The organism is Lacticaseibacillus sp. 866-1, assembly GCF_016861825.1.
Classification (GTDB): domain Bacteria; phylum Bacillota; class Bacilli; order Lactobacillales; family Lactobacillaceae; genus Lacticaseibacillus.
Genome location: NZ_BOLU01000008.1, coordinates 1 through 57,671, shown reverse-complemented (window position 1 = coordinate 57,671; position 57,671 = coordinate 1). Strand labels below are relative to the sequence as shown.

Annotated in this window: 48 protein-coding genes, 1 pseudogene and 1 riboswitch (1 of these 50 running past the window's edge); of the genes and pseudogenes, 18 read left to right on the top strand and 31 right to left on the bottom strand. The window is 53.6% G+C overall.

What is annotated here, in order from left to right:
* A protein-coding gene (locus JUE30_RS03935; protein WP_203623723.1) for a PTS mannose/fructose/sorbose transporter subunit IIC crosses the window boundary here: on the bottom strand, positions 1-232 show its beginning. Its footprint begins 593 nt before the window's first position; the window shows 232 of its 825 coding nt (coding positions 1-232); its start codon is at positions 230-232; the stop codon falls past the left edge of the window.
* Between the two features lie 42 nt (positions 233-274).
* Complete coding sequence (locus JUE30_RS03930; protein WP_203623722.1) at positions 275-1,249, bottom strand: mannose/fructose/sorbose PTS transporter subunit IIA; 975 nt, start codon at positions 1,247-1,249, stop codon at positions 275-277.
* A 539-nt stretch (positions 1,250-1,788) separates the two neighbouring features.
* Positions 1,789-1,959, top strand: a riboswitch (Lysine riboswitch).
* A gap of 118 nt (positions 1,960-2,077) precedes the next feature.
* Here JUE30_RS03930 and JUE30_RS03925 point away from each other — a divergent pair.
* Positions 2,078-3,664, top strand: coding sequence for an ABC transporter permease subunit (locus JUE30_RS03925; RefSeq protein WP_203623734.1), 1,587 nt, complete (start codon positions 2,078-2,080; stop codon positions 3,662-3,664).
* 13 nt (positions 3,665-3,677) lie between these two features.
* Positions 3,678-4,421 carry an amino acid ABC transporter ATP-binding protein gene (locus JUE30_RS03920; RefSeq protein ID WP_203623721.1) on the top strand — a complete coding sequence of 248 codons (744 nt, stop codon included), beginning with the start codon at positions 3,678-3,680 and terminating at the stop codon, positions 4,419-4,421.
* A 61-nt stretch (positions 4,422-4,482) separates the two neighbouring features.
* Here JUE30_RS03920 and JUE30_RS03915 read toward each other — a convergent pair whose 3' ends face one another.
* From JUE30_RS03915 to JUE30_RS03900, 4 genes are all read right to left on the bottom strand, one after another.
* On the bottom strand, positions 4,483-6,348 hold the full coding sequence (locus JUE30_RS03915) for a hypothetical protein (RefSeq protein ID WP_203623720.1): 1,866 nt from the start codon (positions 6,346-6,348) through the stop codon (positions 4,483-4,485).
* A complete protein-coding gene (locus JUE30_RS03910) occupies positions 6,338-6,661 on the bottom strand; it encodes an LPXTG cell wall anchor domain-containing protein (RefSeq protein ID WP_203623719.1) in 324 nt (107 codons plus the stop codon). Before JUE30_RS03910 ends, JUE30_RS03915 begins: the two co-directional genes overlap by 11 nt.
* The gene (locus JUE30_RS03905) at positions 6,658-7,695 is read right to left on the bottom strand and encodes a DUF916 and DUF3324 domain-containing protein (protein ID WP_203623718.1); all 1,038 of its coding nucleotides are present in this window, start codon (positions 7,693-7,695) and stop codon (positions 6,658-6,660) included. The genes JUE30_RS03910 and JUE30_RS03905 overlap by 4 nt, the downstream gene beginning before the upstream one ends.
* 72 nt (positions 7,696-7,767) lie before the next feature.
* Positions 7,768-8,478 (bottom strand): WxL domain-containing protein, encoded by a 711-nt coding sequence (locus JUE30_RS03900; RefSeq protein WP_203623717.1) that lies wholly within the window; start codon positions 8,476-8,478, stop codon positions 7,768-7,770.
* Between the two features lie 278 nt (positions 8,479-8,756).
* On the opposite strand from JUE30_RS03900, the gene JUE30_RS03895 reads away from it, so the two are divergent.
* Positions 8,757-9,359 carry a TetR/AcrR family transcriptional regulator gene (locus tag JUE30_RS03895; RefSeq protein ID WP_203623716.1) on the top strand — a complete coding sequence of 201 codons (603 nt, stop codon included), beginning with the start codon at positions 8,757-8,759 and terminating at the stop codon, positions 9,357-9,359.
* A 66-nt stretch (positions 9,360-9,425) separates the two neighbouring features.
* Here the strand turns inward: JUE30_RS03895 and JUE30_RS03890 are convergent, their stop codons facing one another.
* Positions 9,426-10,739 (bottom strand): NCS2 family permease, encoded by a 1,314-nt coding sequence (locus JUE30_RS03890; protein WP_203623715.1) that lies wholly within the window; start codon positions 10,737-10,739, stop codon positions 9,426-9,428.
* A 170-nt stretch (positions 10,740-10,909) separates the two neighbouring features.
* Positions 10,910-12,355: a pyruvate kinase gene (pyk, locus tag JUE30_RS03885; RefSeq protein WP_203623714.1), complete on the bottom strand. Its 1,446-nt coding sequence runs from the start codon at positions 12,353-12,355 to the stop codon at positions 10,910-10,912.
* A gap of 562 nt (positions 12,356-12,917) precedes the next feature.
* Between pyk and JUE30_RS03880 the strand changes: the two genes are divergently transcribed.
* The 6 genes from JUE30_RS03880 to JUE30_RS03855 all read left to right on the top strand — a co-directional run bounded on the left by JUE30_RS03880 (position 12,918) and on the right by JUE30_RS03855 (position 20,715).
* Positions 12,918-13,601: a WxL domain-containing protein gene (locus JUE30_RS03880; protein ID WP_203623713.1), complete on the top strand. Its 684-nt coding sequence runs from the start codon at positions 12,918-12,920 to the stop codon at positions 13,599-13,601.
* Positions 13,602-13,715: 114 nt separating this feature from the next.
* Positions 13,716-14,765, top strand: coding sequence for a DUF916 and DUF3324 domain-containing protein (locus JUE30_RS03875; protein ID WP_203623712.1), 1,050 nt, complete (start codon positions 13,716-13,718; stop codon positions 14,763-14,765).
* A 3-nt stretch (positions 14,766-14,768) separates the two neighbouring features.
* A complete protein-coding gene (locus JUE30_RS03870) occupies positions 14,769-15,161 on the top strand; it encodes an LPXTG cell wall anchor domain-containing protein (RefSeq protein ID WP_203623711.1) in 393 nt (130 codons plus the stop codon).
* Complete coding sequence (locus JUE30_RS03865; protein WP_203623710.1) at positions 15,142-17,100, top strand: hypothetical protein; 1,959 nt, start codon at positions 15,142-15,144, stop codon at positions 17,098-17,100. The genes JUE30_RS03870 and JUE30_RS03865 overlap by 20 nt, the downstream gene beginning before the upstream one ends.
* Positions 17,101-17,297: 197 nt before the next feature.
* Positions 17,298-20,132, top strand: coding sequence for a cation-transporting P-type ATPase (locus JUE30_RS03860; RefSeq protein WP_203623709.1), 2,835 nt, complete (start codon positions 17,298-17,300; stop codon positions 20,130-20,132).
* A gap of 283 nt (positions 20,133-20,415) precedes the next feature.
* Positions 20,416-20,715 carry a hypothetical protein gene (locus tag JUE30_RS03855; RefSeq protein ID WP_374706432.1) on the top strand — a complete coding sequence of 100 codons (300 nt, stop codon included), beginning with the start codon at positions 20,416-20,418 and terminating at the stop codon, positions 20,713-20,715.
* Positions 20,716-20,815: 100 nt separating this feature from the next.
* On the opposite strand, the gene JUE30_RS03850 is transcribed toward JUE30_RS03855, so the two are convergent.
* Positions 20,816-22,306 (bottom strand): glycoside hydrolase family 1 protein, encoded by a 1,491-nt coding sequence (locus JUE30_RS03850; RefSeq protein WP_203623707.1) that lies wholly within the window; start codon positions 22,304-22,306, stop codon positions 20,816-20,818.
* A gap of 159 nt (positions 22,307-22,465) precedes the next feature.
* On the opposite strand from JUE30_RS03850, the gene JUE30_RS03845 reads away from it, so the two are divergent.
* The gene (locus JUE30_RS03845; RefSeq protein ID WP_203623706.1) at positions 22,466-22,720 is read left to right on the top strand and encodes a hypothetical protein; all 255 of its coding nucleotides are present in this window, start codon (positions 22,466-22,468) and stop codon (positions 22,718-22,720) included.
* Positions 22,721-22,741: 21 nt separating this feature from the next.
* Complete coding sequence (locus tag JUE30_RS03840) at positions 22,742-23,263, top strand: GNAT family N-acetyltransferase (protein ID WP_203623705.1); 522 nt, start codon at positions 22,742-22,744, stop codon at positions 23,261-23,263.
* A gap of 104 nt (positions 23,264-23,367) precedes the next feature.
* Here the strand turns inward: JUE30_RS03840 and JUE30_RS03835 are convergent, their stop codons facing one another.
* A complete protein-coding gene (locus tag JUE30_RS03835) occupies positions 23,368-24,249 on the bottom strand; it encodes a DMT family transporter (RefSeq protein WP_203623704.1) in 882 nt (293 codons plus the stop codon).
* Positions 24,250-24,445: 196 nt separating this feature from the next.
* Between JUE30_RS03835 and galU the strand changes: the two genes are divergently transcribed.
* A complete protein-coding gene (gene galU / locus JUE30_RS03830) occupies positions 24,446-25,357 on the top strand; it encodes a UTP--glucose-1-phosphate uridylyltransferase GalU (protein WP_203623703.1) in 912 nt (303 codons plus the stop codon).
* A gap of 80 nt (positions 25,358-25,437) precedes the next feature.
* On the opposite strand, the gene JUE30_RS03825 is transcribed toward galU, so the two are convergent.
* From JUE30_RS03825 to JUE30_RS03810, 4 genes are all read right to left on the bottom strand, one after another.
* Positions 25,438-26,178 (bottom strand): CpsD/CapB family tyrosine-protein kinase, encoded by a 741-nt coding sequence (locus JUE30_RS03825; RefSeq protein ID WP_203623702.1) that lies wholly within the window; start codon positions 26,176-26,178, stop codon positions 25,438-25,440.
* A 12-nt stretch (positions 26,179-26,190) separates the two neighbouring features.
* Positions 26,191-26,931: a YveK family protein gene (locus JUE30_RS03820; RefSeq protein WP_203623701.1), complete on the bottom strand. Its 741-nt coding sequence runs from the start codon at positions 26,929-26,931 to the stop codon at positions 26,191-26,193.
* Between the two features lie 79 nt (positions 26,932-27,010).
* On the bottom strand, positions 27,011-28,114 hold the full coding sequence (locus JUE30_RS03815; protein WP_203623700.1) for an LCP family protein: 1,104 nt from the start codon (positions 28,112-28,114) through the stop codon (positions 27,011-27,013).
* Positions 28,115-28,130: 16 nt separating this feature from the next.
* A complete protein-coding gene (locus JUE30_RS03810) occupies positions 28,131-28,901 on the bottom strand; it encodes an SGNH/GDSL hydrolase family protein (RefSeq protein ID WP_203623699.1) in 771 nt (256 codons plus the stop codon).
* A gap of 359 nt (positions 28,902-29,260) precedes the next feature.
* Between JUE30_RS03810 and JUE30_RS03805 the strand changes: the two are divergent.
* Together JUE30_RS03805 and JUE30_RS03800 are read left to right on the top strand one after the other, a co-directional pair.
* Positions 29,261-29,858 (top strand): annotated as a pseudogene (locus JUE30_RS03805) (sugar transferase).
* Positions 29,859-29,973: 115 nt separating this feature from the next.
* Complete coding sequence (locus JUE30_RS03800; RefSeq protein ID WP_203623698.1) at positions 29,974-30,738, top strand: tyrosine-protein phosphatase; 765 nt, start codon at positions 29,974-29,976, stop codon at positions 30,736-30,738.
* 80 nt (positions 30,739-30,818) lie between these two features.
* Here the strand turns inward: JUE30_RS03800 and rfbD are convergent, their stop codons facing one another.
* The 13 genes from rfbD to JUE30_RS03735 form a co-directional block, all read right to left on the bottom strand.
* Positions 30,819-31,664 carry a dTDP-4-dehydrorhamnose reductase gene (gene rfbD / locus JUE30_RS03795; RefSeq protein ID WP_203623697.1) on the bottom strand — a complete coding sequence of 282 codons (846 nt, stop codon included), beginning with the start codon at positions 31,662-31,664 and terminating at the stop codon, positions 30,819-30,821.
* 64 nt (positions 31,665-31,728) lie between these two features.
* On the bottom strand, positions 31,729-32,754 hold the full coding sequence (gene rfbB, locus JUE30_RS03790; protein ID WP_203623696.1) for a dTDP-glucose 4,6-dehydratase: 1,026 nt from the start codon (positions 32,752-32,754) through the stop codon (positions 31,729-31,731).
* Between the two features lie 2 nt (positions 32,755-32,756).
* Positions 32,757-33,329, bottom strand: a complete 573-nt coding sequence (rfbC, locus tag JUE30_RS03785; protein WP_203623695.1) for a dTDP-4-dehydrorhamnose 3,5-epimerase — start codon at positions 33,327-33,329, stop codon at positions 32,757-32,759.
* On the bottom strand, positions 33,326-34,207 hold the full coding sequence (rfbA, locus tag JUE30_RS03780; RefSeq protein WP_203623694.1) for a glucose-1-phosphate thymidylyltransferase RfbA: 882 nt from the start codon (positions 34,205-34,207) through the stop codon (positions 33,326-33,328). Before rfbA ends, rfbC begins: the two co-directional genes overlap by 4 nt.
* 332 nt (positions 34,208-34,539) lie before the next feature.
* Entirely contained in the window at positions 34,540-35,001 is a 462-nt protein-coding gene (locus JUE30_RS11335) for a DapH/DapD/GlmU-related protein (protein WP_203623693.1), read from the bottom strand.
* A gap of 41 nt (positions 35,002-35,042) precedes the next feature.
* On the bottom strand, positions 35,043-36,326 hold the full coding sequence (locus tag JUE30_RS03770; protein WP_203623692.1) for a hypothetical protein: 1,284 nt from the start codon (positions 36,324-36,326) through the stop codon (positions 35,043-35,045).
* Between the two features lie 62 nt (positions 36,327-36,388).
* Entirely contained in the window at positions 36,389-37,336 is a 948-nt protein-coding gene (locus tag JUE30_RS03765) for a glycosyltransferase (RefSeq protein WP_203623691.1), read from the bottom strand.
* Positions 37,337-37,363: 27 nt separating this feature from the next.
* Entirely contained in the window at positions 37,364-38,347 is a 984-nt protein-coding gene (locus tag JUE30_RS03760; protein WP_203623690.1) for a Stealth CR1 domain-containing protein, read from the bottom strand.
* A gap of 61 nt (positions 38,348-38,408) precedes the next feature.
* The gene (locus JUE30_RS03755) at positions 38,409-39,071 is read right to left on the bottom strand and encodes a DapH/DapD/GlmU-related protein (protein WP_239061353.1); all 663 of its coding nucleotides are present in this window, start codon (positions 39,069-39,071) and stop codon (positions 38,409-38,411) included.
* Between the two features lie 10 nt (positions 39,072-39,081).
* On the bottom strand, positions 39,082-40,266 hold the full coding sequence (locus JUE30_RS03750; protein WP_203623689.1) for a glycosyltransferase family 4 protein: 1,185 nt from the start codon (positions 40,264-40,266) through the stop codon (positions 39,082-39,084).
* 7 nt (positions 40,267-40,273) lie between these two features.
* Positions 40,274-41,464, bottom strand: coding sequence for a beta 1-4 rhamnosyltransferase Cps2T (cps2T, locus tag JUE30_RS03745; RefSeq protein WP_203623688.1), 1,191 nt, complete (start codon positions 41,462-41,464; stop codon positions 40,274-40,276).
* A gap of 66 nt (positions 41,465-41,530) precedes the next feature.
* Complete coding sequence (locus tag JUE30_RS03740) at positions 41,531-42,430, bottom strand: glycosyltransferase (RefSeq protein ID WP_203623687.1); 900 nt, start codon at positions 42,428-42,430, stop codon at positions 41,531-41,533.
* A 34-nt stretch (positions 42,431-42,464) separates the two neighbouring features.
* Positions 42,465-43,895, bottom strand: a complete 1,431-nt coding sequence (locus JUE30_RS03735; protein WP_203623732.1) for an oligosaccharide flippase family protein — start codon at positions 43,893-43,895, stop codon at positions 42,465-42,467.
* Positions 43,896-44,183: 288 nt separating this feature from the next.
* Here JUE30_RS03735 and JUE30_RS03730 point away from each other — a divergent pair, with 288 nt between their 5' ends.
* The 3 genes from JUE30_RS03730 (at position 44,184) to JUE30_RS03720 (ending at position 48,004) form a co-directional block, all read left to right on the top strand.
* Positions 44,184-45,530, top strand: coding sequence for a threonine/serine exporter ThrE family protein (locus JUE30_RS03730; RefSeq protein WP_203623686.1), 1,347 nt, complete (start codon positions 44,184-44,186; stop codon positions 45,528-45,530).
* A gap of 81 nt (positions 45,531-45,611) precedes the next feature.
* The gene (locus JUE30_RS03725) at positions 45,612-46,466 is read left to right on the top strand and encodes a fructosamine kinase family protein (protein WP_203623685.1); all 855 of its coding nucleotides are present in this window, start codon (positions 45,612-45,614) and stop codon (positions 46,464-46,466) included.
* A 122-nt stretch (positions 46,467-46,588) separates the two neighbouring features.
* Positions 46,589-48,004: a glycoside hydrolase family 1 protein gene (locus JUE30_RS03720; protein WP_203623684.1), complete on the top strand. Its 1,416-nt coding sequence runs from the start codon at positions 46,589-46,591 to the stop codon at positions 48,002-48,004.
* Between the two features lie 932 nt (positions 48,005-48,936).
* On the opposite strand, the gene JUE30_RS03715 is transcribed toward JUE30_RS03720, so the two are convergent.
* From JUE30_RS03715 to JUE30_RS03705, 3 genes are all read right to left on the bottom strand, one after another.
* The gene (locus JUE30_RS03715; protein WP_203623683.1) at positions 48,937-49,794 is read right to left on the bottom strand and encodes a collagen binding domain-containing protein; all 858 of its coding nucleotides are present in this window, start codon (positions 49,792-49,794) and stop codon (positions 48,937-48,939) included.
* On the bottom strand, positions 49,787-52,111 hold the full coding sequence (locus tag JUE30_RS03710) for a Cna B-type domain-containing protein (RefSeq protein ID WP_203623682.1): 2,325 nt from the start codon (positions 52,109-52,111) through the stop codon (positions 49,787-49,789). Before JUE30_RS03710 ends, JUE30_RS03715 begins: the two co-directional genes overlap by 8 nt.
* Before the next feature lie 1,237 nt (positions 52,112-53,348).
* Positions 53,349-54,956, bottom strand: coding sequence for a hypothetical protein (locus JUE30_RS03705; protein ID WP_203623681.1), 1,608 nt, complete (start codon positions 54,954-54,956; stop codon positions 53,349-53,351).
* A gap of 544 nt (positions 54,957-55,500) precedes the next feature.
* Here JUE30_RS03705 and JUE30_RS03700 point away from each other — a divergent pair.
* Entirely contained in the window at positions 55,501-55,746 is a 246-nt protein-coding gene (locus tag JUE30_RS03700; RefSeq protein WP_203623680.1) for a hypothetical protein, read from the top strand.
* 8 nt (positions 55,747-55,754) lie between these two features.
* Here the strand turns inward: JUE30_RS03700 and JUE30_RS03695 are convergent, their stop codons facing one another.
* The gene (locus tag JUE30_RS03695) at positions 55,755-57,419 is read right to left on the bottom strand and encodes a hypothetical protein (protein WP_203623679.1); all 1,665 of its coding nucleotides are present in this window, start codon (positions 57,417-57,419) and stop codon (positions 55,755-55,757) included.
* Positions 57,420-57,671 lie beyond the last annotated feature (252 nt).

Sequence of the window (57,671 nt, the reverse complement as noted above, 5' to 3'; positions counted from 1 at the left end):
AGGCCAAGGCAGCGTCAGGCGCAATCGCGGCACCAACGTTCGCCCAGCCAAGGGCAATCATCTGCAAGGTCCCGCCCAAAATCAGGCAAGGAAGCAGCTGGCCAGTGACCAGCCCAATCAGCGTGCACGCTACAACTGGCATATGGAATTCGAATTCATCAAGAACCCCTTCCATCCCTGCCAGGAACGCCACGATGAGGACCCCGATGATTTGAAGAAAGTTCAAATCCATGTGAATATCCTCCTTAAATTTAATTAGGAATATAATCTATTGCTACTTGTTCTGTGCATCCAGCGCGTCTTGCGCCTTCTTGAGGATCGCGTCCATGTTGTCCTTGCTGTCGGTTGGGACCTTCCGAACATCGAAGGTGACGCCTTCCTTTTCCAAGTCCCTGAACGTGTCGATGTCGGTCTGGTCAAAGGCCAGAACCTTGTTCGGCTGAACCTTGCCGACTGAGTGCGCCATGGAACCAACGTTCAGTTCCTTCAGCGGCACGCCGCCGTCAATGGCTTTTTTCGCGTCTTCCGGTGTTTCGAATAATAGCAACGCTTTTTCGCCGCCGAAGTGCTTGTCGTCTTTGGCGATCTTGATCATCTGATCAATTGGAATGACGTGAGCCTTAACACCTGATGGGGCCGCTTCGGTGATCAGCTGTTTACGCAGCTTGTCGTGTGCGACACCGTCCGATACAACAATGATCCGCGTCGGCTTGGTCTCTTTGCTCCAAGCCGTCGCAACTTGCCCGTGAAGCAGACGAGAGTCGATCCGAGCCAGAACGTAACTCATCTTCCCTGGCTTACCGCCGCTGACGTGCTGCGTTGGTGCTGCAGCAGGAGCCGCCTTTGGTGCCAGTTCTTCAGGCTTGACTTTGATACCGTCTTTACCTGACTCAATAATGTGCGCCGCAATATCGTGCGCTGAATCCATGGACAAACGGGAACCGTATGCCTCAATCAGCATTGGTAAGTTCAGCCCAGTGACGATGGCCCACTTATCTTTGTGTGCTTCGAACAACCCGTTAGACTGGTTGAACGGAGAGCCGCCCCACAAATCGATAAGGAACAGGACCTGATCATCTGAGTCGAGCTTCGCAATGGCTTCCTCGAGGTGTGCTTTCAAGTCGTCTGGACCCTCGTTGGGCTGGAATGTCACTGCTTCAACATTCTTCTGCTCACCGAAGATCATCTGACCTGATTGCATAATGCCTTTGGCAAAATCGCCGTGGCTAGCAAGGATGATTCCGACCATTGTTTGTCGCCTCCTATATGTATTTAGACATGATAGCGCCACCATTCGGATTTAGGTCAAACCTAGGGTGACGTGTCACATGTCCGACAGTTAGTATGCACAAAAATGGTTGCGATTGCAAAGGTTTACCCCTGCGAAAAAACAATCGTTTTCATGAAAGCCCACTTTTTTCTAAGGCTCTAGGCTCAAAAATTTTTATGATTAAATTTGGCTAAGGCCGCGAGCCGGACCATTCTGCTCTGAAACGGGTACCAGCCTCTGCTTTCCCTAGGGCTAGGTCGCCCAACCGGCCGGTTGCGAGCAACATTCTAATAGAAGAATAAACCTTTAGTTAGTAAAATAATTCATAGAAACCGCGACCGCGCCTCGAGAAAATGTGACAGAAGCCTGCCGCGCTTGCCGCCTGTGCCCAGCACCATGGGCTCACCGAGTGTGACATTTAGCATCTAAGACCAGTGGGTGAAATCGCTATCTTGGCAAGTCGCCTTGACACGGCGTTTTCAGACGCATAAACTGGCAAACGACAACTGAATTTACCACTAAGAAATAGAGGTCGCGGAAACGACGAACGCTGAGGAGTGCCTGTCACGTTGAATCAGCCGTAAGCGAATCCGCCGAAACGCATCCTGCCACAGGGGCAAGATGCGTTGGGCCAGTTTGGGGAAACCCGCTGGACTGTCGAAGCCTAGCTTCGGAGCGCTATGATTCTGGTTTAACCACTGAAATCATCGGTCGGCCTATTTCACATATAGGCCGACCTTTTTACTTCTCTATTTCCCGCGTGGTTCACCAAGTCAACTTGGGACAACACGAAGGGAGTTTTTAATGATGAAGAAGCATTTCTGGGGCCGCCTTGTCAGCGGACTCGCACTGCTCGCCATGGCGGCGGGCATCGCCTCGGGGACGACGCAGCACGTCGGTGCGGCCACCAAAGGCACATTCAAGGTCGGCATGGAGGCCGGCTACGCACCGTTCAACTGGACCCAAAACACGGCTGCCAACGGCGCCGTCAAGATCCAGGGCAGCTCGGACTACGCCAACGGGTATGACGTGCAGATGGCCAAAAAGGTCGCCAAGGCCTTGAATAAAAAGGTCGTCGTCGTCAAGACATCCTGGAACGGTCTGCCGCCGGCATTGACGTCTGGCAAGATCGACGCCATCATTGCCGGCATGAGCCCGACGCCTGAGCGCCGCAAAACCATCGATTTTACCAATACCTACTACGCCAGCAAACTGACCGTCGTGGTGCGCCGCGACAGCAAGTACGCCAAGGCCAAGAGCATCAATGATTTCAAAAACGCCAAAATCACGGCGCAACTGTCGACCTTCCATTATCAAGCCATCAAGCAGATGAAGGGCGTCATCAAGGAACCAGCCATGGATAACTTCCCGGCGATGCGCGTGGCGCTGGAATCCGGCACCATCGACGGGTACGTTTCCGAAGTTCCTGAAGGGATCACGGCGGAAAACGCGAACCCTGATCTGACCTACCTGCGCTTTTCCAAGACGAACGGCTTCAAGACCAATCCTGAAGACGTCGACCTGGCGATTGGGGTCCGCAAGAACGACCCGGACAAGGCCAAGATCAACGCCGAACTAGCCAAGATCTCTCAAAAGCAGCGCGACCAGCTCATGAACGAGGCCGTGGCTAACCAGCCGTCGACCACCAGCCAAGGCAACTGGTTCCTCGCCCTGCTCAAGCAGTACGGCCCGATGCTGCTGCGCGGGACCGGCATGACGCTGTTCATCTCCCTGATTGGCACCGTTGTGGGCTTTTTGATCGGCCTGCTCGTCGGCATTGCCCGCACCACCCCGGTACCGAAGAGCCGCGGCAAGCGCGGTCTGCGCGCCATCGGCAACTGGCTGCTCGCCGTCTACATTGAAGTCTTCCGGGGTACGCCAATGATCGTGCAGGCCGCCGTCGTCTACTACGGCGCCGCCCTCGCCTTCCACGTCAACATGGACCGCACCGTGGCCGCCTTGTTCATTGTCTCCATTAATACCGGGGCCTACATCTCCGAAATCATCCGCGGGGGCATCACCTCCGTCGATTCCGGCCAGTTCGAGGCCGCCCATGCGCTGGGCATGACCCACTGGCAGACCATGACCAAGGTCATCCTGCCGCAGGCGATCCGCAATTCCCTGCCGGCCGTCACCAACGAATTCATCGTCAACATCAAGGATACGTCGGTGCTGTCCGTCATCTCGGTTTCCGAACTGTTCTTCAGCGCCGAAACCGTCGCTGGCCAGAACTTCCAGTTCTTCCACACCTACCTGGTCGTCGCCGGCATCTACCTGCTGCTCACCTTCACCATCAGCCGGCTGTTCAGACTGGTTGAAAAGCGTATGGACGGGCCCAAGGATTACGACCTGATGACCAACCAGATGCAGGTTGACACCCCAAAGATCAAGTAAGGAGGACGTAAACATGTCAGAACCCATCATTGAAGTACATAATTTGAAAAAGTCCTTCGGCAATCACGAGGTCTTGAAGGATATCAACCTGTCAGTCGACAAGGGCCAGGTGGTGTCGATCATCGGCCGCTCGGGCTCCGGGAAGTCGACCCTGCTGCGCAACATTAACCTGCTCGAAACGCCGACGGACGGCGACATTTTGTTCCACGGCAAAAGCATCCTAACCGATGACTTTAACCTGCCGCTTTACCGCGCCCATGTTGGCATGGTGTTCCAGTCGTTCAACTTGTTCAACAACCTATCCGTGCTGCAAAACGTCATGGTCGGTCAGCAAACCGTCCTGCGCCGCGGCGCCGATGAGGCGAAAAAGCACGCCCTGGAGCTGCTGAACAGTGTCGGCATGGACCCGTTCGTCAACGCCAAGCCGGCCCAGCTTTCCGGCGGCCAGCAGCAGCGGGTGGCGATTGCCCGCGCCGAGGCCATGGATCCCGAGGTCCTGCTGTTCGATGAGCCGACCTCGGCGCTTGATCCCGAAATGGTCGATGACGTTCTGAACGCCATGACCGCCCTGGCCCACACCGGCCTGACGATGATCATCGTCACCCACGAAATGGCCTTTGCCCGCGACGTCTCCGACAAGGTCGTCTTCATGCACGAAGGCGTCATCGCAGAAACCGGCACGCCGGACGAACTCTTCGGCCATCCGCAAGAGCAGGCCACTCAGGACTTCTTGAAGCGGTATTTGAGCCGCATCTAAATCGTCAAAGCTCAACAATTAAGGCAATCGACCGGCGTCGATTGCCTTTTCTGCGTCCTGTTTACTTCATTACAGGTGTGGACGTCAGGGTCCACTCAATCGTGGTGCTGTGCTGGCCGACGGTCGCGTGTGGATATGGCGCGATTGTCAAAGTCGGCTGTAAAACGGCGCCTTCAGGCAACTGACTGCCGGTCACATTAAAGAGCTCGGTCTCACTGTTGTCGTCAGTCAGCGTGCGAATGGCCCCGTTGTACTTAAAAGTCAGGTGCGCACTGCCGGCCTGGTAGCCTGGTCCTAGCTGAAACGGGGCCATTTTGGCGGTCAGGCGGTTGGTCGCGCCTTCAGGAATCGCGGCAGAAATGTTCCCCGAGGCAGTGCCCAGCTTGGCGTTCAGGCCATCGATCAGCTCACCCACCGTAATTTTCGGTGCGCTGCCTTCGCCAAAAGTAAAACTTGGCACCGAGTCGAGGGCCAAAGGCTCCGGTACCACCGCAGGCAGCGAGACGTTTGTCGTTGCCTGGCCGTTATTACCAATTACGGTACCAGCGGAGACTGTTTCAGCACCACCTACATCGGTCGCAATGATTGGGGCACTGAACTTAAGTTCCTGCACCGTCGTGTTTTTGGGAAAAGGCGGTATGTTATCCAGCGCAATTTTATTCACGACCCTCACCGGGTTACCGGCCCGATCGGTCATATCGCGGGGTTTCTCACCGGCTATGGCCTCAGCTAACAACCCCTGCCCGCCACCCAAGTCAAGGTGAACGTTGCCATCATCGGCCATCACAAACCCGTAGTGGCTGCCAGTTAGCAGCTGGGCGTACAAGGAACTCTGCTGCCCATTGCTCGGCTGCGGCCAGGCCTGAAGGCTGCCGTTGGGATCGTAAGTAATGGTGTAATTCTGACTTAATGTCGTGCGCGGATACACAGTGCCTTGAGCCACATCGACCGTCATACTGTTATCCAGCACCCCGGGAATGCTTTGAAAAGCGACCACTGCATCTTCAACGTACGCCCCAGTCGTCCCAGTGAAGCCCCAGTATACGGTTGTGCCGCCGAAGTACCGAGAGACATCTGCGTTATCCCAAGTCAGTGACTTGTCAACTACCTCGCTGCCGACAGCGAAGTGAAACGAGAACGTGCCGCCACCGTCACCTGTTGCCTCCCAATGAATGTGCAGCGGGTGCCATGTGCCGTCAGTCATTGCATTGTCGAGCGCTTGGTAACCGCCCAACCCCGGATTGCCATAGCTGTTGCCCGAGGCCCACTGAATCGGCAAGTCTTCGAGCCCGGTGTCTAACTTCCCTAACCCTTTGGCCGACTGGTTAGGCTGCGCGGGATAGCCCCAACCAACGTACTGGCCCGCCTTCTTTTGGACGACGTTATGGTCCTGGCGATCGTGATTATCCGTGGTATCAAAGGCAATGGCAAAGCTCTTGGGCAGCGCGTCTGTTTTCGAGCCATCTCTAAGCTGAGACCGCCAGATGCCAAGCGCCGAGCCAATGCCGTAGACCTGGGTTGGTTTGGTGCCGCTCATGACGAGCGCCATGCCGTCGCCTAAATCTGTGCCGTTATTAAAGTAAAGATTCATTCGTGCATCGAAGCTCTTGGTCAGATCCAGCGTGTAAATGCTCCAGATTGAGCCACTTTGGGTCGGCCCGTCAGTCACCTGCACGGCGACGTGGTTCCCATCTCCATTTGTCAGGACTTTGCTGGAGTCCTTCGTCCCAGTAAGGGGGCTCATCACCTCTTCAAACGGGACAAAGGCCGGAAGCCCTGTGGCGGGGTCAATCGGTTCTGGGTATGAGCCGGTCAGCCAAGGCAGGTAATCTACCGCGGGCGCGGCCTTAACCACGGCGGTCTGACTGCCGATAGCCAGGGCACCCGCAATAATGATAGAGATGAACGCAAAACCTTTATGCTTCACGATCATCCCTCCTCACCATCACTGTCAGGCCCAAACTGCCGATCACAACTCCGCCAAGAATCACGAGCCAGTGATTGGTCCGATCACCAGTGTGTGGCAACTGCCGCATGTCACCGGTGCCAGGCAACAGGTCATGCGGAGAATAGTCCACAACTGGAGGGGGCGCCGGCTCCTGCGGTGGGGGCCTTTTCCCGGTCACCACAAACTCGGCAACGGTTGCCCCCGATGCGGTGCTTGCACTCACCATTGAAGCCGGCGCGGCGATCACCGCCAGTACGAGCACGATCAACCCAATGCGTAGTCGGCGCATCATGCCTCCCTCCTTTCGCGAAGCAGCAACCTGCTCGGCCGGTGCAGCACCCACCAGCAAGCCGCGACCACTAACAGAAGCGCGAGGCCGATCAGCACCCAACCCCACCACGGCATGACGAACCGCCGCTTGAGGCCGACCTCCTTGTTGATGCTCTCCGCCTCACCGACCAGAATGGAAAAATTGCGGCGGAACTGCCACTGCCCGTGCGGCCCGGTCACCGCCAGATTCAGGGTGTAGTCACCGGGGTCCAGCGCCTGCTGATTGGTCACCGCAAAATTGAAGTGGGAGTTCGGCGCGACCGCGTAATTAGCCGCCTCGCGCTGCATCACGACGGCTTTTTGGTCGCGCTTGGTGACCGTCGCCTTCAACCGCATTTTGCCCCAATAGGTGGGCCGGTCATTTTGCAGCGTCGCTAAGACGCACGGCTGGTTGTCGTGCACACCGGCCCCGACCCCCAATAATTTCAAATGCGGCACGATATTATTGATTGCGCCAGTCGAGGTTTGCAGCTGCACGCCCACCACCGTCGCAAACCGGTTTTGGATCGCCACGCCGCCGCTATCTTCGCCGCCCGAGCGCTCATTGTCCACCAGATACAGCGCACCCAGCAGGGCACCGCGGAACCCGGCTTGGGGAATCCTGAGCGGGACCGTGACAGTTTTGACTTCCTTGGGCGCCAGGGTCAGCGTTATCGGCGGTGGGGCCAATTCGGTCAGGCGATACTCGGCCGAGTCGTCCGCCGGCGCACCGGGGCCGTAACTGACCTGCCCATTCGACTGCGACCATGCGTCGGTCACACTCAGGCGCACGTGCCGCACTTCCGCCGTCCGGTTGGTGACGGCCAGCGTCAGATTTTGCGTCGTCCCTGGCTTCACCACCAGATCATAGTAATTCGAGACCGCCGAGCGCTGATTCTCAGGAATCTGCGGCGCCACCGAAAAGCTCGCGCCTTCCGCCTGAACCACGCGCCCGGTTTGCAGCCAAAAACTGCCGGCGATCAGGATCACGCCTATTAACCATTTCCGCACCTTCACGCCTGTTCCCCCAATCTATAAGCAAAACGACCAAGGCAAATCCTTGGCCGTCATGGTGGCGCGCACAGAGATTTAGTTCATCTCAGGTGTGCCAGCCAGCGTCCAGGTGACAAGCGCATCGTACTGACCAGTGGTGGCGCTAGCGTTTGGTGTGAGCTTAAATGACGTACCAGCACCGACAGTCGCATCGTTGGCACCGGTCCCTTCACCAGGAGTCGCAGGATGGTCTGCGTCAGTCCCCGCAACAGCGGCCTTTGCTTGCCATATCTGGACGTTGTCACCGCCAGCTGTCATGGCGCCGCCAACAGTCCCTGTCGCACCCACATTGGTGAATTTGGAAATCGCTGCAGCCAGCGTCAACGTGCCCTCCAGCGTGGTAGTACCATTTGTTGGTTTGCCGACCTTGGCGGACAGTTTCCAACCGGCGTTGGTGCCGCGATAGTCCAGAACTTCGATGCTCCCATCTTGGACTTCGGCCTTGTCGCCAGTCTGTTTCGTCACGCCATCGGCATACCTCAACGTAGTCCCTGCAATGATGTCACCGACTTTCGGATTGGCCCCGTTGAGCATAAAATGCAGATCTGGAATTTTGTTGAGAATCAGGTTTTCATCCCCGTCCGTGCCGTGATCCCCGCCGTCGGTGCCACCGCTACCGGCATCCACGGTAAACTCTGCGTTGGTCGACCCAGAGGCAGAGCCCGCCGCAACGGTTTGGGCGCCGGTCAGCGCACCAGCTACCGTCATTGCCACGACCGCAGCAGTCACAAATAATGTCTTCTTCATTTCGATTACCCTCCCTAATGAATGTCACACAATAATTGGTCAACACACATCGTCAGAGTATTCACCATTTTCAATACTCTAAACACCGGTAGTATAAGCGCGCCCCGCCAGGAGTTGGTGGCGGTTTGAACCCAGCTGACCGTTTCGGGGCAAGCGCGCCTTGAGTGCCCACAACCCGGGTGCAAATGCTTGTATCCCAAAAAGGCACCCGACTACAATGCAGTCGGAACCTAACTCACTTCGCCAGAGTCGAATCGTCTGCGTGAGGAGAAGATAATGTGTTAAATCCAAATGATCTGAGAGTCCGCAAAACTCGGCGGGCCATTACGACCGCCTTTTATGCACTGCTGTGCGAGGAGTCCTTCGGCGCCACCACCGTGTGCCAACTGGCCAGCCGCGCGGAAATTGGGCAAACGACCTTTTACAATCACTATCAGGACAAGTTTGCGCTGGCCAGCGCGCTGATTCAGGCCACCACCACCCAGCTGACGGCCCTGTTTTTGGGGCAGTGTCATCTGCCCGCAATGGTTGCCCCTGATGGTGAGGACCCAGCGCTGCTCTGCCACGCGCGGCTGCTGAGCAAAATCGACACGGTGGAGGTCAGCTTCACGCGGGTGGCGATCCAGCACATCGCCGCCCTTTATCAGCGTGACCTCAACCGCCGCGGCGTCAAACTGGCTCATCTGCCGGCAATCGCGCAGCACCTGGCTATTTTGACGTACAGTTTCATCACGGCGCTCATCAACCAGCCTGACAGTCAGGCCGTGCCAACCTTAGCCTGCCAGCTCGCCGAGTTCGACCAAGTCCTCACCGGCCTGGGCATTGTGGGCGCGACCGCCAGTGTACCAGTGCAGCACCAAACAAGCACCACTCACTTTTAGCCGACACCAAAAAGGCAGTGCGACCAACTGGTCAGCACTGCCACATTTTTCCAATTTAAAAACCAATCACCCCACGTTCAGAATCCACATAAACCCGATGAAGACGAAGAACAGGCCGTACATGATTGGGGATACTTCCTTGCCGCGGCGGGCCGCCAGCATTGTAATCGGGTACATGATGAAGCCCAGCGCAATGCCGTCGGAAATGCTGTAGGTCAGCGGCATGCCGATCAGAATCAGAAACGACGGAATGGCGATTTCCAGCTGCGACCAGTTGATATTGCGTAGCGACTGCGCCATCAGCACACCGACGATGATCAGCGCCGGCGCGGTGACTTGGTCGGTCACGACCGAGAGCAGGGGCGAAAAGATCATCCCAACCAGGAACATCACGCCGGTCGTGATGGCGGTAATCCCAGTACGGCCGCCGACCGCGATGCCGGCTGAGGATTCAACATAGGCCCCAACCGGGCTGGTCCCGAGCACCGAGCCGACCAGCATGGCGGTAGAATCTGAGGCCAGCGCCTTGCCGACCCGCGGCATTTTATTATCCTTCATGAAGCCCGCCTGGTTGGCCAGCCCGACCAGGGTGCCGGCGGTATCAAAGAACGTGACCAGCAGGAAAGTCAGAACCACGACCGCCAGCTGGAGCGTGTTGATGTCGCCGATGTGCATCACCGCCACGCCGAATGTCGGTTTCAGGCTCGGCGCCGTCGCAATCAGTGCGGTCGGGGCCTTGATCTGGCCGGTGACCAAGCCCAGCAGCGTGGTCAGCACCATGCCGATGAAAATCGCCCCAGGCACTTTGCGCACCATCAGGATGGCGGTCACGACCAAGCCGAAAATCGTCAGCCACACCAGCGGGTTCTCAAGCGACCCTAGACCCACAATGGTGGACTTGTTAGCGGTGATCAGCTTCCCGTTGCTCAGGCCCAGAAAGGCGATAAACAACCCGATGCCACCGGAGATTGCGTACTTCAGGTCGGCGGGAATCGCATCGATGATCATTTCCCGCAGCTTGAAGATCGTGATCAAAATAAAAATCAGACTGGCGACGAACACGCCGGCCAGCGCCGTCTGCCACGGAATTTTCATGCCGATGACGACTGAATAAGCGAAGAAGGCGTTGATGCCCAAAGCCGGCGCGGTCGCGATCGGGTAGCGGGCCAGCGCCCCCATGAGGATACAGCCCAGCGCACTGGCCAAGGCGGTCGCCGTGAAGACGGCGCCTTTATCCATGCCGGCCGCACCGAGCACGGACGGATTGACGAACAGAATGTAGGCCATTGAGATGAATGTGGTGAACCCGGCCAAAATTTCACGCCGGACTGTACTACCTAATTCCGCGACTTCAAAGTAATCCAGGAGCTTTTGTTTCATGAATGATTGCCTGCTTTCTGAAATTTTCAAATCAGCACGGAATCAATCATAGAATATTCGGCTAAAATTGTAAACAGAACAATTTTTCTTATTTAACGTTCGTGTTTTACACGATTTTAGACAACAAGAGAAGCCGGCCTTCGCCGACTTCTCTCTCTTGTTCGGGTTTACTAGTCTTTTGCGGCGTCCTCGTTGACCCGCGAGATCAGCACGTTGTTAGTTGAACCCGCCTGATATAAGGGTAAACCGACCACAATGACGATCACGTCACCTGCAGCCACCACCCCTTCTTTGATCAGGCGCTGCTCCGCCTGGGCAATCAGGTCTTCATAGGCGTCGCCCTTCGGCAGCACCATCGGGGTCACACCCCATGACAGTAGCAGCTGCGACGCCGTGCGCTCCGTGTAAGTCAGCGCAATAATTGGCGCTGCTGGCTTCAGGCGGCTGATCTGCCGGGCGGTGTAGCCGCTGGAGGTCAGCGTGATGATGGCCTTAGCGGACACGCGCTCGGCGGCGGTGACCGCAGCAATCGCCGTCGTGGTGGTGATGGAGCCGCTTTGCTTCAGCTCATTTAGCACTGGGCTGTGCAGCGGCCGCATTTTATCAGCGCGCTCGTCGATCACGGCCATGGTGTGCACGGATTCGACTGGATAGTCGCCATTAGCGGACTCGCCTGACAGCATCGTCGCGTCGGTGCCTTGCAGCACGGCAAACGCCACGTCAGTCACTTCGGCGCGGGTCGGCCGCGGGTTCTCCTGCATCGAGTCCAGCATCTGCGTCGCGGTGATGACCGGTTTCCCAATCAGATTGGCCTTGTGGATCAGCTCCTGTTCAACGGCAGGCACTTCTTCGTAAGGGATCTCGACGCCCATGTCGCCACGCGCAACCATGACGCCATCGGCGAGCCGGATGATCTCGTCGGCGTTGTTGATGCCCTCCTGCGATTCGATCTTAGGGATGATCAGCACGTCCTGGCCGCCGACTTCTTCAAGCAGGTCGCGCAGGTCCTGCACGTCGCTTGGCTTGCGGACAAAGCTGGCCGCAATGAAGTGAATGCCCTGCTCGACGCCAAACTTGATGTCGTCGCGGTCCTTGTCGGTCAGCCCCTTCAGCTTCAGGGATACCCCAGGCGCATTGACGCCTTTCTTGCTGCCAAGCTCCGCTGGGTTTTGCACGCCCAGTGTCAGTTCGCGCTTTTTGGCGTCTTTGGACAAAATGGTCGTGCCCAGCAGGCCGTCATCAAACAGAATCTGGCCGCCGACTTCCACGTCGTCAAACAGCCCGGCGTAGGTCACGTCAATGCGGTCCTTGACGTTTTGGATGCCCGTGTTCATCGTCAGGATGATCTTGTCGCCGGTGTCGTAGTGGAACACGGCATCGTCAACGTTTTCGCCGGTGCGGATCTCCGCGCCCTTGGTATCGAGCATCAGCCCAACCTTGATACCAGTTTCCTTCATCGCTTGCTTGACCAGGTTCATCCGGCCCAGCTGCTCGGGATGATCACCATGGGAGAAGTTGAAACGGAACACGTTTACCCCCGCGTGGATCAAGGCGACGATGGTCTCTAAGTCATTAGATGCCGGCCCCAGAGTCGACACGATCTTTGTCTTGCGCATGTTTGTCCTCCATACTTTTGATTGCCCTGCTAATTTGACTACGTGAATGCAGTCACAAGTTCATTTTAGAAGAATCCGGGCGATTATACAAACGCTTTCTTTTTGGTGATCACGATCATGTTGGCCAGTCCGCGGTTAGCAAAGCAGAACCAGTCTGAGTGCTTTAAAATCGCATAAGGTTCGTGGCTTGAACAATATTTACTTTCGCATTTTGAACCGGGATTTTTAGTGCTCAAAATAGCCGGGCGTTCTTTTGAAAAGGGCAGTCTGTGTGCCGTTATTCCGCGTAGCGGCAGCACGTGTTCGATTGCTTCCCGACCTGCTCACACTGACAATACTCGTTCTTGAAAACGTAATCATTTCTATTAAAAAATCTGCCAGGTATTTTATTCTTCCAAATTTAGAAAAGAATTTTTTCAAAATACGGAATATTTATCAAACTGAATCATGCTATATTTGAAACAACCAAGCAGGCAAAAAGTTGGCTTGGGTGGCCATCGTTTGGGTAAGCGATCGGTCCGGGTTGACGCGCTAAGCAGATATTATTCAAGGAGGGGCAATTATGAAAAAGACACAGTTGATGACAAGTTTGACCGCACTGGCACTTATTGGTGCTGCGGCACTGACTCCGGTGGACGTTTTCGCCGCGGATGATGGATCATCAATCACCGCAACGACGAGCGCTGAATTCGAAGTCACCGCCGGTGGACCCACTGAGGATGGTGGGCATACTGGGACGCCAGGGAGCAAGAATGAGAATCTTTGGCTGGTCAAGGCGCCGGATTTGCACTTTGAAGACGCGACGATCGCCAAAATCATTGCTGGAACCGACTTAGCCTACGTGGATGGGACGGTCCAAAACCCAACCGGAGATACCGCGGAGAATAACACCCTACTGAAGGTCTCCGACCTGCGCGGGACCGGCGACGGCTGGGTCCTCACCGCCAGCATCGACCAGCCAACTTTGGTGTCTGATGACACGCAGAAACTGGACGGTATCTTGAGTCTGGCCCTGGGCGATGTCGACAAGTCCAACACCGCCACGCCAGACCCGGTGGTGGCTGACCTGAATACGGACGGCACGGCAGCAAAGGTTTGGACCGCCGCAAAGGATTTGGGTCAAGGCGATAATCAGGCCAGCGTCGATGGTGCCACCAAGTTCCACATCAACGCTAAGCCAGACGTCAAAAAAGGGGTGTACGACGCGACCATCACCTGGACGCTGACCAGCACCCCGCAGCCTTAACGCCAAGGTTCGCCAAATGAGTTTGAAAAGCTGTTAGCCCTTGGCTCTTTGGGCTTGCCACAACGATCGAGGGCCGGCCCCTGCGATCGTTTTTTCGTGAGAAAGGATTCAGCCATGACGCGCGTAAAGATTCGCCTCAGCCTCATTATTGCTAGCTGGCTCGCCTTGCTGGGCCTAGCCGGACAGCCGGTTCATGCCGCCAGCGGCACCAACAATGGCGCCCAGTACACCGTGAGCCCGGTGATTCCGAACAACCAGCGCACCTCCGTCTCCAGTTATTTCGACTTGATCGTGAAGCCTGGCCAAAAACAGGATCTAACGGTGGCCGTCACTAACCAGTCCAGTGCGCCGCGCACGCTGCACCTGTCTTTGACAACCGCGTTCACTCAGCACAATGGCGTGATTGGCTACACCCCGGGCGGGCCGCGAGATGGCTCCGCTGAATACCGGTTGGCCGAGCTGGGACAGCCCTCCCAAACCATCGTGTTGGCCCCTGGCCAAACGCGCAACGCCACCGTCACCCTCACCATCCCGGCTAAAGGCTTCAAGGGTGTGCTTCTCGGCGGGCTGTACATCGTCGACAAGCAAAAATCGGCCGGCGGCGAGACGGACGGCATTAAGTTGAAGAACCAGTTTGCCACCGTGATCGGCGTCCAGTTGCAAACCAGCCCCGGCGCCGTCAACTACGTCAAGCACGACCTGAAATTGACGGGCGTCGGCGCCGGCGTGCAAAGCAACCAGCCTGGGGTGCTCGCCACCATTCAAAATCCCACGCCGAGCTTCTGGGGCAAAATGCACTTCATGGCCAAAGTCTACCGGCGCAACACCAAAACCGTCGTGATGCAAAATAGCCACACGAACTACGCCGTCGCGCCGAACTCGCATTTTGATTACGGCATCCTGCAGAAAAACGCGCTGGAACCCGGGGATTACACCTTAGACCTGAAGATTGAAAGCCCCAATGGCAACTGGCACTGGCGCCGCAATTTTTCGATTCTGACGGCCCAGGCGGACAAGATCAACCGCCAGCTGCAACTGAAGCGGCCGTTCATCATGCCGTGGTGGGGCTGGCTGCTGATCGGTCTGGGCCTGGCCACACTGGTGTGGGTGATCATCTTCTTCAGTCGCCGGCGCCGCAGTGCCAACCAAACAAAGGAGGCGTGACGCATGAAACGCTGGCAAAAATTGCTCATCATTAGCAGCGGCGTGTTCGGCGGGTTGCTCACCGCGGGGCCGGCCAGGCCGGCTGCCGCCGCGGCCGGCACGACCACCGCTGAGTTCACCGTGCTCGCATCCCCGCACCACATTCAACCGGCCGCCCCTGACCAGCCACTGCCAGCTCACCAGCCAATCGACCCGTTACCGGGGACGCAGCGCAACCACACCGTCCGCTATCGCCTGCCGGATACCGATGGCGACCAAGGCCGGCGCCGCCTACCGGAAACCGGTGAGGCCAAGCCGTGGTCGCTCACGCTGATCGGGATGATCATGCTGCTGGGCGTGGCCCGCACCACCCGGCCGAAAAAGGAGGTGGGGATTGATGCACCGGACATTCTTTAAGCGTTCTGTGGCGTTTGCTGCCATGATCGCCGGCCTCACGATCGCCGCCGGCCTGACTGTCACCCCCACCGTTCAGGCCGCCAGCTGGCTTTCTGACCCCGAAATTAACATACCAGAGCCGATTGACCCAGGTACGGGTCAAAAACTGTACGTGCCGTTCAACCAAGTGCTGGGGACCGTTGGTAAAAATACAGAATCACCCAAGGTGTTGACTGGCCTTGATGGAACTAACGTTGCCGCCCTAGTCACCAAGGACAAAGTGCCGCACCAATCTGGCGCGATTTGGAGCATCGATCCGATTTCTCTGACGCAGCCTTTTTCAAGTAAAATGCACATCTACTTTGGAACCAACACTGAGCCCGCCGACGGGATGGCCTTTGCCTTAACCGGTGGCGCCCGGCCCACTCGGCCCTACGATGACGGCGCCGGTCTGGGGGTCTGGCAGCTCAACACAGGCAGTACTCCTGGCGCACTGCCGAGAAGTTTCGCGATTGTCTTTGACCCCTACAAAAACGCCGACTGGCTCGACAAAAATGTCACTTATCCCGCTGATAGTAAGAAACAGTATGTCGGCTGGGGCTTTCCGGGGCAAACGGACTATCAGTACACTAGGTATGCGGTCGGCGAAAACCTGGGACTGGTGTGGGGCAGCGCCAGCAGCACGTCCGGCCTAGACAGTTTGGACAACAAGGCCACACACAAAGGACTGGGCGGCTACCAAGCGCTGGCAGCCGGCCAGCAGTTCAATGATGGCAAGTGGCACACCGTCACCATAGACTGGAAACCCGACGCCGCGACGGATGGCGGCGGCACCATCAAGTTTGAAGTTGAGCTGACGGATGGGACTTTTCTAAAAAAGCAGTTGACCTGGACCAAGGCGCAATCCCAAGCCATTTTTGGCGGGACCAACGTCTACTGGGGCTTCACTGGGTCAACTGGCGAGAATTTTGAAGATGCCATTGTCACTTTTGAAACCATTCCCGGGCTCGTCTCGGCAGGCGCCCAGACAGCGATCAAGGCGCCAAATGATGAGCCAGCGCCAAGCGCCGTGTACCGCGGCACTCGGCTCAAGCAAGTCTATACCGTGACCTACAACGGCGATCAAAGTAAGCAAGACTGGCCGGTGCAAGACGCCAATAACGGCCAGAACCTGGCCTTCCAGATGAAGACCGATAACCACTACGGCTTTGTCGTCGATAGCACCGGCAAGGTCCCAGTGACCCTCACGGCGCTTGGCCATGCCTACCCACGCGACGGCCTCCCGGTGGGCCCCTTGGCCTCTGTCCGCGATCGCAACGGCCACGTATTTCAGGTGGCGCATCAGATTACCGTGGCGGGACTCTCCGCCTTCCAGAAAAGGAATCACGGCCAGACCTACACCGTGTCCGCCCCGATCATGGCAGCGACCACCACTGCCCCCGGTGCCATCTTGACCGGCCAAGACGCCGGAGCCATCATCGGCAACAACGCACATATCAGCGCCACCGTCGATGTCCCCGCGGTCATCGAGCCACCACTCTCGCTGAGCGTCCCGGCGCGTTTCAACTTCGGCAACCTCAGCGTGGCTCAATTTGTGACGGGCTTCACCGTGCCAGGCCGGGTGACCGACGACCAAGGGATCGAATACGCCGGCGGCATTGCCGCGCAGATCCCCAGCGATGCGAAAAGCAGCTTGACCGCCCAAATGACCACTAGCTTCCCCCTGGGCAGCGGCTATCACCCGGAGAAGACGGTCATCAGCTTCAACTACAACAACCAGACCATCAAGCTCCAAGACGGCGCGCCTGAGCCGACCACGTTGTTCCAAAACGCAACGGTCGCTCCGCCGGCTTCGATCAACAACTTACGGCTGACCATGGGCAAATACCCCGCGGTTAAAAAAGGGCATTATGACGCCACCATTACCTGGACGTTGACCGTGGCCCCACCGGATGCTTAATCGCAACTCACAGCGGCCGCCGCGTGCGGTCGCTTTTTTAGTGGTTGAGCCGGTGAACTTGACAACATAATTATCGTTCCGGTAAGATTTAGGTAATCAATACTAGACATTCGGTTGGGCGCAGCGCTCAAGTTTGCTTTCTCGGGGAGGAAAGTCGCTTGGACGCCGTGCCCTTTTGTCTTTTAAGGAGGAAGAAAATGAACCCCCACAACGAACACAAAGCAGATGTCCTTAATCGCCTGCACACCAACCGCAGCACCGGCCTAACTCAACAGGAGGCCGACCGGCGGTTGAGCGAGTACGGCGAAAACGCCTTGGCTCAGGCCAAGCAGACCCCGGCCTGGAAGCAGTTCCTGCTCAGCCTGAAGGAGCCGCTGGTCATCATCCTGTTCATTGCCGTCGGGCTTGCATGGGCCAGCGCCGGCTACGATTTTTTCGTGCGCGATGACCCGGCCCACGGCATGGCCGCCGTGTACGAAAGCATCGCGATCCTCCTACTGATTTTCATTAATGCCGGCCTGTCATTTTGGCAGGCCAAAAGTGCGCAGAAGTCGCTGGACGCCTTGAAGGTCATGGCCGACCACCACGCCAAGGTCCTGCGCGACTCGGAGTGGGAAACCGTGCCGGCCAGCCAGCTAGTCCCTGGCGACATTGTCAGCGTCAAAACCGGCGATTTCATTGAAGCCGACGTCCGCTGGCTCCATGTGGCCGAGCTGCAAACCAACGAGGCCCACCTGACTGGGGAAGCCGAGCCGGTCCAGAAGCAGACCCACGCCCTCGCCGGCGACGCCCAAGTCGGCGACCGCTCCAATATGGGCTTCTCCGGGGCAACAGTCACCCACGGCAACGGCCTGGGCGTCGTCGTGGCCACCGGGATGCAGTCCGAGCTGGGGAAAATTGCGACCCTGCTCAACCAGGTCGAAACCAAGAAAACCCCAATCGAGCGCACCATTGCTGCCCTGTCCAAAAAGCTGATGATCGTCGCGATCATCATTGTCGCCTTGACCCTGATCCTCGAAATGGTCAAGGCTGTGCAGCAAACCGGCATCCTGTCCTTTGAGGTCCTTGCCGAATCCCTGTCAACCGCCATCGCCTTAGCGGTGGCCGCCATTCCCGATGCCTTGCCGGCCGTGCGGTCAATCGTGCTGACGATCGGTGCGACCATGCTGGCAAAGAACAACGGCCTGATCAAGTCGCTGAACTCAGTCGAGACCCTCGGCGCTACCAGCTACATTGCCTCTGACAAAACCGGCACGCTGACGCGCAACCAGATGACTGTCACGCGCTTTTACGCCAACGGAGCCAGTTACGTGGTCGAGGGCGATGGCTACGAACCCGTCGGCGAGATTCTGCCCGATGAGGAAGACAACACCCCAGGCTTCACCCGCTTCATGCTGGCTAGCGTCCTGAACAACGACGCCGCGATCCAGGCGGACGAGGACGGCCGCTCACAGCCCTACGGCAACCCCACCGACGTGGCCTTGATTGTCATGGGGCACAAGGCCGGCGTCGACCGCGACACCGTCCTCAACAAGGACCAGGCCCTGGACATCGACATCATCCGCGAGCTGCCATTTGATTCCGAACGCAAAATGATGAGCGTGGTGATCAACGACGGCGGCCAGTACCAGGTGCTGACCAAGGGCGCACCGGACGTGCTGCTGGCGAAAACCGACCTGATCGAGGACCACAACCAGCTGGTCTCGATCGAAGAAGGCCGCGCCGCCGTCGAGGCCCAGGTCAACCGCTTCGCCGAACAGGCTCTGCGCACCCTGGCCGTCGCGGTGCGCGACATTGACGAGGACCTCGCCATGCACGGCACCACCGAGCAGCTCGAGCAGCACCTGACGCTGCTGGGCATCGCCGGCATCATCGACCCGCCGCGTCCAGAAGTGCGGCAAAGCGTGCGCGAGCTGCATCAGGCCGGCATCAATGTCGTGATGATCACCGGCGACCACGCGGTGACCGCCCGCGCCATCGCGCTGAAACTTGGCATTGTGACCGACCCGAACGCCCGCGTCATCGAGGGCAAGCAGCTGGCCGCCATGGACGACGACACCCTGTTCCGCCTGGCGCCGGACATCCGCGTGTATGCGCGCGTTTCTCCTGAGCACAAGCAGCGCATCGTGCATGCCTTGCAGCGCCAAGGCGAAACCGTGGCGATGACCGGCGACGGCATCAACGACGCACCGGCCCTGCGCGCGGCCGACATCGGCATCGCCATGGGCATCAACGGCACCGAGGTGACCAAAGACGCCGCCGACCTGATCCTGCTGGACGACCAGTTCACCACCATTGAAAACAGCGTCCGCGCCGGCCGCACCATTTTTGCCAATATCAAAAATTTCATGCGCCACGAGCTGACCACCAACGTCGCCGAGGTCCTCGCCCTGCTATTTGGGGTGCTGCTGATGACCCAGCCGATTGGCCAGGTCGCCGCCACCACACCGACACTGACCGCTCTGATGGTACTGTGGGTGAACATGGTCTCCGACGCCTTGCCGAGCTTTGCACTGGGCTACGACGTCCCAGAAGCCGACCTCATGAAGCGCCCACCGCGCAACGTCAAGCAGTCGATCTTGTCCGGCATGCTGGGCCGCATCTTCCTGCGCGGCACCGTGATGGGCGGCCTGGTCTATGTCGCCTTTATCTGGGGGGCAGCGAGCGGGATGCCGGCCGCCCAGGCGCAGACCCTGGCCTTCTTGACCCTCGTGTTCGGCCAGCTGTGGCACGTGTTCGACGCCCGCAGCACCCGCACCTTATTCCGCCGCAACCCCTTCAATAACCCGCGCCTGCTGATGGCGGTGGCCTTCGCCGCCAGCGCGTCCCTGCTGGTGACCCTGATGCCGTTCTTCAACGAGGTCATGGGCACGGCGCCATTGACCACTGAGCTCTACGCGGCGGTAATCTTCCTCCCGGCGGTCCCAACCTTTGTCTTGTCCGGCTTGAAGGAACTCTACTGGGCGCTGCGGCCAGGAAAAGGTGGCAAATCCCAGTCCGCTTCACCTAACGAAATCCCAGAGGCCGATTGAAGGCCCAACGGGGAGCAGAGGGAGGATGGTCGGAGGCGGGATCGGCTCAGCAGTGAAGAAATTGTTGGCGACTTGTCGCCTACAATTTGCCCCGACTGAGAGACTCGCTTGCGAGGCTCGAAGCGGTGGCCACTGCTCTAGCTTCGCGTCGCCAGTCGAATCCCGCCGGAGACCATCCTCCGCCCCTGCCCCCAGTTTCGCCGTTGTATTTTCCAGGTAGAATGCCTACAATCGGGGTAACAATAGTGAGGTGAAAACTGTGGATGTTTATCACGCCATCAAAATGCTCCAGATTGAGCACCAACCGCTGAACCACTCGCAAGTCGTGATCATTGACGGCAACGGCAAGCCGCAATCGCAGCTGAGCGACCTGCTTTTCGACTGCATGAGCAAGATTGACCTCTTCACCGACCTCAGTACCACCGACACCTCGAGCGACGTGATCGACGACCTGCACCTGCAAACGCCCCTGCCTAACGATGTGCTGGACGAGTACCAGAAGATCCTCGACCAGCCGATTTCCGGCATCAACATCGCGTCGCACAAGAACCTGGTCGAGCTGGTTTACGAACCGCTCGTCTGAAGTTGCCACTAAGCCCAGCCGCGCCAGCGGTTGGGCTTTTTTGCGCCATTCAAACCAAAAAAGGCCGCCGGCACGATCCGTGTCAGTGGCCCAGTTAAAACTAGTTGTTGCTGAGATCTTCGCCATTGGTGGCGATGACTTTTTTGTACCAGTAGAACGAATCCTTCGGCGTGCGATTCAGCGTGCCGTTGCCCTGGTCGTCGCGGTCGACATAGACAAAGCCGTACCGCTTTTTCATCTCGCCGGTACCGGCGGAGACCAGGTCGATGCAGCCCCACATCGTGTAGCCCATCAAATCGACCCCATCGAGCGTCACGGCGTCGCGCATGGCGGCAATGTTCTGCTGCAGGTACTCGATGCGGTAGCTGTCGTGGATCTTCCCATCGGCGGTGAGCTCATCGGCCCAGCCAATGCCGTTTTCAACGACCCACAGCGGCTTGTGATAGCGATCGTACAGGTTGTTCAGCGCAATGCGCAGCACCTGCGGGTCGGTTGCCCAGCCCCAGGCGTTCGTCTTCAGGTACGGATTCTTGACACCCATCATAAAGTTGCCGGCGTCGCTGCCCTCGGTCTTGTGTGTGGTAACGGTGTTGGAGCCGTAACAGGAGAAACTGAGAAAATCGGCCGGGTAATGCGCCAGCAACTCGTAATCTTCTGGGGTGTCATCCAGCTTAATGCCGTCGCGGGCGTACTTCTTCAGGCGGTAAGCCGGATAGTGGCCACCAGTTTGCACATCAGAGAAGAAGTAGGTGTCCTGCATGTCGACCTGCGCCTTGAGCTGATCGTTCGGGTCAGCGGTCAACGCATACAGCGGACTGTAGGCCAGCATCTGGCCGATTTTGACATCCGGATCGATCTTGTGGGCCACCCGCACCGTCAGGGCACTGGCGACAAACTGGTTATGTGCGCCCTGCGCCCTGGTCTGCTCGGTGGCGTTGATGATGCCGCCGCCGATATAGCCGCTCATGTCGATCATGTTGATCTCGTTGAAGGTCAAATAGTAGTGGACCTTGCCCTTATAGCGCTCGATGACGGTCGTGGCGTACTTCACGAAGAAGTCGATCAGCTTTCGGCTCGCCCAGCCGTTGTACTTAATCGCAAGGTGCAGCGGCGTCTCGTAGTGCGACAGCGTCACCAGCGGCTCGATGTCATGCTTTTTGCATTCATCAAAGACGTGATCGTAAAAGGCCAGGCCGGCCTCATTAGGCTCTTTGTCATCCCCGTTCGGGAAAATCCGCGCCCAGTTGATGCTGAGGCGGAACACCTTAAAGCCCATTTCGCTCATCAGCTTAATGTCTTCCTGATAATGGTGATAAAAGTCCGTCGCCACGTGGCTCGGGTAATATTCCCCGGGTAATACTGCCGGCTCGGTGCCTTCTGGGACCTGCTGGCCATCCTGGCCAAACTGCATCGCGGTGGCGCCGGTTTCGCCGGTCACCGGGTTCTTCCAGGTGACCCGGCGCGGCTTGTCGTAAGCCCCAGCAGTCATCACATCAGCGGTGCTCAGGCCTTTGCCACCATCGCGGTAGCCGCCTTCGTACTGGTTGGCGGCAGTAGCGCCGCCCCACAAAAAGTGATCATCAAATGCCAAGTTAAAAACTCCTTTCTGGCTCACCGCTGGTCACCAAAGGCTGCCAGCGGACATGATCAGTGTAACCCAGAAATCGTGAAAACGATGCCACTTTTTTATTCAAGACCCGCCACGGCGACTTGATGTGCTACGCTTGTCACTAGAAAGAAGGCACAAACCATGGCTAAACCTGACCGCACCACTGCGCCTGACTGGGTGCTCATCCTGCTGCTTGCGGTGGGCTACCTCATTCCTCAGCTGGGCTTGCAGTGGCTGCACCGAATCGGCTGGCTCGCCTTGATCTTCCCTCCGGTCGGCGCGCTCTGTTTGTCCCTTGCCCTGAAGCGCGACCTACAGCCAGTCTACAAGCGCCTGATTCCCTGGGGCTTCGTCCTCGCCGCTGGGACCCTGGTCGCCATGCTGTTCGCCGCGTAATTTTTAAAAAGGAGCTTTACCATGAAAATCAAACCAATTACCCCAAACCAGTTTGACGCCAGCCTTGACGTCATCAAACAGGCCTTTGCCGGCGCTGCCCACACCGATGGCCACGAAGCCGAGCTGGTCGCCAAGCTGCGCAAAAGTCCCACCTACGATCCCGACTACGATGTCATTGCCACCAGCGACGACGGTGCCGTGATCGGCAGTGCCTTGCTGTCCCAGGCCAAAATCATCAGCGACGCGCAAACTTGGCCGGTGTTTGTCCTGGCCCCGCTGGCCGTGTTGCCTGCCTACCAGCACCAAAGCGTGGGCAGCAACCTCATCAAATACCTGGAAATGCAGGCCGGCGAAGACGAGCGCATGGCCATCAGCATCCTTGGCGACCCCAAATTTTACGGCCGCTTCGGTTACCTGCCGGCTAGTCAGTATGACATTACCGGTCCCTTCACAGGCGCCGAATTCATGATCAAGCCGATCCGCGAAGGCGGCCTGGACAACGTGTCCGGCCGGCTTGAATACGACCCGGCGTTTGGGCTTTAAAGCGCAACGGCTTGGTTTGACCTGCCCTCCCGTTTCACGTGAAACAGCCTGAATTTTAGCCAAGGCCCATGGCAATGCTGCCATGGGTCTTTTGCTAACCAGCGCTAGGCTGCTTTTCCGGACAGCCACAGGCCCACCAGCGTTAGTGCGGCCCCCAGCATGATCAGCGGTGTGAGCGGCTCGTGCAGGAGCCACACGGAAAAGCCCAACGTGATCACGGGTACTAGGTACATGTAAACACTGGTCCGCACCGTCCCCAGCCGCTTCACCGCGAAGCTCCAGGTCACAAAGCACAGGGCACAGGCGCCGATGCCCAGAAACAGGAAGTTGCTCAGATTGACCGGCTGCACCAGCTCATGCCAATCCAGCTTGAAGCCAAACAGCCACGTCAGCGGCAGCATAAACAAGATTCCATAGAAAAACGTGTGGCGGGTGGCCTGAATCAAATTCACATCCAGCGTCCCAATTTTGGCCGTCAGGAGCGAATAAACGGCCCAGACCAGCGCGGCCAGAACGGCCAGTGCGTCCCCCAGCCAATGACCGGCCATCGCGGCTTCACTGTGGTCGCTGACCAGAATCACGCCGCTCATCGCCACCACAAATCCAATGTAAAACCAGCGGTTAGGGCACTTGGCGTGCAGAAAGAGGACCGTCAGCAGCGCCATGAAAAACGGGGAGATCGTGACGATGATGCCCACGTTGCTGGCGGTGGTTTGGGTCAGCGCTAAGTTTTCTAGCAGGTAGTATAAGGTAATGCCGCTGAGCCCGGCAAAAACAAACAGCCATTCCTGCTTTGGCCGCGCTAGTCTCACGCGGCCGGGCCGCATCATGAGCAGCGTCAAATAACCAATCACAAACCGCGTGAGCAAGATCTCGAGCGGGCCAAAATGCCGCAGCAGCACCTTGGTCGCGATATAAGTCGTCCCCCACAGCAGAATCGTGAACAGCGCTGCCAAATGGCCAGCCCGTGTTTGTTCTTTTCGCAAATGGTCCTCCTACCTTAAACACTTATTAGGTCAACATTATAAGCTTACCCTGGCAATGTACTCAACCCGCGGTGCTGGCGGACTTGGCCCATCGGCATGTGACACTGCTGAACCCCAAAACGTCCGAGGTATCGTTTTCGCCCAGCCATGGGTATAATGAGAGTATTAAACAACCGAATTATCAAGGAGGAATCTCGTGAAAGTAAGAAAAGCAGTTATCCCGGCAGCCGGGCTCGGCACCCGCTTCCTACCCGCCACCAAGGCGCTGGCCAAGGAAATGCTTCCGATCGTCGACAAGCCGACGATCCAGTTTATCGTTGAAGAGGCCAAGGCTAGTGGGATCACCGACATTTTGATCGTTGAAGGCAAGAACAAGCGCAGTATTGAGGACCATTTTGACTCCAATCCCGAGCTTGAACAGAACCTTCAGGAAAAAGGCAAGACGGCGATGCTGAACCTGGTCCGCTCGACCACCGACATGGGCGTTAACCTCTTCTACGTGCGTCAGACCCACCCCAAGGGCTTGGGCGATGCGGTTCGCCTGGCGAAGTCTTTCGTCAACGACGAGCCGTTTGTGGTCATGCTGGGCGATGACCTCATGATGGACAAGGTGCCGCTCACCCAGCAGCTGATCAACGAGTACGAGCGCACCCACGCCTCGATCCTCGCCGTCAAGCGCGTCCCTCACCAGGAGGTGTCGGCCTACGGGGTCATCGACCCTGAGGCCGAAGTGTCTGAGGGCCTGTACAACGTCCGCAAGTTCGTTGAAAAGCCATCTGTTGACGATGCACCAAGTGACTTGGCCATCATCGGCCGCTACCTGCTGACGCCGGAGATTTTTAGCATTCTGGAGCACCAGAAGCCGGGTAAAAGCAACGAAGTCCAGCTGACCGACGCCATTGATACACTGAACCAGACGCAGCGCGTGTTTGCGCACGAGTTCAAGGGCAAGCGCTACGACGTCGGCAATAAATTCGGCTTCGTGGAAACCAGCGTTGAATACGGCCTCACCCACCCGGAAATCAAGGATGAGCTGCACGACTACATTCTCAGGCTCGCCGACCGCATCAAAAAAGAGGACGCGGCCAAAGCTAAGCAAAGCAAGTAAACAGACAAAGTCAAAAAGAGCTCCGACGGTCAAATTGGCCAATCGGAGCTCCTTTGCGTCATCGACGCATTGATATGGGATTACTTGTAATAGCCAGCGTAATAGTAGTACCCCGAGCCGGTTGGCTGAGGCACCCGGTTCATGACGACACCGATGATGTTGGCATTGACCTTCTGCAGGAGCACCTTTGCGTCCAGCACGGCCGCCTTCTGGGCGATCCCGTAAGGCACCACGAGAATCGTGGCATCGGCGTGAGACGCAACGATCTGCGCATCTGTGACACTCATCAGAGGCGGCGTGTCCAAGATGATCCGGTCATAGCGCGTGCGCAATTCGTTGAGCAGCGCGATCATCTGGTCGGAGCCAAGCAGCTCTGAGGGATTCGGCGGTGTGGGCCCAGAGGTCATCACGGCCAAGTCGTCGATGTTGGTCGCCTTGCAGTACAGTGGCAGCAGGCCGGCCAGGTCATTGGACTCGTCCGTCAGCAGTGTCACCAAGCCGCTGGTGTTCTGCAGGCCAAACGTGGCGTTGACCGTTGGCCGGCGCATATCGAGATCCACCAGAATCGTTTTTAACCCCTGCGCCGCAAAAGTCACGGCCAAGTTAGCACTGACGGTGGACTTCCCTTCCGCCGGCGCGTCTGAAGTGACGGCAATCGACTTGATGGCCCCACCAGCCTTAGAGAAGGAAATATTGGTCCGCAGGGTCCGGTATTCCTCACTCACGCGGCCAGTCGGGTCGTAATCGGTGACGAGTGCAACCCCTTGGCGGACACTTTGGTTGGCGAGCAGCTTCTTGCTTTTATGATTATACCATGCCATGTGCGTGCCCTCCTATCGGCGAGACCGGCCAGTCGGCCGCAGTCCCTTGGTGCCCAGCTTGATGTTGTGCTCATCGACCTCGGTGATCGTCCCGAGCAGCGGCAGATCCAGGGTGTCCGTGATGAACGCCGGGTCCTTGACCGTGCGATCGGTCAACTCACGCAGGAAAGCGAAGAGAATGCCGACCACGAGCCCAGCCAGCAGCCCAATCAAAATGTTCAGCTTCTTGCGTGGACTCACCGCGTTCTTGTTCAACGTCCCACGGGAGATGATCGTCACGTTCTTGGCGTTGGTCATGATCGAGGTGATCTTGCTTCGGAAGACCTCAGCTGTTTCATTGACGATTGCCCGCGCCGTGTAAGGATCATCCGCCTTGGCGGTGACACTCATGACCTGCGAATTCGTGTTGTTCGAGACAGTGATCTCATTGGCCAGTTCGCCAGTGCTGCCAACGACCACACCTTTCTTCTGCAGGTTCTCGCGCACCGGACTCAACACCACGTCCTTAGTGATGATGTCCTTGTATGTGTTGATCATCTGCAGGTCGGTTTGCAGGTCATTGTACTGGCCCGCGGCGGTAGTCTGCTTGCGGTTGACCAGCACCATTGCGGTGGATTCGTACTTCGGCTGCATCACCAGGAAAGTGACCGCCGCGGCAAGCACGCCGCCGGCACAGGTCGCGACAATAATTGCGATGATGTGCTTCCGCAGAATGGCAAAAATCTGGCCTAAACTAATTACTTCGTCGTCCATTGAATTCTCCTAAACATTTGGGATCCAGCTACAACACAAACGCCACCTTCGGGGAAAACGCCCAACGGTGACGCCAGGATTAATTCACCTGATCTGCGCCTTGCACCGTGTACTTGACGCTGCTGTTGCCAGCATGCCAGTCAAAGTGCGGGTTCAAGGCATTCTGTTTCGTTTCCTCATTATTGAGGGTGGCCGTTGGCAAGTCAAGGCTGTTGTTGAGCAAGTCCGAGACTCGCTGCAATTCCTTAGTCGACGCAATCTGATAGGAAGACCCGTTCAGATACGCGCCGACGCCTTGCAGATGGTCCTGTTTGACCGTCTGCCCCGCATCACGATACTTGCTGTACAAGGCCACCATGTCATCAAACTGAAGATTCGTCCGGAAATTGTTTTGGACCTGACTCATCAGCTCTTGGAACTTCGTCAGCGTCTTCAAAGACGGCGCTGCCTTGATGATGCCGGTGATGACCTGCCGTTCCCGGTCCTGCCGGCCGTAGTCGCCCTTGGGATCGTTGTACCGCATCCGAATGTAGGCCAAGGCTTCCTTGCCGTGCATCTCAGTGGCCTTGCCCTTGGTGAAGGTATAGCCCGTATTGGAGAAACTCAGGGCCGGCGTCACCGTCACGCCACCCAGGGCGTTGACGATCTTCTCCAGGCCGCCCATGTTGACGACCGCGTAGTAATTCACCGGCACGCCGATCAGCGCTGTGGTCGAGTTGACCGCCATATCCGCGCCGCCGATGCTGTAAGCCGCGTTGATCTTCTGGATATTGACCCCATCATCGCCGATCATTTGGGCCATCGTGTCCCGGGGAATACTGACCATGGTGGTCGTCTTCTTCGCCGGATTCAAGGTGGCGAGGATCATCGTGTCTGATCGCCCATTGGTTTCCGTCCGGCCCAAGGCCCCGGTATCTGTCCCCATGAGAAGAATGCTGATGGGCTTGTTCTTGTTTAAGGCCGAAGCAGATTGTTTCTGGTTGTGTAGCGGAATGTAGGTGTGATTCGCCGTAGAATGCAATGTGTGGTAGACGTAATAGGCGCCTCCTGCCGCGATGATCAATAGCGCCGCCACCACACCGGCCACCCACCGCCAGACGTGAAACTGACGATGGTGCCGGTGATGATGGTGATGCCGATGCGCCGGCCGCTGTGGAATCACTTGTGCTTTATTCTCATCCATACTTTAACTCCCTCAGTTACTTGTACAGCTTACTGATTACTTGAGCGACTGCATGGGCAATTTCAACATTGCCGCGGTCATTCGGCCAGTCGCCTCGAGGCGTGCCCGCCCAGGACTTGGTACTGACAGTAGCGTGTGTCTGGCTTGCGGCCTCAATCGCCGAAATATCAACGACCGTTGACCCTGTCGCCTTCCCAACGGCGAGCACCGCGCGCTGATAAGCTACCTGCTGCCGCCACGGCGTGATCAAGATAACCTTGACCCGCGGCAACTTCGCCTTCAGTTGACTTACCGCCTTCGTTAGATTCGCCTGATAGAGACTGGCGGAGCTACCGGCAGCAGTTTGTTCATTGTTCCCGTACTGAAGCGAGACAACATCTGGCTTGCCCTCAGCCACCTGATCAATGCTCGGTAACCCGCGCGTGCCGATGGTGGCACCTGCCTGCCATGACTCAATCATCGTGACGGTAAATCCTTGCGACTGCCGCAAGTCAGCGGCCACCAGATATGGGTAAGCACCCTTCTCGGTCGCCGTGTAGTGCCCCGCTGCGATGTCGTCACCCATCGCAGCGTAAGTCACTGTCTTGGCCAACTTCGTCTTCGCCTTCACAGAATGATTTGAGGCCTTGACCTTTGCGGAAGATGTGCGATTGCGCCCAATGCGGCTAAAGCCAGCGGATTGTGCGTCAAGCTCAGTTTGTTCACGCTGGTTGCCAATTATCGCCAGCCCGGCAATCATGATCACCGAAATGACGATGATCATGAACCCCCCGATAGTTTTTCGCATACACTCTACTCCCACTAATATTCGTCATTTTACTATACCACTAATAACGTCGTCTGAAGACAGTTGAAACATTTGAAAGCGATTTCTATCCAAAATATCCAACTGCGGAAATAAGTGGCTCCAAATGACATTATCTACGGGTGATTAGAAAAAAACATTCTCTGCGAGCGATTAATAATGCTACTTTCTTAAAATCATGTTAAGATACTTGTTGTGTTCTGTGCAACCGCCAATGCCGTCGTAGACAGAACAGAGTTTGGGGGAAACGTTAACGCATGGAAAATTATCTAGGAAAGAAGCCCCGTGCTGCTGAGCAAACCGCGCCAGATGCAACCGCGCTTGCTAGCCAGCATGGCTACATGGCCGTCAAGCGGACCATGGATGTGGTCGGCAGCGTGCTTGGCCTTGTTTTGTTATCGCCACTTTTTTTAATCTTGGCCATTCTCATCAAGCTGGATGACCCGGCCGGCCCCGTTTTCTTCTCCCAATTCCGAATCGGAAAAGACGGCCAACGCTTTCGGATGTACAAGTTCCGGTCGATGTGCGTCGGCGCAGAGTCCAAGCTCGCTAAACTCACTGAACAAAACGAGATCGCCGGCGCCATGTTCAAGATGAAAGACGATCCTCGTATCACGCGCATCGGCCGCTTCATTCGTAAGACGAGCCTTGACGAACTGCCGCAGCTGTACAATGTGCTGCGCGGCGACATGAGCTTGGTTGGGCCACGGCCGTGCCTGGCCCCGTGAATACGCCGCTTACACGGCGTATGATAAACAGCGACTCCTGGTCGCCCCGGGCTGCACCGGTCTATGGCAGGTGTCAGGGCGCAACGGGTTGAGCTTTGATCAGATGGTTGACCTCGACTTGGAATACATCAGTCACCGCAGCATTCTCAACGACATCATTATTTTATTTAAAACGGTTAAAGTTATTATCGTTCCTAATCAAGCCTATTAACCTCAATCGGCCGCGCCGCTTCATCAGGAAGCGGCCTTTTTTCTTGCCGTCAATCATAGACCCCGTTCAGTCAAACTGGTACTTTATGAGAAGGAGCATCATAGCGGAGGGTATCATGACAAACAATCACATTCTTGAAGTGCCACATGCGATCAATCTGCGCACCTTTGCTGGCTATCGGGCCAAGGACGGCCGCACCATCAAGCCAGACAAACTACTACGCTCTGGCGCGCTGGACCAGCTGACCCAAGCAGACGCCCAGCAACTGGCAGATGACTACGGCGTGGAAGAGGTCATTGACCTGCGAACTGATGATGAGGTCAGACGCCATCCCGATATCTTGCCGCCAGAGGCGCGCTACTACCAACTGCCGGTCATGCCTTTCAGCGACCATGCGAGCTTCTCACAGCGGCTCAAACGGCACTTCGCCAAGCCTGAAGACCCGGTAGTGCACACGTACAAGAAAATGCTCACGGACTCGCACGCCAAGTCGGCCTACCAAGACATGTTCAGCCTGCTCTTGAACAATCCTGATGATAATCAATCCGTCCTCATTCATTGTACCGCGGGCAAAGATCGTACCGGGGTCGCAGCCATGCTCATCGAAGCCGCTTTGGGTATCCCTGAAGAAACGATGCAGGCCGATTATCTTTCATCAAATGTTGGCTTAAAATCCTCAGGAATTATAGCCCCAGAGACCCGTTCCACTCATGGCAATCAGGTCGAAAGCATGGGCGCCTTGCCAGCAAAAAAAGTCAATATACAGGCCGTGTTCGAGCTTATCGCCAGAGAATATAACTCATGGGCTAACTATTTAGAGACTCAACTCGAGCTTTCTTCGACAGACTTAACTACTCTTCAGAAAATCTACCTTGGATGAAGTTACGCAAACGGCCCTCGGAATGTAGGGTCAACGAGATACACTCCGAGGGCCGTTCTCCACGCTGTGCTAGTACCAGACTATGCGTCAATGACCTTCATAAAGTCAGCAAGTGCCTCTTGCCAAGTCTGCATCTTAAATCCAGTGGCCTCGGTCTTGCTCAGATCTAGGATCGAATGCCGTGGCCGCCAAGCTTTCTGCGGATACTCAGCACTCGTGACCGGCACAACCTCAGTATCCGTGTCCTTGAGAATTGCCTTGGCAAATTCATACCAATTGCAACTGTTCTCGTTCGACAAGTGATAAATCCCGTACTCCAGGTCGTGATCAACGGCAAACAACATGAACTCCGCAAGGGTCTTAGTCCATGACGGCCGCCCAAACTGATCATTGACCACTGTCAATTTGTCATGGGTTTTGGCCAAGTTCAGCATCGTGTAGACAAAGTTGTGGCCGTATTCACCGAACACCCAAGAGGTCCGAATGATGTAATACTTCTTAGCGTACTTTTGAACGGCCTGCTCGCCTTCGTACTTGGTTCGGCCGTATTCATTGCGTGGAGCGGGCTTGTGATCGACGGTGTACAACTCATTACTATCGCCATCAAAAACATAATCCGTGCTGATGTATATCAGAGTTGCATCATTGGCGCCGGCAGCCTTAGCCATGTTCTCAGTGCCCTTGGCATTGACCAGCTCATCGATTGCCTTACCTTCGTCCTCTGCCTTATCAACCGCCGTGTATGCAGCGCAATGATACACAATATCGGGCTTGTAATCGGCAAAATACGCATTCACCGCTGTGGCATCAGTAATGTCCAATTCCTTGGTATCGGTCGCGCGGTATGCAATCCCGCGGCCGTCCAACATATGCCGTAATTCAGTACCCAACTGGCCATTAGCGCCCGTAATTAAAATCTTCTTCATTAAGATTCATCTCCGTGTTTTCACACAAAAACGAAGCGACTTGCGCTTCGTCTTGTTATTTTTGTTATTGCCCTTGCTTCGCATACTTGGCTTCGACCGCAGCCTTTTCTGCTTGCCACCAATCTTCATGCTCAGTGTACCAATCAATGATGTGCTTCAAACCCGACTCAAAGTCCGTAAACTGCGGCTCCCAGCCAAGCTCAGTGCGCAACTTAGTAGAATCAATGGCGTAGCGCAGGTCGTGACCGGGACGATCTTTAACTTGCTCGTAATCGTCTGGCGACTTGCCCATCAGTTTAAGAATCAGCTCCAGGACCGTCTTATTGTCCTTTTCACCATTAGCCCCAATCAGATAAGTCTCACCAATCTTGCCCTTTGTCAAAATTGTCCAGATTGCCCGCGAATGATCTTCAGTGTGGATCCAATCCCGGACATTTTTACCTGTACCGTAGAGCTTCGGTGTAATCCCACTCAAAATATTTGTAATCTGACGCGGGATGAATTTTTCAATATGCTGATACGGCCCGTAGTTGTTCGAGCAGTTCGATATGGTCGCACGAACTTTGAAGGAACGAGTCCACCCGTGAACGAGCATGTCCGACGCGGCTTTAGTGGATGAATACGGGCTGGAAGGATTGTACCGACTCTGAGTCGTGAACTTCTCGCCTTTACCCTCACCATGGCCAGGCAGGTCGTCCCGAAGCGGCAGATCGCCATAGACCTCATCGGTCGAAACGTGGTGGAAGCGAATGTCATACTTACGTGCGGCTTCCAGCAGCGTGTAGGTGCCAACCACATTAGAATGCAGGAACGGACTTGGGTCGATCAGCGAATTGTCGTTGTGACTTTCGGCGGCGAAATGAACGCAGGTATCGACCTGGCTCATCAGCTTGTCGACCAGCGGCGCATCGCAAATGTCACCAACGACCAGCTGGACCCGGTCGCCCAGCAGATCTTGGATGTTGGCCTTGTTTCCGGCATACGTCAGCTTATCCAGAACAGTAATCTGCACATCCGGGTGATTATTGTACACATAACGAACAAAGTTTGAGCCGATGAAACCGGCCCCGCCTGTTACCATGAGTTTCATGATTAAATCTCCCCGTATACGAAGTTGTTCTCGGCATCCTTGAGCTGTGGGTGTTTCGTGTCCTTTTCAGACATGATCAGATGCGTGGTCGGCATCGGCCATTGAATGCCAATATCGGGATCGTCAAACACGATCCCTCGGTCGGCATCAGGCGCGTAAACGCCTTCGACCTTATAGCAGAAGTTGACATTTGGCGTCAACGTAATAAAGCCATGGGCAAAGCCCTTCGGCACAAACAGCTGGCGGTGGTTAAACTCGGAAAGAATGTAGCCTTCCCACTGCCCATATGTCGGTGACCCCTTACGAATATCCACGAGCACGTCTTCAACGACCCCTGTCACCACACGTACCAGCTTGGTTTGCGCATATGGCGCCATTTGATAATGCATCCCTCGCAAAACCCCTGGCTCCGCCGACAGACTCTGGTTGTCTTGGTTGAAATCTGTGGTGATCCCAGCTTTCACAAACTTATCCCGGGTCCAAGTTTCCGTAAAGAACCCACGATTATCACAGAATACGTCGGTTTCAACAATTTTGACGTCTTTCAACTTTGTAGGAATCACTTTTAAACTCATTTGTTGTTCTCCTCCCGCTTGACTAGCTGCAACAAGTACTGGCCGTACTCGGTCTTTTTCAGTGGCTGAGCAAGCTTCTCGACCTGTGCGATGGTGATGTAACCCATTCGATAAGCAATCTCTTCCAAGTTAGAAATCTGCAAGTTTTGACGGTGCTGAATCGACGCAATAAACGCGGAGGCTGTTTGCAAAGACTCGTGCGTCCCGGTATCGAGCCAAGCAAAGCCACGACCCATTAACTCAACATCAAGCTCGCCCCGGCGCAGATATTCCTGATTAACATCAGTGATTTCCAGCTCGCCGCGTGCAGAAGGCTTAATGTGCTTGGCAATCTCCACAACATCGTTATCGTAGAAGTAAAGTCCCGTGACCGCGTAGTTAGACGCCGGATGAGTTGGCTTTTCAACGATGGACTTGGCATGCATGTTCTCGTCAAAGTCAACCACCCCGAACCGCTCTGGATCGTTCACATGATAGCCGAAGACGGTCGCCCCTTTCGGCTTGGCAGCAGCTCGCTGAAGCATCTTCGACAAACCACCGCCATAAAAAACATTATCTCCCAGAATTAAGCAAACAGAGTCATCACCGATAAAGTCAGCTGCAAGAATGAAAGCTTCAGCCAGACCATTTGGATGTTCCTGAACTTTATAGCTAAGGTTCAGCCCAATATCGTGGCCATCGCCGAAAAGTTCCTCGAATCGAGGGAGATCCTTCGGCGTCGAAATAAGCATAATATCTTTGATCCCCGCCAACATCACCGTCGACATCGGATAATAAATCATCGGTTTGTCGTAGATTGGGATTAACTGCTTTGAAATTGCACGGGTGATTGGGTACAATCGTGTACCTGAACCCCCAGCTAAAATAATACCTTTCATTTTACGGATAGTCCCTTCTTAGTCTATTAGTACCACTAAATTGATACCAACAATCATCTCATTAAAAGAGCGCCCAGTCCCGCAGCCTGCATTTCCCCAAACGCGAAGACCTATTTGTACATGCCAAAACGGTAAAAAAATCTCAAGCTGGATGCGCTGCCAAAACTGCTAGAACTACTCTATGTCACTGCTGACGCTAAACAAGAGGCTATATGCATCGAACATAGTATTGAAGAGAAAAAACAATTACTGATAAAGAACATGATCCAGATACGAATGATGTTCACAATTAAAAGCAAAAAATAAAGAGCTAAAGATTATAGGCGGGGTTCTTAAGGCAAAGCCCGCCTCTGCTTTAAATCATAAAAATCACCAATAATCTTTGCGGGATTGCCACCAACAACTGCTCCTTCGGGAACGTTTTTTGTAACGACACTACCAGCCCCAACGATTGCATTAGGACCAATTTTGACCCCGGGAAGTATCACCGAATGAGCACCGATAAAGCAATTATCGAAGACCTCAATACCATTGAAGGTTGGTTCATAGTGACTGGCCGAGTCCATACCATTAAACACGAAACTAATTATATCGTGTGTGATAAAATTCACGCCCGCTGCCACCGCGATGTTTGAATGAAGTACGATAAGTTTACCTTCACTTGGCACTCGAAAAGGATGCCAGTAACAATGCGAACCCATTGATTTAAAATAATTGAGGCGCTTCAAGATCGCGGCTCGTTCATTCCCACTCTTACATAAAAGTAAACGAACTGTCAGCAGATTTCTGTTCATACTTGATTCTCCTTTATCTAGGCAAATTAGATATTACGAGACTAACTATAGGCCTCATGGCTCTTCATCTCTACCTCCGCTGGTACCACTGGAAAAGAATTCGCTGAGTAAACTATAAGTGCTGATAGGATTGAAAAAAGAAAAATGCGGCTGACGTTTAGGGGAAAGAGCGTCCCCCATTGGCCGATAAAATATGCTAGGACGATAATTATTTGGCCAAGATGCATTTTTTTAAGACAAAGTACAAGTAGTTGGACGAGGTAGCTTATGATAAACGGAATGCCCAAAAATCCAAAAATGCCCAGATATCCTATGAGACCCACATCGCTAATAGCGTATTTACCACCCCAGACGTTCTGTAAAGCAAGGCCCCCATTCATTAAGCTTGAATCATTAGAGAATCCAATTCCCCAAAAACCATGTAGTTTCGACATACCTAGAAAATAATCAATTTCATAGAGCCTGACACGCCCGCTGGCCGCTCTTGTACCACCCAGGAAATTCATACTTCGCAACAGTTCAACAAAGGCGATAATCGCAGCCACCAAGTACACGCCAAAGACTATGATTCTAGGCAAAAAAGGCAATTTAACAATCAGGTATACAAAATAACCTGCCAACATGCCTAAGAATATTAGAAAACCCACCCGCCCTTGCGCAAATAAGGCTTGATGGACCGCAAAGAAAAATAGGTATAATAACTCGCCTATATGTAATCGCCTATGTTCCAGCGAGGCTTGAAAGAGTATGACAAAACTTATGGCTAAAAGAAAATCCCCATCTAACAGTAGCCTACCGGTAGTAAGTAATGAATTAGAGGAAAAAGCGTCTAGTTTCAATATAATCAATCCTGCATATTTGAAAAGAATATCTTGGGCCAAAATTACGATGAGATCAATATATCCGATAGCCTTGATTAACTTAACCATTTCCACTGAATAACGTCGAAAAAGAAAATTTGCAACAAAGAAATAAACTGGGATCCAATAATAATACCCATTTCTAAAGGTTTGAAAAATAGGCGATCCATATGCACGTGAACTGAGTATAGTGAGACAGATGACTGTTACGATTAGGAGAACAGAGCTTAAAGAAAGCGAAATCATATTGCGAGAGCGAGGTGAAGAGAAAAGCGAGGGTAACCAAACAATGAACGCAAAAACAACCAAATAGAGTGTTAGTTGCTTTGCAATATTGGAGTTAATGCTCAACAGACTATCAGGGATAAAAGGTAAATTGAAGAAATTAACTTGCAATAAAGCCAGTAGAATAAAAACTACGTATTCAATCTTATAGATAAAGTCCAATCCCTTATCTGTCTTCACAATATTCTCCCTTCTCCCATGTTCAATATTTTCGTGAGCACGTACTTATCTTGAATCATCAATTACCTCATAAGAAGTGAATAAAGTCCTGGAATGAAGAAAGGGTGTTTAGGTGACACCAAGTGAGCATATTTGTAGAAAAACCGAATACGCGCAAGCAAAGAGGCCTCCCTGTTGACAACCTGTCGCAATTCGTCAACTAAGACTTTCTTCTCTTTGTCCTCCCCTGCAACTATACTAGCAGTCCTCATGTCAGTCTTAACATCATCGATTCGACTGGATAAGGCCCGTAATCTCGTAAATATTGAACTTCCATTTCCATCTCTTGCTCCGTAAAGATTGTTGCCTGTCTGTCGATATAACATCGTTGGTTGATCTAAATAGTGCAGTTCTCCAAAACAGCTTACTACGAGGCCAATAAAATAATCATGCGCTTCGCCAGATGGCAAGCTATTATAATTAAATGCATCAACTTTGTCTCGAGCAGCGCGGTTAATAAACAGTGAAGACCCAGCCACGTATGTTTCAAATATTTGCTGTTCAAAAGTTAATATATTGTCTTTGATGAGATTTCTTCTATAGCCAAGAACTCTTTTCCCTGTACTCCTCGCAAACTGGTCAGCAATCCACGAATCAGAAAAAACTCCAGAAATGACAGAATGCCTCTCCGCAGCCAACATTGTTCTCAAAAATGATTCAACTTTGTTAGGCAACCATACATCATCCTGATCGGCAAAGAAGTAATAGTCCGCTTCTACACTTTTCAGCAACTCGATAAAGGATTTAGCAAATCCTAAATTCACATTTGGAAATTCAGCATGAATACAGGAATGATTTTTCATCAGTTGCTTGAGAATATTTGGAGTACTGTCAGTCGAGCCATCATCGCGCACAAAAATGTCTAAATGGTAAGAACTGGTATCAAATTTCTGATTGAGCACGCTATTGATCTGATCAAGGATAAAATCCTGTCCATTATATGTTGAAATTAAGACTGCTATAGACTGCATAAGTATTCCTCTCGCGCATGAAAGAATTTATTTTTCAAAACTGGACTTATTAGGTAATTTTTCGCGAAATACATCTTGCATTATCTTACTTTGAAGCCTGAAGTTGGAAATGTCTGACTGATCATTTATAACAATTAGTTTATGGATCCCGAGTTTTAAATCTCGAATGACATCAGCATTGTCGTCCGAAAGATTGTAATATTTGCCGAAATTCGTCCGACGAGGCACAAAATCGCCCTTCATGAGTTGCCAATATCGCATCAAAAAAATATTCAGGTCAGCGTCGTCACGGAATTTATGCGCTAACGTAAGATCAAGTTCATTACTATCACATTTCCAGACTTCCTCGAACGCCTGACGGGTGAACGAAATAGGAATGTGTAGGTCATCAAACCCAATAATTGGCTTCCACAACAGACTGACAATAGTTTTTATATTTTCTTTTCCATAACGAGGATTTACAAACTTCGTGATTTTTTTTAACACATCTGAACGGCTATAATACCGATTCACAACCTGCACGTTATTGGTAGTGATATGAGTAATGGAATTGTCAATGGGAATCTCTGGAGAAAGAATGCCAGAATCTTTGGGAACGCCTTCTTTTGTGAAGAAGTCCGTGGGCCGAACGGGGCCATTCACATAAAAATCATCATTAAAAAATACAAAATTCTCAGACAAATTATCAATGCGATGCATTGGTAGTTCAATTGCGTTGCTGTTAAAAGTTGGTAAGTCTTTAGCATCGATATAATCGTCGTGATTAACTAAATGTAATTTTGGATTTTCTCGATTTATCCACGAAGGAACTTGATGGTCTGTAATCAGGTGAACCTTTCTTACCCATGGACTATATGATTCGACAGCTCTAAACCAATATCTGAAAAGTCCCCAGTCTCTATACCTGACTGACTCTTCAGCGGTATCGGCGCGATATCTACTTCTCTTTTTTCGCCAAACAGGATCTGTGTCATCAACCCAGTCAACCACGAAATCGATTGGCTCTATCATGAGGTCACCTCCGTAAAGCTAGATTAGCGGAACGCTTATTTCACTTCAATCTTCCAAAAAGTCACAGACGAGTTCTCACTTCTTCATTTCTCTTATCAAGCACTATAGAATTCTCTGGGATACTGTGCGTAATTATTGTTCCGGCACCAATAACGCTGCCGGACCCAATCGTCACTCCATCAAGAATGATCACATTACTCCCGATCCAACAGTTATCACAAATTTTAATTCCTTTTTGTTGCACGCCTTGTGACTTAATTGATTTCGTCAAATCTCTAAAGATATGGTTTTCGGCAAACAAACTGCACTTCGGCCCAATCATAACGTTCTCCCCAATATCAATTTGGCCTGCGCAACCGACGTAACTGTGCGGACCAATAGAGGAACCGTCCCCCATCTTCAGACCCTTTCCGAGATCTTTACCATAATAGCTCGAAGGTCTGATCATTGTCTCTCGCCCAATGGTCACGTTATTGCCAAATATTAAACCATACTCAGCCAAGCCATGAATTTCAGAGTAATCTTCAAACTTAACGTTTCTTCCACAGTGAATACGCCAGCTGTGTGTAATCTGGACATGCCTGCCGATAAACTGTAGCCCTTGGTTCTTGTGAAAAAATAACCCTCGCAAGCTACCTCTTACTACCTTTTCCAAAGTGCGCGTAAGAATTAAAATCTTATCTCGTTTGTTAAGGCCACTATGAAAATGTATAAAATCTTTCACGTCTATTCACCTACATCAAACCTTCATAAACTGCTTCAACCTCACGAACAAATGCCGACAACTCAAAGTACTGCTTTTGGCGCTGTTCAGCACTCTCGCCCATCTTTATTCTCAATTCTCTATCATCTACTAATCTCTGTACAGCTGCAGCTAATTCAATAGTATTATGGGGCTCAACCAAAATACCAGTTTTGTTCTCCACAACCATTTCTTGAACCCCGCCATGTTTATAGGCTACAACTGGTAGCCCGTTTGCCATCGCCTCTAAAACGACAGTTGGAAATGGATCTGGCGAGATCGAGGGGAGAACGAACACATCAAGTTGAGCATATATTTTCGACACATCTGACTGAAAAGGCTGCCTTGAAACTCTTTCTTTAATCCCAATGGGTAAATTGGAAATTCTAGCATCCAGTTCGCGCTCCCGCCATTCCTCACCCTCAAATGCGCTACCGACAATCATTGCATACGCATTGGCAGTACTCCCTAGAACTGGCAATACTGCATCAAGGAAATCTGACTGGCCTTTCCAAGCGTTGACTCGGCCAATCATACCAACCGTTACTCGCGCACTCACGGGTCGTTCGGAAGCCGGGACACTTTTCACGTCTGTAACCAAGCTGCCATTTATCCCGTTATGAATTACATGAATTTTGTCTTCATCAACACCGCCTGCCACCAAATGTCGCTTTGTTGCGTTGGAAACTGCAATAATCTCGTCCGAGAAATGTTGAAGTAGAAAACACACAAATTTATGGACAATTCTAGGATGTGTAATTATTTCATGTACATGCCAGACAATACGGGCTTTAGTAAATAAATATAGCCAGACGCCTTCCCACACAGCGGTTGTATTAACATGTACGATTGGAATCGAACGAGTCCTGACTATTTTTCCAATTTTGTGAGAAGCACCAAAATATTCCATGGCGTACTTGATTATTCCCAATGCATTAAAATACTTTCGCCGAACGACGGGAAAGGATAGCGTTTGGACCTCAACGTTTTCCCGAATGAGAGCCTTGGTTAGAATCCCAGCAGTAGGCAAGATTACAATTGGCAAAAACTTCTCCCGATTCAAATTTGATACTATCTCAAGGAGAATCTTGTCGGCTCCATACATCTCAGCACCGCCGTGCAGAAATAAAACCTGTGTTGGTTCAGAAGAGTCTGAATGAATATGTGAGTTGCTCATCTCTAGATCACCTCTCTTTTACCACAAAGCGAGTAAATGATGCCTCATACTCTCTAATAATTTTCTCCCAGGTAAAACGAGTCCGTACAATGGATCTAGCGTGAATAGCTCTTTCCTTGATGTCAGCATCGGCAAGTGCATCCGCCTGATTGATAATCTGACTAAGGTTACCAGGCGCCTTAGTCCAATATAATGCCGAGTCTTCAGCAACGTCTCGATTAAACCCCACATCAATTAATAGGTTCAGCTTTGTAGCAGACATCGCTTCTAATAAACTAGGATTGGTGCCTCCTACTTCATGCCCATGTAAATAGGCGTATGCGTTCTCACGAATATACTTAAGTAACTGTTCATTATAAACTGTACCAACAAACTTAATCCTTGAATCATCTTGAAAGTTCGTCTCTTTTAATAACTTGCGATAAAATGCATTTTCCTCAATATTAGCAATGATGACTAGCTCTCTCTTGGTGTTGGATTTTTTAAACTCTGAAATCATTGTTTCGTAATTATTCTCTGGCACAAAACGGCCAACGATTAAATAGTAATTATTCTCGTTGATTGAATGCTTGGAGAACCAGTCACGAACCTCAGTATCTTCGCTAGATAAATGGCTTGTCTTCAGCTCTGTGCCATAGGCAATGTACGTAGTTAATGGATGGTATTGAGGGTACTCAGTTTCAATGTACTCTTGAATCTTCCTGTTATCACAAACGACCAAGTCTGCCCACTTAATCATTAAAGATTCAGAGAGCTTCCAATACCGCCGAACTGGGTATGACCACTTGGCACGTTTCCATTCATGCCCATCAGGGTTCACATAGAATGCGCCACCTAAACTGTGAATTTGTTTGACATAGCGTTTTATAAACGGACCAATCCGACAAGCAAGAACCAAAAAAATAGGATTTTTCGTTTGACGCTGTTTTGCATCCTGTATCGCAAATTTTAGAGCAGCTATATCATAATAGATTGCTTGCGCAGGCCCAATATTGGGGACATTAATGTTGTACACATCGGCGTTGTTATAGACAAAGCGCTTCTCTGAACCACGATTGGAGTTGCTTCGCTTGGCCGCTACGTGATATGAAATATCTCTATTTTGTCGTCCTGCCGTTAACTTTTCGACAAAAGTCTCATACCCTCCATACCTCGCGGGGATCCCCTTTGAACCAATTACATATACATCTTGAACCATGACTGCTCCCTCTAAAATTTTATGATGTGAACAAATAAACTAAAGGTAGAAATTTTCCAACAAGAATTATGGCTTATATTTCGGACTGAGTCCTAGTCTGTTTAAATACGCATCCACTGTTCCGTTATAGAGACAGCCTGATACATACAGCTTATTTTGGTAGTGTGAACGTAGGATAGCCAGAAAATTCTTGAAAAAATACGCTAAGGTGAAAACCAGCGAGTGCCTGCGCTGCGTCTCATACTCGACTGTTAATTCGTTCCTAAATCCGTAATAGTTTTTCCAAGTGCCAGAATGCGTTGAGTTTAATGAATCATCATGATAGATGACGGCGGCGCTAACATTCCTAATTGTATAGTGCCGTTTTATACGCAGTGAGTATTCAGTGTCATCGAACCAAATAAAGAAGTCGGCTCTTGGAACCCCAATGGTATTGATAACTGCCATAGGGATCATGACACCAATAAACGAAAAAACGTCATATTGGAAATCTTTAGCGTAGTCATCACGATGAACTGATTCTTGTTTGATAAATGGCTTCTCACTGACTAAACGACGACGATGCAACAACTCAATACTACCGTCAGTCTTGTTCTTTACCGTTCCAGTAAGGACAACGGTCCCGGTGGTCTCCTCGACTTGAGCGAGTAACAGCCTAACATAATCGGAAGAATAAACAACGTCATCATCTGAGACGAGAACGTAATCAAGCGAAAGAGTCTGAAGAACCTTCAATCCTTCAGCAAACCCTCCGGCGCCCCCCAGATTGGCACTCAAATACTTATACTCAACATTGCTAAAGCTATCGCAATTGATCTTATTCTCTTTAGCAATGTTGTCTGATGAATGATTGTCAATCACTAATATGCTTTCAATCGCAGTCGTTTGAGTTTGCAACGACTGAAGCGTATTAACAAGTTTCTCCGGACGATTAAACGTGACAACTAACGCACCAATCTTGGTCAATATGAATCTCCCTTCAGAACCAAATTTAGCAACTTTAACGCTTAACAAACCGGGCCCTAAGAGAACCCAACTGACTGATTAGGAAATTTGGCCTTAGTAAAAGCAGGGCGACTGAATAAACAATAACCCCAGTGATTACACGAATTACCACCTTCGAGAAGTCTCCGGTTCCCATATTTCTAATGAGGAACACGGCTAGCAACATTACTAGACTACTACTAGCATACTTCCAGGTCTCTGAAAATAAACTGGCCACCCTGATTTGTTGCCTGATTCTGAGCACTTGATAGCCTGTCACCACAGCCTCCGAGACGACCGTCGCAACGACCGATCCTACTACACCAAAATATATGATAAGAGGAATATTCAAAATAATATTCGCTATTGATCCCAATACAACGGAAGTAGTATAAGGAGAATATTGACCAGTAGGCAATAGATACTGCTGACCGACTGCGTTACTAATACCAATTAGGATGATTACAACTGATTCCACACTCATTAATGTTGCAACTACGGCAAATCGGGGGCCAAAAAATAAGTTCGTAAACGGCTGTGCAACACAAATAACTCCTGCAGCCATTGGAAATGCGACCACTAATATAAGATGCATTGATAGTTGCAAAGAACTCCTAACAGCTTTTTGGTTCCCTTTTGCAAAGTTGTTGGCCACGTGCGGTAATAGCACTGTACCTGTGGCGGTTATAAATGCCAAAACCAACTTAATAATCTTGTCTGAATTATCATAAAAACCCGCTGCGCTTACTCCATCAATGGAACCTAGCATTGTTTTATTGAGTTGCAGATATACCTGAGTTGCAACTTGAGGTATCAGTAATTGAACTGCCGGTTTAATGTGAGGCTTAAGATGCAAGTCACGTAGTTTTACCTTAACAATTCTTCCACGTAAATATGGCCATAATGTTAAGTAGCCAAGAGTTTGAGAAACAGCCAGAATAAGAATATACATCCACGTGTCCGCACTTGTTTTAACAAACACAAACGTAAGAACAAGAGACAGTATGCGAACAAGGGTGCTTCTTGTTACCGTCACTTTAAAGTCTTCCATGCCTTGGAAGAACCATGAAATATCAGTAGCAGTGCCGATTAGCATGATTCCCTGTATCAAAAAGAAAATTCTGTATCGGTCGCTAAAGCCAATAAATAGTAAATAGGCAGCCATTGCGATTGATATAGATAAAAATTTAATAATAGTTAGTTCCCAAAAAATACTAGATCTGGATTTAACATCGTCCTTATGATAAGCAATTTCACGATTACCATATATGTTTAGGCCTAAACTGCCGAAAAGAATAAAATATTGTACAATCGAATTTGTATAGGAATTGACGCCTACACCCGAGGGCCCAAGTACTCTTGTGATATACGGAATTGTGACCAACGGAACAATCAGTATGAACACTTGGTACCCGGCGTTCCACAAATAGTTCTTTACGACCTTCATTAAATTATAACCCACTCATTTCCTATTAGTTTTGCATAAGTATATCACAGTTAACGCCGATATGAATTTCGAGAAACTGTCCCGGCAATATCAATACAAAAGAAACTGCGTCCAACCCAGCGAGGACCACTTTATTGGAACAAGTTCGCCTGGCCGCCATTTTTAAAGGACTGCCAGACCAAATATTGTCCGAACTAATACCGCTAATATTCCGATAATATGCCCTCAAAGCTTTCACCTCACACTTTTCGGTGGTAACCTTAACGCTAAAGTTTTTTGGAGGCGACTATGACACAGCATCAAGCATCCCCGTCCGACCTGGTGCCGGACGGCCACCATCACATGACAATCCACTGGCACAACTTCGTCAAGGACGATGAGGTGCTGGTGACGCAGGCCAGTCTGGCTGAGCGCGCCAGCATTGTCGGCCGCGTTGGGCTGATGCTGCTGGGCGCCGGCACCGGGGCGTGGCGTGTGCGTGAGGCGATGAACAGCGTTGCTCGGCCGCTGGGGCTCACCTGCGCTGCCGATGTCGGCCTGATCTCAATCGAATACACCTGCTTTGAGCACGGCCACCACTACTCGCAGACGATGTCACTGCCCAACAGCGGGGTCAACACTGACAAGCTCCACGCAATGGAAATTTTCGTCAACAACTTCGCCGAGACCCTGACCAACCTGACCGTCCACCAGCTTCACACCGAGTTGGATAAAATCGATAACAAGCGCGGCAATTACACGCCGCTTCAGGTCGGTCTGGCCTCGGCACTGGCGTGTGCGGCCTTCGTCTTTCTGCTCGGCGGCGGCCCCATCGAGATGTTCTGCGCCTTCTTCGGTGCCGGCATGGGCAACTATGTCCGGCGCCTAATGCTCGACCGCCACATCACGTTGTTCGCCAACGTCTCTGTGGGCGTGGCCGCTGCCTGCCTGACCTACGCTGGTGTGTTCGCGCTGCTGCAGCTCGTATTTCATGTCGCGGCCGCACACGAGGCCGGCTACATCGGCGCCATGCTGTTCGTGATTCCCGGGTTTCCCTTCATTACCTCAGGGCTGGATATGGCAAAACTCGACATGCGTTCCGGCCTTGAACGCGGCACGTTCGCGATCCTCACCATCGTGGTCGCGACGTTGACCGGCTGGGTGATCGCCATGCTGATCCAGTTGCGGCCGGAAAACTTTCTGCCGCTGGGGCTAAGCTTCTGGCCGCTCCTCGGCCTGCGCCTGGTGGCCAGCTTCTGCGGGGTCTTCGGGTTCTCGCTGATGTTCAACAGTCCGGTCAAAATGGCCACGACCGCCGGTATCATCGGGGCTGCCGCCAACACGCTGCGCCTGACTTTGGTTGGCTTTACTGTCCCGGCCGCGGCCGCTGCGTTTCTCGGCGCCCTGCTGTCCGGCCTGCTGGCGTCTTTGGTCAATTCAAAAAATGGCTACCCGCGCATTTCACTGACCGTGCCCGCTATTGTCATCATGGTGCCCGGTCTCTACATGTACCGGGCGATGTTTAACCTGGGCATTTCGAATCTCGATGTCGGCGGCACCTGGCTGGTCCAGGCCGCGATGGTCGTGGTGGCGCTGCCCCTCGGGCTCGCCTGCGCGCGCATACTCACCGACAAGAGCTGGCGTCACGCCGATTAACCTAGATAATGCACCGTGCTGAGCCGCCCGCTCAGCACTTTTTTTATTATTCCGCGTTAGAATTGAGGCGAGGTGATCGGAATGGATGAAAAATGGCTCGCACAGCTCCCCATCGAGCCAGTAACTTCGTATCAAGGCGTTCACGGCGGCGACGTCAATCAGGCGTATCACCTGCACACTGCCAAGCGCAACCTGTTCCTGCTGGTGCAGCCAGGTCAACCAGCGAGTTTTTACGCCGGTGAAATCGCCGGTTTGAACGCGTTCCAGAACAATGGCATTAACGCGCCGCACGTGTTGGACAATGGGGCCATCGCTGGCGACGGCTATTTACTGCTGAGTTACATGACCAGTGGCACTGGCGACAAGGCGGCACTCGGTCATTTAGTTGCCAAGCTCCATCAGGTCAATAGTCCGACTGGCCGCTTCGGCTTCGATCAGCCCTATGCCGGCACCTCAGTCAGTTTCGACAACGCGTGGACCGATACCTGGAAAGCACTCTTTGTCGATCACCGCCTGGACGTGCTCGATCAGGCACTGACGCGCAAAGGCCTGTGGAACGCTGACGACCATGCTCGGTATTTGCAGGCGCGCGCCAAAATTGTTGCCGCGCTGGCGACACACAAAAGTCAGCCCGTCCTGTTGCACGGCGATCTGTGGTCCGGCAATTTCATGTTCACGGCAGATGGCCAGCCTGCGCTGATTGATCCGGCGGCGCTATATGGTGACCGTGAGTTCGACATGGGCATCACCACCGTGTTCGGCGGCTTCAACGACCGCTTTTACCAGGCCTATGCGGCGGACCTACCACTCGAACCGGGCGCGGGCAAACGGCTCGACTTTTACCGGCTATACCTGCTCATGGTGTACCTGGATAAGTTTGGCAGCAGCTACGCGCGGCCGGTGAGTCAACTCTTAGGTAGAATCATTACAGGATGAGGCCAGTCGCATAAGGGCTTCGTGTGCTGCCCTTTGCAACCTGTTTTGAAAGCGGCTTCCATCAGTGGTTAAATGAACTTAGCGTGTATTCGGCGCATTAACTATTCTTGGAGGCAGAACTTATGAGTGTTTTTCCTAAAGGATTTCTGTGGGGCGGCGCCATTGCCGCGAACCAAGCGGAAGGTGCCTGGCAGACGGATGGCAAGGGCCCGTCGATCAGCGATGTGACCCCGCACGGCTTGGGCGGCGAGATCGACAAAAAGCCCATCCCTGGCAAGTACTACCCGAACCACGAGGCCATTGATTTTTACCACCGCTACCAAGGCGACCTGCAGTACATGCAGGAAATGGGCTTCAACTGCTTCCGGACGTCGATCGCCTGGAGCCGGATTTTTCCCGACGGCGAAGAAGCCGAGCCCAACGAGGCCGGCCTGAAGTACTACGACGACCTATTTGCGACCATGCACAAGCTGGGTATGGAACCCCTCGTCACCATCAGCCACTACGAGACCCCGCTGGCGCTGCACGATAAGTACGGCGGCTGGACCGACCGCCACCTGATCGACCTGTACGAAAAATACTGCCGCGTTCTGTTCACGCGCTACGGCAAAACCGTGCATTACTGGATGACGTTCAACGAAATGAACAATACCCATACCATCCCCTTCGCGGCCGCCGCGATCGACGTCACCGGCGACGTCGACCACAAGACGCAGCAGATGTACCAGGCCGAGCACAACATGTACGTGGCCAACGCCAAGGCGGTGCGGCTGGCCAAACAGCTGATGCCAGACGCACACATGGGCATCATGCTGTCGCTCAGCCAGGCCGCCGTGTACCCGGCGACCCCGGCGCCCAAGGACGTGTTCGGCGCCATGCAGCTGCAGCGGCGCACGTTTATCTCCGCCGACGTTCAGCTGCGCGGCGAGTACCCCGGCTATGCCAAGCGCATTTTCAAGGAGCACCATTTTGAGCTCGACATGGGCCCAGATGACCTGCAGCTGATCCACGACTACCCGTCTGAGTACCTCGGCTTCTCCTACTACCGCTCCTCAACTTACGCCGATGGCACGCCGATCTACGGCGACACCGGCGGCGTGGTCGGCCGGCCAAACCCGTACCTGAAGTCCACCGACTGGGGCTGGCAAATCGACCCACTCGGCCTGCGCTGGATCTGCAACCTGGTTCAGGACCGCTATAACTGCCCGATGTTCATCGTCGAAAACGGCTTGGGCATGAAGGACAAAGTCGCCCCTGACGGCAGCATTCACGACCCAGAGCGCGCGGACTACTTGAAACAGCACGTACAGGCCATCGGTGAGGCCATCAAGGACGGTTGCAACATCATGGGCTACACCTGGTGGGGCCCAATCGACATCGTCTCCGCCGGCACCGGCCAGATGAGCAAGCGTTACGGCTTTGTCTACGTTGACCGCGACGACGAGGGCCACGGCACCCTCGCTCGCAGCAAGAAGGACAGCTTTGAGACGTACAAGCAGATCATCGCCAGCAACGGTGAGTGTGTCTTTGAAAAGTAGCGCAATAACGGCGCGACTGCTTCGTGATGAAGCGGCCGCGTCGTTTTAGTACCCGTGAAAAAAACTGGCTCGTGAAATCAATGAGTCAGGTTCGCCATCGTACCCGCCGGTATGAAACCAGTACCGCGATCAGCGGCTATCAACCAAATGAACAAAAAAAGCGTCTCCCAGATACCTAGGATTCGCCATGTTGCCTATCGCTCAAACACGCGGATCAAATCCTCGCAACCGAGGTCACGACACTCCCGTCAAGGCTTCCCCCGAAACCTTCACTAGCAACAAAATCAGTATAGCTTTTTCACCAAATATATCAACTCGATTATCGCAAAGGATGATTTTTGAAAACTGATAACAGCGTGAAAGCTTGACCACGTGTGGTCAAACCCTCAAATTATATTTTATGGGGTAATGCTTATGCTGGTCTGATTTGGAATATGCCCATAAATGGGCTTTATAAATATACCATCACTTACCGCAGATAAACATCGGCAAAGCTTGGCACATCAATAACGAGGTCCCAGGCTCACAGATATCATAATAATTTTTCATTTTGAGAATATATGCCGCCAGTTTGCGGTTTTTGACCATTCGGTTGGGTCGATATAGGTCCCTGCGTGTCGAGATTTGTTGATCAAGATAACTATTTTATTCATCTCTGTCCCTGCTTCAGAGGGAAGATTCCCAGCGCGGCGGGCAGCTGGGGTGACGCCGGGCAACGCCTCTATCATGAATACAAATAGTATCGGATACTGGGGTTATTTATTATTTTAAATGTCCATTATTACTTTTTTGCCAAATTTTAGTAATAATTCAGAAAAATACAGTCGTTTACGATATGCAAACACCTGCCAAGATGAGTTCGTGCGCGGCCGCTGCTGCCATGTCGAGCGCGTGAACGTTTGGCTTCAACCTGTCGCGGCACTTGATAGCGTCTAGTTGCGGCTCTGCGGGGCTTTTTTCAATGCAACGATAAGCGCCAGCATCAGTGCCCCAAGTGCAGTCAGGCTCAGCGCCCAGACGCTGCCGGTTTGCGGCAACCCCACCCGCTTCGGCCGGTTGGCAATCTTCAGTGGTGCGGTGTCGGCGGCGGTCACCCCTGCCCGGACCGTGAAGGCAACCGGCACATTGAGCACCTGATAACCCCGGGGGGCTCGCACCTCAACCAGGCGGTACTGGCCTGGCACCAGCCCGTCAATGACAAAGCGGCCACCGTGATCAGACTCCAGGTGGCGCCACTGGTCCGCAGCCAGGTGCTGCCCAGCCCGCCAGTCCCCATGAACGGTCAGGGTTTGGCCGGCGAGATTTTGAACCACGAACACGGCGCCGGCCAGTCCGCGCTGAGTCGTGCCATCGACCTTGCGAAAGGCCTGCCCGCCAAATCGCGGCCGGACGGCACTTTTCGGATAAAGCTCAAGGTCGCCCAGCGCTGGCAGGGTCACGACCATCGTTTGGCTGTGCTGGCCAGCCGGGCCTTGCACCTGAACGAATTTGTACACCGCCAGGCGGCCAGCCTGCGCGCGCGGCAAGCCCGGAAAGTCGATGCGGCCGGCCCGGTCGGTGCTCCCTTGGACGATTTTGCGCCCACAAATGCCCTTGGCGATGCGGGATTGCGCGTGGGTCCCGCCGCCCAGCGCCCAGTATGGCTCCGTCACGTCGTAAGCGGCAAAAGTGACGCCCGGTTCGCCGTGGATCCTCACTGTCGCCGCGTCAGCCGCCTGGTTTGGCGCGGCTGCCAAGCCCATCAGCACCAGCACCGCAGCCACGAGCCCTTGCAACCAGTGTTTAGTCATGACTCGTCACCACCCTTCGCCGCACCCAGGTGGCCAGGCTCAGTATGGCTGCCAAACCCAGGCCCCAGGCGGCCAGTTGTCGCCACTGCCCGAAACCGGGGCCGCCGGTGTGAGGAAGGACCGGCTGCGGCTGATTCTTGCACGTCAGCGTCAGTATGTCCGTTTGATCTAGGGGCAGGGCATGGCCATCGACGGTCACGGTGTAAGCCGCTGTTCCGTCGCCGTCTTCAGTTGCGTGCCCGGACCCCGCCCAATCCGCGGCGGTCACCACCACTTTGGTGACTTTGCGATTCAGCTGATACCCAGCCGGCGCCTGGATCTCTTGCAGATAATACGTGGTGTTCGGGCGAAACGTTAAGGGTGCTGCGAAGGTCAGCTGCCCGCTTTGATCGGTGGTCGCGGTTTGACTGTCTTTTGCCGCCACCTGGCCACCCGCCAGCGTCTGGCCCAGCCAAAACGTTGCCCCAGGCAGCGCGGCGTGCGTTCCCACGGCTTCCTTGCGCAACCGCAGATGCCAGTCGGTCGGTCGATACGTGTTGGTCAGGGTGGTCAGGCGGGGCTGCGTGTCGTCGCTGGCGACGGTGTAGCCGGCGCCAGGCCGAACTTCCCGCGCAAAGTAGCGAGACGCCTGACCGCGATCATGAAACTTGGGCAGCCCAGTCCAGGTGTATTGCCATTGGTTTTCGGCCTTCAGCGTTACCGGCGCCCCTACCGCCTCCGGCTGAGTGGAATCGCCGCGGTATAATTGCACCGCGACTTCGCTCGGGCGGTGGTCTGGCCCATAGTCCCGCCACCGCTTTTTGACCTGATACTCGGTTTGAGCGGGCTGATGCGTGTTGGTGATCGTCAGGCCGTCTGCACCAGCAACGGCCGTGTAGCCGCCATTGGCCGGCAGGACCTCTTCGGCCCGGTAATGGATCAGCTGACCGGCCGACGTGAACTTCGGCAGTCCAGTCACTTTGACCGCCTGCTCCCTCGCACTCTGGTCGGCGGCCACCTGAATGACCCGCACCGGGTCCGATTGCTGATCAGAAAAGACGTTGAAGGTCAGTGTCGTTGGTCGCACTCCGTCCCGATTGGCATCGTCAGCCCAAATTTTGTGAATGGTCAGATCGGTGGCCGCCAGCCACGGATTGTAAAAATTGTGGGTCTCGGCGCCGCCGCGCTGGTGGAGCGCATGGGCGAACACGTAACCGTTGATGTTGCCGGAATTCCAAACAATTGTGGCCTGGGGGGCAACCAGGCTGCCGGCCACCGCGGTCGCTGCCTTCGTGTACTGGTCGAAATAAGCCTTGTCGTACAGGTCCTCGCCGTTCTTGCCAACCGGCCCTGCGGCGCTGGCGTGAATGTCCGGCGCGGCGTGGTTCGCGCCGGTGTAGTTGGTGACCTGCGTCGCGTTGGGCAGATAGAACAGCACGCGACTGGCTACTTTGGTCGCCGGGCCGTTTTTGTCGTTGATATCCAAAACCTGCCCGTGATACATGGCCGTTTGGTCGAAAACGACCTTGGCCGCGGTGGTCGTGAAAATGATCTCCTTGGTTTGCGGATCATCAATCAAAGCATCCATCTCGCCCACCTGCGGCATCGCCACCGTATCGCTGCCCGCCGGCGGATTCACGGACACCACGTACACATGCGGGTCCGCCTGGCTCGGCCGCAGGGTCAAGTCCCCAGCCGACACAGCCCCAGTGTCGCTGGTGGCCGCCACGTCAGCGTCAAGCCGTGCGGTCATCGCTTGCTCCTGCTGGGTCAGCTGGGCAAACGTCCGCGTGAGGCGCGCTGGCGTCATCAGCTTCACCCCGGCCTGCGTTTCGACTTGCGGCTGATCAAACCAATAGGGCGCGGTCGCCGCCGTGGCCAACCAACCGCGCGCACCAAGTTTTCCTGGGTCGCCGGGTGTCCCAATCACCTGCGCGGACAGCTTCCCCGAATAGCTATGGATCTGGCCGCCAATCAGCAGCGAAAGCTTGTTACGGGGGTTCAGCTCCTGCCCGACTCCGTTAGTCACGTTCCCGAACATCGCCCCGTAGTTGAAATGCCCGGCCGAGTGATTGACGCCAATGGCCGGGATCTTCGAGTCGCCTTGAATCGCCATTCCGCCTTCTGCATCGGCGGAATCAGCGCTGTGATCGCCCGTCAGAAAGACGTTATAGAGGAACAAATCCGCCTCATCCCCGGGTTGCACCATAGTTGGTGCAGCATCAAAGTCCCCGACCACCGCCTCGTCAGCAGCGACGGTGAGCACCGGTCCCACACCGGCGCTCACCACCAGCAGCGCCAATACCCAACGCCGCCAGTGGCCCATTAACCCGCACATCGTGCCATCCTCCCTTCAATTCGTTCTCATCCAAAGCCGTCTACCCCAACATTGGTATACGTCGTCTGAGAATTGGTAGATACCAATTTTACACTGGCCATAGCTTACCCGCGGCCGAAAACCCTGTCAACCGCCTTCGCCGAGCGTTCTGGTAGACCACTATCAGCCGATTGCATAACACCAGGGGAACCTCTTTGGCCGTTTTAATGAGGATTAAATTTCGATGTGTTCAAAATGGTGGCGCTGTTCTGCCCTCGGGGCAGTCCTCTCACGGCCAGCGGCGCGACCGCCGGTAAGGCGGCACTCGGCCACGCAATTAATGGGTACCTAACCGCCAAATTTATTCCCCTATTGCTTTTGATTTAGACCAATCGCCAAATATTTTTTTACGCGTGGCCAGGCTCTGGGTGCCCTGCGTTTCGGCTCAGGCCGATTGGCCTACTGCCGCCGACCGCCGCCTTCACCGCGGACGAAAAAGGCGCGATCGCATTGCGAGCACGCTCACCAGCATCGGCAAAATAGTCAGCATGACGATGACGTACACAGCCCTGACCCGCAGCCGAGAATACACGAGGCAATGCGCCCAGGCGCGCTGTTGGCAAAACCGGCCGGCGCGGCGGCTGCCGCGCCAGACCCGGCTGCAGCGAGATCGTCACGGGGTTTCAGCTTGCTCCTCGTAAATCGTGAATTCACCACGCAGAACCGACAGCCGAAAAAATTCACCCGCTTCTGCCCAATTCTCGGAGAAACGGACACGACATATTTAAAAATTGGCGCAATCAGCTTGGCAAGCCCTTTGCCCACAAGGCTTTTCGGCGATTGGTCAAATTTGACCAGAATATTACTTCACATAGCCCCCGAAAAAGTTTGTACCTACCTTTTTCATATTTCCACATTTTACTCAACCCCTTGCCCCGCATGGCTTTTCGCTTCTAGCCGCGCATATTTTTAAATTTGTCGTGTGCGTTTTCAGGCAAAACGGCCATGTGGTCACATTTTTTTCGGCCATCGCCAAAATAACTCGGTCTCACCGGTTGGCAGGCGGTGAACGGCACCACTCGCAAGTAATCACCCAATCACGTCAAATTCGCGCCCCATCAAAAAAACGACGAACCTGCCTAGGACCGCGCCGGCTCGCCGAGACACAAAGCAGCATCGCACTCAACGCGCACACAAAAACCGGCCCTGGCGTACGGGACCGGTTTATCGCTGCTCAGCGGCGAGGCCGCGCATAACATTAATTTGCCGCATCCGAAACGGAGCTGGCAATCGTCCAAGTCATTGTCGACTGGTATTGTGCCGCCTTGATCGGCGTGGCCGGGGAGGGAATGCTCATCGTAATGTTCGCCAGCTCCGTGCTGATGTTATCTTCAACAGCCGCGGTCGAATTATTGTAGAACAACCTCGGCGCAGCGCCTGAGGTCACGTTAACCGTCGACGACCGCAGTGAATTGGCGCCCAACTGAAGCACACTGTTGAACGTCGCGCTGGGGTCACCATCCATGGTCCACGGACTCATCGACACGTAGATTCCCATTTTAGGATTCAAGCTGGCAGTAAGGGTGATGGCGCCTTGCGCAAGATGATCCCCTGCGAGTGAATCCAGTGAGATCTCGCCGAAGTCCAGCCGCCCCCCAACGGTCAAACGATCCGGGGTGCTGGTTGGCCAGACCCCGCCATCATTCACAAAATTCGTGAGCGCTTGCCGCTGAGTGGTCGACATCTTGGTATTCTTATTAAGTAATGCCTGCACCGATGCCACCGTTAACTGAGATTTGTAGTGGTCGATGGCCGCGGGTCCCATCTCGTCAGGCGCCTGTTGGAAAATCGCGTTCACAGAAGCGTCGTTAAGGACCAACCCGCCGGTTTCCACATTGAGGAAAGGGATCAAGTCGTGAAGGGTGTTATAGTCCGAGGTGTTCCAATTGGCGCCAGAAACATCGCCCTCCCCTTGATTGTTGATCACTGAGGCCAACCAGCCGTTCAGCATATCCGTCATCACGGTCATGGGATTGCCCGCCAAATCGAGCTTGGTCAGAGTAGCGGCGATTGCCGGCGTTGACCCCCAGGGAAAGTTATCGATATTGTTATTGGACAAGTCGACTTCCGTGATGCGTTGATCAGCCGTCACGTGAAACAAGGTGCCATTCAGTTGCCAGGTCTGCGACAGCGTCCCTAAATTGTTATGGGCCAACGTCAGGGTGCGCAGATTGGGCAACCGATCAGTCTGCATCAGCGAAAGAATCATCTGGGCTTTGTTGCTGTCAGAGACCTGGGCCGTGACCCCAGTCAGGTCGACTCGAGTCGCCGACTTGGCACTGGCAATGATCTGGAACAGAAAATTGACCGCCGGATACTCGTTCGCCCCTTTAACAAACAGCGTTTTGGTGGCAAGCGACCCGTTGGCTGCGTCCACCGTACCGGCAGCGTTCGCGCTATAAACTGACGGGTTGATATCAACGGCATGGGTGATTGAGCCCTTGCTGGAAGCGCTGATGTCCTCCGCACCGGCGATCCACTGACCCACGGTATTATCCGGCTTGGACGTTGACGCGCCGGTCCCGGTCCGCGTGGTATCCGCCAAGCTGACACTTTCGAGCTGCGCCACGTCACCCACGGTGAAATTGGCCGGCGTCTGGTGCTTTTGCGCAGGCGTATCGCCATCCGCATAGCGACTATTATCAATGATGACCTGAACCACATCGGCCGGGATATGATAGTCGGTCAGGAGGAATTGATCATACGTGGCTGAGGCATCATCTGCCTGAGTGATCGCTGGGTGAGTCCAAATCACTGCCAGTAAAATGGTCGCCAACAGCACCACTACTCGTTTCCAGTACCGCATTCAAAATTCTCCTTTCCTCGTTATTCAAAACCCGGCAGTCAGCCCTGTCGAGTCAGTTATTCCTACGTCTTTAGACGTACCTTCACCACTATTAGGATTAGTATAACAAGAATCAGCACTGACGCATCAAACAAACTACCGATTTCAGAAAATGGAAGCGTTCATATGTTGGCATCTCTTCATTAGCCAAACTCACCTTTCATCATCAAAGTCAGAATACCCGAAATCATTCAAAAAGGCCGACCCCAGCGCAAAGGTTGGCCTACTATACTGTAAACGGGTTAGCTCGAGTCAACCGAAGAAACGTTGGCCAGCGTCCAGGTGATGGTCGTGACATGAGCGGCATCCGGCCTAATTAAGACCGCCGAGGCATTATCAATTGTCAGATGCACCAGATTTGTCGCCTTAGAGCCCCCATAGGCGACCTGCCCTTCAACCTTTTTATCCGTTGCTGGGTTGACGTAAAAAGGGCTACATGTCCAGTGCTGTCGTTGGTGTTAAGATAACAGCCTGACTCGTCTTCGCATGCAGCGCATTAGTCCCGATGAACGTAAAACTAGCATTAAAGGCTGTCGGCAACCGGATTTCTCGTATCATTTCAGGCGGCGCGCACCGGAGCCGGATTAATCGTCGCCATCTGCTGGACATCAGCGATTGTAAAATTGGTGGCCTCCTGCTGCTTGAAGGCTGGAGCCTGATCATCCGGACAGGCACTATTGTTCAATGTGACGTCAATGACCTGATCCGGGATCCCATAGTCAAACAGCGATATGCCACTGGCTACATCTGACTCATGATCTAATGTGATTGGGCTGACAACGAATTGCCAATTGTCCACGTGATGACGGTGGAATAAGCGGAACCTGGCTGAATCAAACCAGCTGAAGCCTTATCAATCAGCAGCTCCACCGAATTCGAAAGTGCGTTATTCGTTGAATCACTGGTACCGCCGTATGTGACGGTCTGGGTGTCCACCGCCCCAGTACTATTCCTGTAAAATGTCTGTGCTTGGGCACTTGGGATTAGCGTAAAGTCCCCGTCGGAAGCGGAACGAAAGGCATTCGTCCCGCTAAAAGTTAAACTGGCATTAAAGGCGGTCGGGCCGGTCCAGTCATCCATTTGGGCGGATATTGTACCACCTGGCCACAGTACTGCCGCAATGACGAGGGCATCAACGGTCGGTTGCGGGTCAGAAAGCGCGCTTAGCGGCACGGAAAATTTCAAACTACCGCTCACCTGAAGAAAATCGGGCCCATAAATTGCTTCGTTTAAATAGTTAAAGGCGATGTCTCGATTATGCCCTGTAATCACACTGCTGTTGTCTACGATAGTCGCCAAAATCGCCTTCGCCGTTTGGGAATTCATGTTTTCGTAATTCGCTATTATCGCTGCCAGACTGATTTGACTCGGCACCTCTTGCATGATGATGCTATTCAAGGCTTCACCCAACACAATGGTCCCATTCGTGTTATTCAAGAGTGTCTTCAGCCAGTCCATCCCATTTTGGACGTCCCGGGGCATACCAGACATATCCCCTGTGCCGTGGTTCGTTAGAACCACGGTGTTGATCACTGCCTGAAGACTATCAGTGACGACATTAATCGTATTCCCAGACAGATCCAAATCCGTCAAATAAGCCTGAATCGGAAAGTCAATCGTCCAAGGAATAGTGGGAATGCCGTTATTTGACAGGTCAAGCTTGGTAATACGCTGTGAGTCTGTGACACCAAATAAGGTTTGGTAGCTCTTCGCCAAGTTATACAAAATCTGCGTAAGGTCCCCTAGGTTGTCATGGCTCGCAATTAGATGATCTAGGTGCGTCATACGATTCGTCTGAAACAACGCCATCACGCTTTGCGCCGTTGAGCTGTCGGTAATCAGGGAGGTGACACCATCTAAATCAGCGAGCGTTGCGTTATCTGCGCTAGCCACAATCTGGAATAGCAGATTGACCCACGGCTTTTCGACATGAGTGTCAATCGTAATCGTCCTGGTCAATAATGTCGCTGGTTCGTTGCTGGAACCGACCGTGACCACATCGTTAGTGTTCTGCGCATAGCCATCCCGAGCAAGATCAATGTTGTCTTTTGACCCTGAATCAACCGCATTTTTGATTGCCGTAGCGACCACGGTATCGTCAGTCGGCTGATCATCTGGGTCGCCAGAGACCATATTTCCATCCGCGTCATAGGTAATATCTGCCAAGCTGATCGTCTTGAAATTCTCAACGTCACCGACTGTGAGGGTTCCCGTATTAAAATCCTTTGAAGCGAGGTTGCCATTCTGGTCAATGCTGTTATTAAGCATGACTTGGATGACGTCTGTGGGGATTCCATAACTTGCAACGGTAAAATCGTCATAGTCAGCAGCTTCAACCCGCGTCGGCGCCGATGCGACCCATGACAACACAAACAGTAGTGACCCAATCAGCATGAAAAGCCATTTTTGCCAGCGTATGCTCATAATCCCCCCTCCTCTCCACTCTTATAGCAAAACCTGGCAATCTGCGTCAACGACGCCAATGCCAGGCTACACCCAAAACTATTGCTTCTTACGGCGCTTTAACAACACTATGATCAGCACCCCAGTTTACAATTCAAGTGCAACACCTTAGCGACTAGACCAAAAAGGCCATGAAGACCTATTCTTGTTAGTGCAACCAGACAAGAAAGCAGGAATCTTCATGACCCACTCTCAGATTAACACTCACAAGCA

Coding starts and splice junctions, on each gene's coding strand:
- JUE30_RS03930 (WP_203623722.1), bottom strand. CDS start 1,249: ATGGTCGGAATCATCCTTGCTAGCCACGGCGATTTTGCCAAAGGCATT.
- JUE30_RS03925 (WP_203623734.1), top strand. CDS start 2,078: ATGAAGAAGCATTTCTGGGGCCGCCTTGTCAGCGGACTCGCACTGCTC.
- JUE30_RS03920 (WP_203623721.1), top strand. CDS start 3,678: ATGTCAGAACCCATCATTGAAGTACATAATTTGAAAAAGTCCTTCGGC.
- JUE30_RS03910 (WP_203623719.1), bottom strand. CDS start 6,661: ATGATGCGCCGACTACGCATTGGGTTGATCGTGCTCGTACTGGCGGTG.
- JUE30_RS03900 (WP_203623717.1), bottom strand. CDS start 8,478: ATGAAGAAGACATTATTTGTGACTGCTGCGGTCGTGGCAATGACGGTA.
- JUE30_RS03890 (WP_203623715.1), bottom strand. CDS start 10,739: ATGAAACAAAAGCTCCTGGATTACTTTGAAGTCGCGGAATTAGGTAGT.
- pyk (WP_203623714.1), bottom strand. CDS start 12,355: ATGCGCAAGACAAAGATCGTGTCGACTCTGGGGCCGGCATCTAATGAC.
- JUE30_RS03880 (WP_203623713.1), top strand. CDS start 12,918: ATGAAAAAGACACAGTTGATGACAAGTTTGACCGCACTGGCACTTATT.
- JUE30_RS03875 (WP_203623712.1), top strand. CDS start 13,716: ATGACGCGCGTAAAGATTCGCCTCAGCCTCATTATTGCTAGCTGGCTC.
- JUE30_RS03870 (WP_203623711.1), top strand. CDS start 14,769: ATGAAACGCTGGCAAAAATTGCTCATCATTAGCAGCGGCGTGTTCGGC.
- JUE30_RS03865 (WP_203623710.1), top strand. CDS start 15,142: ATGCACCGGACATTCTTTAAGCGTTCTGTGGCGTTTGCTGCCATGATC.
- JUE30_RS03860 (WP_203623709.1), top strand. CDS start 17,298: ATGAACCCCCACAACGAACACAAAGCAGATGTCCTTAATCGCCTGCAC.
- JUE30_RS03855 (WP_374706432.1), top strand. CDS start 20,416: ATGCTCCAGATTGAGCACCAACCGCTGAACCACTCGCAAGTCGTGATC.
- JUE30_RS03845 (WP_203623706.1), top strand. CDS start 22,466: ATGGCTAAACCTGACCGCACCACTGCGCCTGACTGGGTGCTCATCCTG.
- JUE30_RS03840 (WP_203623705.1), top strand. CDS start 22,742: ATGAAAATCAAACCAATTACCCCAAACCAGTTTGACGCCAGCCTTGAC.
- JUE30_RS03825 (WP_203623702.1), bottom strand. CDS start 26,178: ATGGCATGGTATAATCATAAAAGCAAGAAGCTGCTCGCCAACCAAAGT.
- JUE30_RS03820 (WP_203623701.1), bottom strand. CDS start 26,931: ATGGACGACGAAGTAATTAGTTTAGGCCAGATTTTTGCCATTCTGCGG.
- JUE30_RS03815 (WP_203623700.1), bottom strand. CDS start 28,114: ATGGATGAGAATAAAGCACAAGTGATTCCACAGCGGCCGGCGCATCGG.
- JUE30_RS03810 (WP_203623699.1), bottom strand. CDS start 28,901: ATGCGAAAAACTATCGGGGGGTTCATGATCATCGTCATTTCGGTGATC.
- JUE30_RS03800 (WP_203623698.1), top strand. CDS start 29,974: ATGACAAACAATCACATTCTTGAAGTGCCACATGCGATCAATCTGCGC.
- rfbD (WP_203623697.1), bottom strand. CDS start 31,664: ATGAAGAAGATTTTAATTACGGGCGCTAATGGCCAGTTGGGTACTGAA.
- rfbB (WP_203623696.1), bottom strand. CDS start 32,754: ATGAAACTCATGGTAACAGGCGGGGCCGGTTTCATCGGCTCAAACTTT.
- rfbC (WP_203623695.1), bottom strand. CDS start 33,329: ATGAGTTTAAAAGTGATTCCTACAAAGTTGAAAGACGTCAAAATTGTT.
- rfbA (WP_203623694.1), bottom strand. CDS start 34,207: ATGAAAGGTATTATTTTAGCTGGGGGTTCAGGTACACGATTGTACCCA.
- JUE30_RS11335 (WP_203623693.1), bottom strand. CDS start 35,001: ATGAACAGAAATCTGCTGACAGTTCGTTTACTTTTATGTAAGAGTGGG.
- JUE30_RS03765 (WP_203623691.1), bottom strand. CDS start 37,336: ATGCAGTCTATAGCAGTCTTAATTTCAACATATAATGGACAGGATTTT.
- JUE30_RS03760 (WP_203623690.1), bottom strand. CDS start 38,347: ATGATAGAGCCAATCGATTTCGTGGTTGACTGGGTTGATGACACAGAT.
- JUE30_RS03750 (WP_203623689.1), bottom strand. CDS start 40,266: ATGAGCAACTCACATATTCATTCAGACTCTTCTGAACCAACACAGGTT.
- cps2T (WP_203623688.1), bottom strand. CDS start 41,464: ATGGTTCAAGATGTATATGTAATTGGTTCAAAGGGGATCCCCGCGAGG.
- JUE30_RS03735 (WP_203623732.1), bottom strand. CDS start 43,895: ATGAAGGTCGTAAAGAACTATTTGTGGAACGCCGGGTACCAAGTGTTC.
- JUE30_RS03730 (WP_203623686.1), top strand. CDS start 44,184: ATGACACAGCATCAAGCATCCCCGTCCGACCTGGTGCCGGACGGCCAC.
- JUE30_RS03725 (WP_203623685.1), top strand. CDS start 45,612: ATGGATGAAAAATGGCTCGCACAGCTCCCCATCGAGCCAGTAACTTCG.
- JUE30_RS03720 (WP_203623684.1), top strand. CDS start 46,589: ATGAGTGTTTTTCCTAAAGGATTTCTGTGGGGCGGCGCCATTGCCGCG.
- JUE30_RS03715 (WP_203623683.1), bottom strand. CDS start 49,794: ATGACTAAACACTGGTTGCAAGGGCTCGTGGCTGCGGTGCTGGTGCTG.
- JUE30_RS03710 (WP_203623682.1), bottom strand. CDS start 52,111: ATGTGCGGGTTAATGGGCCACTGGCGGCGTTGGGTATTGGCGCTGCTG.
- JUE30_RS03705 (WP_203623681.1), bottom strand. CDS start 54,956: ATGCGGTACTGGAAACGAGTAGTGGTGCTGTTGGCGACCATTTTACTG.
- JUE30_RS03700 (WP_203623680.1), top strand. CDS start 55,501: ATGAACGTAAAACTAGCATTAAAGGCTGTCGGCAACCGGATTTCTCGT.
- JUE30_RS03695 (WP_203623679.1), bottom strand. CDS start 57,419: ATGAGCATACGCTGGCAAAAATGGCTTTTCATGCTGATTGGGTCACTA.